The sequence below is a fragment of the Chitinophaga sp. genome, from assembly GCF_039596155.1.
GTDB lineage: Bacteria > Bacteroidota > Bacteroidia > Chitinophagales > Chitinophagaceae > Chitinophaga.
This window is the reverse complement of record NZ_JBCNKF010000029.1, coordinates 57,672-111,280: the sequence shown is the minus strand read 5'-3', so window position 1 is coordinate 111,280 and position 53,609 is coordinate 57,672. Positions and strand designations below refer to the sequence as shown.

The following is a 53,609-nucleotide window of genomic DNA, read 5'->3' as shown; positions in this document are numbered from 1 at the left end:
GGGGGGAGGTTGATGGAGGGAGGATGGAAAAGTGGGGAGGGGGTGTTGGGGTTAGGTTTGGGGGAAGCCTTTGTGAGGGGCTCCCCGCAGCGTCATCTATATCAAAAAAAATAGTATTGCCGGAGGCAATACTATTTTTTTTGGTTTTACCTTCACACAAATTTTCAAAGATCGTATGGCATATAAGAACCTGAAACACTTCATAGAAACACTGGAAAAGGCCGGAGAACTAGTCCGTATCAAGACTTTCGTAGACCCTATCCTGGAAATCTCCGAAATAACTGACCGTATCAGCAAATCCCCGGATGGTGGCAAAGCCCTTCTCTTTGAAAACACCGGTACTGATTTCCCGGTCCTCATGAACTCCATGGGAAGCCTGAAAAGGATGTGCCTGGCCCTCGGTGTCAACGAACTCGATGACATCGCTCACCAGATCGAAGACCTGTTCAAAATGCTTTCCAAACCTAAAGAAGGCATTCTCGATAAACTGGCTATGCTGCCTAAACTGGGCCAGTTTGCCAGCTGGATGCCAAAGGTTGTCAGCGGCAAAGGTGCCTGCCAGGAAGTGATCATGTCTAACCCGGACCTTACGAGGATCCCGGTTATTCAATGCTGGCCTAAAGATGGCGGTCCTTTCATCACCCTCCCTGTCATCCATACCAAAGACCCGCACACCGGCATCCGCAATGTTGGTATGTACCGTATGCAGGTTTTCGATGGTCAGATGACCGGTATGCACTGGCATAAACACAAAGTTTCCGCAAAACACTATAATGAATACAAGGCGCTGAAAAAACGTATGCCGGTAGCTGTCGTAGTAGGTGGCGACCCGGTTTACACCTATTCCGCCACCGCCCCGCTGCCCGAAAATGTGGACGAATATATGCTGGCTGGCTTCCTGCGCAAGCAGAAAGTAGAGCTGGTAAAATGTATTACACAGCCAGAGATCGAAGTACCTGCTGATGCTGACTTCGTGATAGAAGGATATGTGGATCCGGAAGAAGACCTGATCTGGGAAGGACCATTCGGTGACCACACCGGTTATTATTCTCTCGCAGACTGGTACCCCCGCTTCCATGTTACCGCTATCACCCATCGTAAAGATGCTGTTTACCCGGCTACCATCGTCGGTATTCCTCCCCAGGAAGATGCCTACCTGGGTAAAGCCACCGAAAGGATCTTCCTGGCACCTATCAAAATGGCCATGGTACCTGAAATGGTGGATATGGAAATGCCTGTTGAAGGGGTGTTCCATAACCTGGTAATTGCGCAGATCAAAAAAGATTATCCCGGACAGGCCCAGAAAGTGATGAATGCCATGTGGGGGGCTGGTCAGATGATGTTCAACAAGATCCTGGCTATCACCGACCAGGGTACCAGCATCAGTGATTATAAATCACTGGCGCAGTATATGTTCAGACACCTGAATCCCGCTACCGATATCTATTTCAGCCAGGGCCCCATGGATGTACTCGACCACTCCTGCTCTAAAATGGGCTTTGGTGGTAAGATGTGCATCGATGGCACCAAAAAATATGACGAAGAGACACTGGACAGCCATGTACAGGGTATCAAACCAACAGCCATCAACAAAGCTGAACTGCAGAAACGTTTTCCTGAGATCAAAGGTATCAATGACAACCTGTTCAGCATGGACATCCCCTGTCTGTTCCTCTCTGTACAGAAAGCACGTCCGCTGCATGTGAAAGAACTGACCGAACAGTTGTACGCATTGCCCGAACTGCTGGGTGTAAAGATGATCGTCTTTGTAGAACATACCGTTGATGTAAGCGATCTGGCTACGACCCTCTGGCGTTTCTGTAATAACCTGGATCCAAGAAGAGATAGTTTTGTAGTACGTAATCCTGTAGCGGGTCAGCCCGGAAAGGAATGGACGGGTATAGGCATGGATGGTACCCTTAAAAACAGGCTGCTGGACGGTTTTGAGCGTGACTGGCCCAATATCGTGGTGGCTGATGATGAAACCATTCGCAAAGTAGACGAGAAATGGGCTTCTTTAAATATCGGTCCGTTCTTACCATCGCCTTCACTGAAATATAAACCACAAATGTATGGTGAAGAAGCTGTGGTACCACAGTAAGTACCTGCTGCTGATACTGTTTTGCAGTAACGGCTTTGCACAGGTCAAACCGGCCGACCTTAAGTATGTGGACCATATCCTGGGGTATTGGCGTATGCCTACCAAGCACAGTACTTTTACTGAATATTGGGTAAAGTCAGATGACAATACCTGGAAGGGAGTGACACACCGCATTACCGGCAGGGACAGTGTGGAAATGGATCAGATGCAGTTGACCCGGAGTGGAAATAATTTATATTTTACCATTGCTGCGGTGGCAGATCCGAAGAGCGGGAAACCGGTTGTATTCAAGGTCACGGTGATTCAGTATAATGGGTTCGTGGCAGAGAATCCGGATTGTGATTATCCGCAGAAGATCGTGTATAAATGGAAAAAGGACGATGAACTGGAGGTTCACTTTAAAGGAGAGAAGGAGAAAACATTTAGTGAGATCATCCTTGAGTATAAGAGGAAATGAGGCAGGTAAAGGCCCGGTTAACGGAATTCCCGGTTGCGTAAATCAATTTCCCAAATGCATAAATAACAAAGGCAAAGCTGTAATAGCTTTGCCTTCGTTGTTTTACAAGTCTATGGACAGTCTGCAATTGTACTTCATTTTGAGTTGGTCGTACAATTTATTATGGCGCCGCGCCTGATCACAGGATGCGGCTTTTTTTTTCCATCAGTTGCCAGCTTTATTGCCGAAGCAATACGCGCCGGAATCAGGTTCGCAGCCAGTAAATTTGCCGGAGCAACCCGGCAAATTGCTACAATATTTTATTTATGAATTTCAGAAGTAAAATGGAATTCCACCTCCGGGTTATTCGCACGCTCTGTATTCAGGTACCACTCAGATTGTGCCAGGTACACCAGGTGACCATCTTTATCTTCCACTACATTCGCCTGTTTAAAACGGATAAACTCTTCGACCTTCGCCTTATTGCCGGTAATCCAGCACGCCTTATAGAACGGCAAGGTATTAAACATACAAGATGCTCCATACTCCTGCAATAACCGGTATTGGATCACCTCAAACTGCAGATCTCCCACACAACCAATAATCTTCCTGTTACCGCCATGCTGCGTAAACAATTGTGCCACCCCTTCGTCTGTCAACTGTCTCAGGCCTTTTTCCAGCTGCTTGGTCTTCATTGGATCCTTATTCACCACCTCCTTAAACAGCTCAGGAGAGAAGCTCGGAATACCCGTAAAGTAGAAATTCTCACCCTCTGTCAGCGTATCTCCAATCTTAAAGTTCCCGGTATCGAACAAACCTACCACATCGCCCGGATATGCATCATCCACGACGTTCTTCTCACGTGCCAGGAAGGTGTATGGGTTACTAAACCGCACATCTTTATCCAACCTTACATGGTGATAGAACTTATTACGCTCAAACTTACCGGAACACACGCGTAAGAACGCGATACGATCACGGTGCCTCGGATCGAGGTTGGCGTGAATTTTAAAGATAAAACCACTGAATTTATCATCAGCTACCGGAACAGGTCTTGTGCTTGACTCGCGATCTCTCGGCGTAGGCGCAATTTCCACGAAGGTGTCCAGCAGATCCTTTACCCCGAAGTTATTCACGGCACTCCCAAAGAATACCGGCGCCATTTTGCCCTCAAGGTATTCGGTATTTTCGAAGGTATCATATACCCCCTCGATCAGTTCTACATCGTTACGCAGCTGCGCAGCATCGGTTGCATTGAACGTTTTATCAACGAAATCACTGCTCAGGTCTGCCAGCGGTACGATATCATCATCCGTCGCCTTCTTGTTAGGCGCAAAGGATACAAAACTCTTGTTATACAGGTTATATACCCCTTTAAAGTCTGTACCGCCATTGATCGGCCAGCTCAGCGGGCGCACCTTGATGCTCAGTTTCTCTTCCAGTTCATCCAGCAGATCGAATGGATTCTTACCATCACGGTCCATCTTATTCACAAAGATGATCACCGGGGTATCGCGCATGCGGCATACTTCCATCAGTCGCTCCGTCTGCTCTTCCACCCCTTTCACACAGTCAATTACCAGCACAACGCTGTCTACCGCTGTCAGGGTGCGGTAGGTATCTTCCGCGAAGTCCTTGTGACCCGGGGTATCGAGCAGGTTCACCAGCATATCCCGGTATTCGAAAGTCATTACGGAGGTAGCCACGGAGATACCACGCTGCCGTTCTATTTCCATAAAGTCGGAGGTCGTATGTTTCTTGATCTTGTTAGACTTTACGGCACCCGCTGTCTGGATCGCACCACCAAAAAGCAGGAACTTTTCAGTCAGGGTGGTCTTACCGGCATCCGGGTGGGCTATAATAGCAAATGTCTTTCGTTTATTGATTTCGCTTGCGTACTTCATATGCGTTTGTACCAAAAATGTGGGCAAAGGTACGAATGAATTGTGAAATGGATGTAATCTCACAATTTATCATTACTTTACATTTGATCAATGATTGCCACAACGCTATGATTGCCACGATTAAAATATTATGGAGTAGCCTGAAAATGGCAGCCCAGGAGCTCAGAATGAACAAGCTCCGTACATTTTTGTCCCTCTTAGGTATCACCATTGGTATATTCTGTATCATCGCTGTTTTTACTGCTACCAATAGCCTGGAACGTAATATCCGGAATGGACTGGAATCTTTGGGTTCTGATGTGATCTTTATCGAGAAGTGGCCATGGGACGGAGGTCCGGATATGCCCTGGTGGAAATTTGTGAACCGCCCGCAGCCAGAATACAAGGAGATCCATGCCCTCAAGGAAAAAACGCATACGGTACAGTATACGGCATTTGCATTTTCGGCTGACGGCAAGAGAATTGAATATAAAGGGGAGGCCATGGAAGGGGTCACTTTCCTGCCTGTAACGGAAGATTATATTAAGATTCAATCCCTGAAGATTATCGGGGGGCGTTTTTTTGCCGGCAAAGAGAATGACGGCTCCAATGTGGCTATCCTGGGAGGAAATATCTGGGAGGGCATGTTTGGCAGCCCGGAAGCGGCCCTGGGCAAGGTGATCCGGGTGGCTGGCAGACCGGTGAAGGTAGTGGGCGTATTGAAGAAGAAAGGTTCCGGCATGGATGCCATTAACTATGATAATACGGTGATGGTACCTTACCAGTTTGGAAAGACGGTGGTAGACGAGCGGCAGTACGGAGATCCTTTTATTATTGTGAAAGCAAAGCCGGGCGTAGCGGTGAGTGAAATGAAAGATGAACTGACCGGGCAGATGCGGGCTATTCGCAGGTTACGGCCCACGGAAGAGGATGATTTTTCCCTGAATGAGATCACCTCTATTTCGAAAAACCTGGAGAGTGTGTTTGCAAAGGTGAATATCGGGGGATTGGTAATTGCCATGTTTGCCTTGATTGTAGGAGGGTTTGGGATTGCGAATATCATGTTTGTGACGGTGAAAGAGCGAACGAATATCATCGGTTTAAAAAAGGCGATTGGGGCAAGGAAGAAGGTGATCCTGATGGAATTCCTGCTGGAGGCGATTATGTTGTGTTTGGTGGGAGGGGGATTAGGATTGCTGCTGGTGTATATACTTTCTGTGTTGTTTAATATGCTGGGAGTGTTTCCGGTGGCGCTGACCATGAAGAATATTTTGATTGGACTGGGCGTGAGTACGGGTGTGGGGATTATAGCGGGTTTCATTCCGGCGTATTCGGCGTCGAAGCTGGATCCGGTGGTGGCGATCAGGAGTACGTGATGAAATGGCGGCAGCTGGATTGGGCCTGGGACGATGATCCTGTGAGCGTTTTAGGAGTAGGTGAAGAGCGTGGTCGTTTGATTCGGTTGAAGCCGGAACAGGTGGTGGCGATCAGGAGTACGTGATGCAATGGCCGCAGTTGGATTGGGCCTGGGAGGATGATCTTATGAGCGTTTTAGGAGTAGGTGAAGAGCGGGGTCGTTTGATTCGATTGAAGCCGGAACAGGTGGTGGCGATTAAAACTTCAACTTACCGCTAACTGGGTCTTCCAAGGATTTTTTTATCAGCCTTCATTAAGATTTAGCATGGGATCTTCTAAAAAGATTTTTTGGAAGTCAACAGCCTTCATGAATATTTGACATGCATCCGCTTTTGTCTCAGGCAAAAGCGGATTTTCATTTAAATTTGCACCCATGTCAGTAAAAATACTCGCGATAGAGTCGTCTTGTGATGAAACCAGTGCTTCCGTGCTGGTAGATGGAAAGATCCTTTCCAATTATATAGCTAACCAGACTATTCATGAACAATATGGTGGAGTGGTGCCTGAACTGGCTTCCCGTGCTCACCAGGAAAATATAGTGCCGGTCGTGGATTATGCCCTTAAGCAGGCCGGTATACGTAAGGATGAACTGGATGCCATTGCATTTACCCAGGCACCCGGGCTGATCGGTGCCCTGCTGGTCGGTAGTTGTTTTGCAAAGTCGCTGGCCCTGGCGCTGAACAAACCACTCATCGCCGTTCACCATATGCAGGCCCACGTATTGGCCAATTTCATTGAAGATCCTATTCCGTCATTTCCATTCTTATGCCTCACGGTGTCTGGGGGGCATACCCAGATCGTACGGGTAGATAGTCCGCTGGAGATGAAGGTGATCGGTGAAACCCTGGATGATGCTGCGGGTGAAGCCTTTGACAAAAGTGCCAAATTACTGGGCTTACCTTACCCGGGAGGTCCATTGATTGATAAATATGCGAAACAGGGGGATCCGGAAAAGTTTAAATTTCCTGAACCGCAGATCCCTGAGCTGAATTTCAGTTTTAGTGGCCTGAAGACTTCCATCCTTTATTTCCTGCAGGAAAAGCAAAAGCTGGACCCTGATTTTGTGCAGCATAATATGGCGGACATTTGCGCGTCTATTCAGCACAGGATTATCAGTATTCTTATGAATAAATTGGTAAAGGCCAGTAAAGAAACCGGTATCAAACATATCGGGATTGCAGGAGGCGTGAGTGCCAACTCCGGACTGAGAGCGGCTTTGCAAAGTTATGGTGAAAAGCTGGGCTGGAGTACTTATATTCCTAAGTTTGAATATTGTACAGACAATGCAGCGATGATTGCTATTACCGCGTATTATAAGTACCAGGCAAAAGAGTTTGTAGGATTGGATGCAGTACCTGGTGCAAGAGCAGCTTTTTAACAGCAGTTGTGGAATCGGTTTATAGGAACCCGGCAACGAGTTGGTAGGATTGGAAGCAGTACCTGGTGCAAGAGCAGCTTTTTAACAGCAGCTGCGGAATCGGTTTATAAGAACCCGGCAAAGAGTTGGTAGGATTGGAAGCGGTATCGGGTACCAGTGCAGTTTTTTAATAGTACATGCCTACTCAGTTTATAAATATCAGACCAACTAGTTTTCGGTACCGGATGCAGTACCGGCGTAAAGTAGGTTTTTAATCAGCACATGGCGAATCAATTTTTTCGTTTTAAACAATTTACAGTTCATCAGGAAGGCTGTGCCATGAAGGTGTGTACAGATGCCTGTTTGCAAGGCGCATATACCGCTTCGTATATCACTGAGGCGAACAGCATCCTGGATATCGGTGCCGGTACAGGTTTACTAAGTCTGATGCTGGCGCAGCAATTCAATAAAGCCAATATTACAGCGATAGAACTGGATGAAGCGGCGGCAGCACAGGCGGCACGTAACATTGCAGCCGCACCATGGGCTACACAATTGAATGTGATCAACAGTGATGTCCGCACTTTGTCATTGGCGTCAAAGTATGACCTCATCATTACAAATCCTCCTTTTTACGAAACAGATTTAAAAAGTCCTGATAAGCTGAGGAATCAGGCAATGCATGCCACTACACTAGGTTACGAAGAGCTACTGGCTGTCATAGATCAGCATTTGACAGCGGCAGGTGTTTTTTCCGTTTTATTACCCTATAAGCCTTTTGCCACTTTTGAAGTATTAGCCACACAGAAAGGTTTTTTCGCCCGCAAAGTACTGCATGTGAAGCAAAGTGTGCATCACGACAGATTCCGCACTATCGCTATTTTCGGCCGGTCAGCTACTGTTCGCGACGAAGAGACCATGGCAATAAAGGAAGCGGATAATGATTACACACCGGCGTTCCGGGCATTGTTACAGCCATATTATTTGTATTTATAAATTTTAGTTTCAAATCACAGCATGGAAGGTTTAAATCAGGTCTTTTGGGGCAATACTTTGTATGCCTACATCATCGCGTTGGGAGTTATAGCCATTGGATTGGTAGTCCTGCGAATCGTCAAAAGTATCGTATTACACAGATTGAGAAAATGGGCGGAAAGTACCGTCAATACGGTTGATGACTTTATCATCAGCATCATCGACCGTGCAGCTATGCCGGCGTTGTATATCTCCGTGATCTATGGAGGTATTCATTACCTCGTATTACCGGAAAAAGTAGCGAGCGCCCTGCGTGCGGTCATGATACTGATCAACACCTTCTTCGTGCTGCGCGTAATGACGATGGTGATCGAGTATTCACTGATCTCTTACCTGAAGAAACGTCATTATGCCGATCCCAAAAGGAGTGAGGTAAAAGGGGTGTTGATGATCATCAACCTCGTACTGTGGTGTATCGCGATCGTGTTCCTGCTGGACAACTTCGGTTACAACGTTACGACAATTATCACGAGTCTCGGTATCGGTGGTGTGGCCATCGCGTTGGCTTCACAAAATATATTAAGTGACCTGTTCTGTTATTTCGTGATCTTCTTTGACAGGCCTTTTGAAATTGGCGATGCGATCCTGGTAGGCGATAAGAGCGGCACCGTAATGGAAATTGGTGTGAAAACAACCCGGATCCGCAGCACCAGCGGAGAAGAGATGATCTTTTCCAATAAGGCGCTGACGGATTCACGTATCCATAATTTCAAGCGCATGGAAAAGCGCAGGATTGCATTTATACTGGATGTTGTCTATGAAACACCGGCGGAAGTCATCGAGGAGATTCCCGGATTGCTGAAGTCCATTATTACAGCACAGGAAGGTATTGCGTTTGACAGGGCGCATTTTGCAAGTTATGGGCCTTATAGTTTGAAATTTGAAGTCGTGTACAATGTGCTGACGAGTGATTATAACAAATATATGGATATACAGCAGGTGATCAACCTGGCGATTTTCCGGGAATTTGCGAAGCGGAATATCCAGTTTGCGTATCCGACGCAGACGATTTTCAGTGCAAAAGAGTAGATTTTTCTTCCCTATGAATAAAAAAGGAAGTTGTCTTAAAAGTACATGTTACCCGGTCGGATCCCGATGCTGAAAGAACAGACTTTTTGCTGCCAGGTTACCGGGCTTTCAGGGCAATTTTAAGACAACTTCTATTTATTATGATACATAATCCTCCAGATAACTAAACCGCTCTGTAAGCGCCCCATTTGTAGCAATTGTCGCATTTTGAATAATAGTACTCTCTGACTTCAATAATTCATCGAATACATACTTCATCAACTGGTCGCCAAAGTATTGGGAGGCATCCCGCGGCAATTCGTTGGGCAGGTTACTCACACACATCATATCTACTGTATCCTGCAGGTAAGGTGCTGTCTGTTCCCTTGTATGACGGTCTACGCCATATACCGGGTCTTCAATAGTACAGTCACCCAGGTTGCAGGGTACGGAACCATTCATGTCGTCTGTAATATCTGCAATCACGCGGATCCTGAAATTGCTCTTTTCCAGGTCACTCCATGTAAAGAGTGGTGGGATCCGTTCGTCCCAATACACGCCATTCATCAGTATATCGGAGGCAGTTACAAAAGGCAGGAACCGGCAGTCGTATTGATCGGGGTGAGCATGGAAATCTTCCCGGCTGTATGTTTTATCTGATTTTCTCAGGTACAATTCACCCGCCTTGAGCTGTGTGTATACGGGATACGTATAAGTGTTGATCAGGAATTCTTCAGGAGGAAGATATTTGATACCCAGCAAGCCCATTACCTCCAGTGTACCGGCGGCTACTCTGCCCGAGCCGGTGATCACGATTTTCAGGGGAGGTAGTTTAGCGCCAAAGTAATGATTGATCAGTTCTTTAAAATCATGGCAGGCATATACCGGTGTCAGGGAGAAGGAACCTGTTTTACGACCATAGGCCAGCAGGCCATTGTGGGCGCCGACTACACCTGCAAAGAAGCCAAATCCCAGGATACGTTGTCCATCTGGATGGACAAGGCATTCATAATCGATGAGATTGATCTTCCTTTCCAGGATGGTCCTCAGCATCTGCTGGTTCTGCGGTTGTTTTTTACGTGTATGAGAAAAGAATAAATATGTCTTACCCGGCATTAATTTGTCGGCAGGCACTTCTTTAATGCCGAGCAGGATCTGGCAGTGAGACAGGTCTTCTGACAGGGTAACGCCGGCCCGCTCATATTCCTCGTCCTTGAAACAGCGCCATGGAGAGGGCTGTACAACGATGGTCACCTGTGGGTAATGACGTGCGATCCATTGGCATTGTGATGGGGTAAAGGCAACGCGATTATCATGGGGCTGTTTTTCTTCCCGAATCAGTGCGATATATAACATACTATTGATTTGGTGTGGGTATCAAATATCGGAAAAAATATAAAGTAGTGGGTATTTAACCGAAGATGGTGGTATTTTATGATGGGTGTCTGTTCACCGCATATGGTTTGGCTTTTTCGTTATAAACAAGTCCATGGAGCAGCGTAAAGATAATAAGTTCACGCTGATGATTAATGCAGATAGCTGGTAGTTGAGGGCGCTGTGGGCGAAAAGATCGGCTTGTATAGAAATAAGGACGTGTTGGCATTTAGTTCGTGTACTTATCTCTGCTCAGGTGTTTATTTATTTTCCCAATAATAGCGATTGGCTGGCAGGCATGATTTTGTTAGTGTTAGTCTATGAAGAGTACATGTTTTTGGTCATTGCATTAAAAGGTAACAGGTGAAAGAAGGGGCGCTTCAGTATTGAAGTGCCCCTTCTTTTTTGTGTACACCAGTGCATGCTAAATGGTTGGTTGTCCTCCTGTAACCGGTACAGTAGCACCTGACACATAACTTGCCTCTTCCGAAGCCAGCATGACATATACGGGCGCCAGTTCAGCAGGCTGACCGGCGCGTTTCATGGGCGTGTTCTTACCAAATTCGGCGGTCTGTTCCGGGCTGAAACTTGCCGGTATCAATGGTGTCCAGATAGGACCCGGCGCAACACAGTTGACCCTGATCCCTTTTTCGCCCCATAGCTGCGCCAGTGTAGCTGTAAAGTTCTGTATCGCTGCTTTGGTAATTGTATAAGGTAATAAAATGGGCTTAGGTGTATATGCATTTACAGAAGTCGTATTGACCACACTGCTACCTGGTTTTAAATGTGGTTCTGCGGCTTTGAGGATGTAAAACATCGCATGCACGTTTGTACTGAATGTACGTTCCCATTCATCGCTGGGAATATCCTGCAATGATTCATGCGTGACCTGAAATGCGGCATTGTTGACGATGATATCGACGCCTCCGAATTCCTGGAGCGCTTTGTCCACTATCTGTTTACAATGTTCTTCATTACTGATGTCTCCAGGCACCAGTATTGCTTTTTGACCTGCCTGCTCTACATATTTTGCTGTTTCCTTTGCATCTTCTTCCTCATCCAGGTAAGAGATGAGCACATCGGCGCCTTCTCTTGCAAACGCAATGGCTACGGCCTTTCCAATGCCGGAGTCACCGCCGGTAATGATGGCTTTGCGGCCAGCGAGTTTACCACTGCCTTTGTAGGACTCTTCGCCATGATCGGGTTTGGGTTGCATTGCCTGTTCTGAACCAGGAAGTGATTGCTCCTGTGGCTGGAAGCCGGATGGATGTTTATCAACCGGGTTTTTTAAAGAAGTTGTATTGGCCATAATAGTTAGATTTAGTGTTTGTATTCATACGATTTCTGTGCCATGCGGGGAAGCGGGAACAGGAGAGCCCGGATGCCTGGTGCGTTGTTTTAAGAGAAAGGTAACACCTTTCAGAAAGCGTGTTGCAGGGAGATGGCCGGGAAACCGTTTACTTTGAGGATGGTGGAAATTTTTATTTTTGTGCCTATGAAGCGTATATACACAGCTGGATTAATAGTCGTAAAAGACAGGAAATTATTATTGGCTTTTAGCAGGAATAAGCAGGCCTGGTACTTGCCTGGCGGCAAGATTGATGCGGGGGAAACAGCTTTGCAGGCGGTGAGGAGAGAGGTGCAGGAAGAATTGAATATTTTGATCCCTGAAGAGGAGCTGAAGTGGTATTATCATATCACAGCGCCGGCATTTGGAGAGGTGGAGTTGATGATGGAGCAGGATTGCTTCTTGCATGAGTTGACGCAGGAAGTAGTGCCGTCGGCGGAGATAGGGGAGGTGAAGTATTTTGACCTGGAGATGTATAGGAAGGAACCGGCGCAGGTGCCGGGGGTGTTGATAGCATTTGAGAAGTTGGTAGCGGATGGATGGGTATAGTGCAGCTATTATCGCGATGGGTGCTGCCAAAAGCAAATAACATACAAGGAGGTTGAATTTCATGAAATGGGGTTATTTAGAATGTTCGGGTTGAAATATCAATACACTCTGCTGCAAAATATCCATATGCTCCATTAGATATATTGGAAGGCGGATTGGATGGTGTTGTCGCGGAAGCACCACTATTTGCCTGCAGCACATTGAAGTAATTATACACGTTCTTGTCTACACTCGCTAATATCACGGTTACCCGGTCGTTCTTTTGAATATAAGAACTATCCATGTACAACTGTTGCGTGATGATATTACCATCTGTGAGCCTGTCGTTCATGGCATAGAATGCCTTGTAAGGTACATTGTTGACCAACAGGGTGAAAACATAATTATTAGCCTCCATAGCAGGATCGACAAATGTGATCTGCGGCAGGTTCCTGGTCTGATTGAGGATCTTTGTCTGTACGAAAGATAACTCCTGGATCGCTACAAACCCGGGCATTGTGGACCTGGCAGTATACTCCTGTCCGTCTACCTTTACAGACAATTTATAAGTGTGTCCGATCTGCCCATACAGGTTGTAGGATACATAATAACCATCGGCGCCGATCTGCGTAAAATGACCTGTTTTATTATCATTACTGTCTACTACGGTCACAACGGCACCGGAAACTGCCGGGTAGTTGTTGGATGCCCCGAATGGCACTGTTTTATTGATTTTTATATAATAAGGCGGCCCCTGACTGGTAATACTTCCCTGTATCACTATCTGCGAATCTGCTGCTCTGAGTTTCAGATCAAGCGTTTTGGTACAACCTGTGAGCAGGATAATGAATAAGATGATATAATTCGTTTTCATACTAGAAAGAGAAGTTATAGGTGATAGCCGGTACCCAGCGGAAAAGCGATGTCTGCTGGGCGATGGTACGATTAGGATTGGCCGGATCGTTTTTGAATTCTATAAAAAAGGGATTTTCCTTACCGTAAGCATTATATACAGAGAAGTTCCAATCGCCCGTCCAGCGTTTCTTTTTTTTGCCGGCTATGGTGACACCTACATCTAAGCGATGATAGGCTGGCATGCGATAGCCATTTCTCTCTGTGTATACAAACACGGTCTGTTCATTGATAGCATATTTACCACTGGGGTAAGTCACGGCATTGCCCGTATTGTAGACCCAGTTGGCAGAAAGTGTCACCTTTTTACTTAATTGATACATGGATACGATGGCGAGATTATGTGTCTGGTCCTGGTGTGCAGCATACCAGTTACCGTTATTGATATCATCTATTTTTCGTTCCGTGCGGGATAATGTATAGCTGATCCATCCCGTTAGTCTGCCGGTCTTTTTCTTTAAGAAGAGTTCGAGGCCATAAGCCCTGCCGATCCCGTATAGGAGTTGTGACTCCACATAATTGTTGACTGTTAGTGCTGCGCCGTCTTTGAAGTCGATCTGGTGCTGCAGTTGTTTATAATAGATTTCTGATGAGAACTCATAACGCCCCCTGCTCAGGTCGCGATAGTATCCCAGTGAGAGCTGGTCAGCTATTTCGGGGTTTACATTCGGGCTACTCAGTATCCATAGATCGGTAGGCTGGGTAGAGGCAGAATTACTGATCAGGTGAACGTTTTGCGTATTTCGTGAATAGGCTATTTTCAGGGAGCTCATACTGTCGGGCTGGTAACTTGCTGAGGCCCGGGGTTCCAGGTTGATATATGTTTGCACCAGCTGCCCTGCGGCATAACTGGCGGAGTCAGTCGCATCACCTTCCTTATTGAATGTATAAAATTCTCCCGGGCCGAATGCATTGTAAACAGAGAGACGCAGGCCATAATTGATTTTCAGTCTGCCGATCCCTTTTTCATGGTTTATGTACACTGCGCTTTCGAGAGCATATTTATTATCCAGTGCCTTGGAATTATAGGCGGAGTACTGGCTGGCAGCTATCAATCCGGGATTAACGGTATGATGTGTTGACGTGAAGCCGAAGTTGATCCGGTCATCGTTGGACATGAAGTATTGGAAATCTTCTTTTAAAGCGAAGTCCCGGATCTTAGAACCGATCTTTGTATTGCTTGAATTGTCTGCTATTTCAATATGATGATTGTAGTCACTGTAAGAGAGTGTGGTATTGGAGAACAGGTGGCTGTTGAAGTTGTGATTCCACCTGAATGTACCTGTAGTATTACCGTAGTAGAGTGCAAAGTCATGCGAGATTTTCAGATTGTCTTTCCCGTTATAAAAGGATAAGAAGATCCTGTTATGATCATTCAGATTATAAGAGGTTTTAGCGTTGATATCGTAAAAGTAAAGCGTTGAATTTTTGACATCTTTATTAGAGGACAGTTTGAGGAAGATATCTGCATAACTACGACGGGCGCTGACCATGAACGAGCCTTTATTTTTCTCAAGCGGCCCTTCCAGGTTCAGGTGAGAGGAGATCACACCAAGTCCGCCGCTACCATGGAATTCCTGGTTATTGCCATCTTTTGTCCGAATATCTACCACGGAAGAAAGGCGGCCACCGTATTGCGCCGGCATGGCGCCTTTATAGAGGGTCAGATCCTTGATTGCGTCGGAGTTGAAAGTTGAGAAGAATCCCATCAGGTGGGTAGCATTATATACCGGCACTTCGTCGAGCAGCAGCAGGTTTTCATCAATATTTCCGCCGCGCACGTAGAAGCCGCCACTGCCTTCACCAGTCGTCTTGATACCGGGCAGGAGCTGTATGGTTTTGATGATATCTTTTTCTCCGAGAAATACCGGCACGTTTGCAATTTCGGCCGTGTTGAGTTTTTGTACCCCCATCTGAGGTGTCGTTAACCTGTCTTTGGTAGCTTGTGAAGTGATCACTACTTCCGTTAGCATTCCACTGGTGGGCGCCAGCGATACATGTTGCAGGACATCATTTGTCAGTTGAATGGCTATGGTATCCGGCTTGTAGCCTGTATAACTCACAACCAATGAGTAAGAACCCTGTGGTACAACGATCGCGTAAAAGCCATAGTTATTGCTGGTACTGCTGTATTTTGATGCCGGAAGGATGCGGATAGAAGCGCCGATTAAGGTCTCACCGGAAGTTTTATCACGAATGATACCGCTTATGGTGTACTTATGCTGAGCGATTGCTTTTATACCTGTGATGATAGAAATGAACAACGCCAGTACAGCAATTTTTTTACGCATATAGTGGATGCAGTTTTATAGGTATGGACGTTTCCGGGTTAGCCACAATATAATATTAAGATTGCATACGGAATGTTAAAATTGGTTGGGATGGCAACTGACGGGGCAGGAGGAATAAAAAAAAGCCTTCTATCTTTTTACAGATAAAAGGCTCTTTCGAGGTACCTGTTGGCAACCGGTACCGTTTTATTAAAATCTCGGGATGTCATTTCATGTATTGGTAGATGATCATCCAAACTTTCTGTTACAGTTTTACGGTTAATTTTTGTCCCTTGTATTGAACCGTAGTATTGAATTTATCCGCAGGAGCTACACCCGCACCGTGCTTAGCATTGACTACAACGATATTGAATTTCCGGTCTTTCAGCATACCGGGGAATTTACCTTTAACCGCATCTATTGTCAATGTCTTGTCCTTATCCTGCCATTGAAAGCGGATCTCTGCATAGCTACCTTTTTCGTAAGCATACCCATCTCCTTCGTCTTCATACAAAGTGAAGGTTGCATCAGCACCAGGATAGATGCGTAACTCCAGGTTATCCCATTTCTTTTCTGCGGCATATTGCACTTTGGGACCCCACGGAATAATGGAACCTGCTTTTACGAACAGGGGAATCCTGTCCATTGGAGTCGCTTGTTTTACCCATACGCCGCCGGTAACCTGTTCGCCGTCCCAGAAGTTATGCCATACCGTACCGGCAGGCAGGTAAACAGATTTTTCATGCGCATTGCTTTCGGTGACAGGTGCCACAAGGAAAGACTGACCGAACATAAACTCGCTGCCAATGTTCCAGACATTTTTGTCAGCTGCAAAATCCATGGCGAGCGAACGCATAATAGACCCGGATTTTGAAGTGACATCCCAGGCGGTTGAATAAAGATAGGGCAGGAGCTGGTAGCGGAGATTGATGTATTTCTCCTGTACATCGAATGCCCATTCGCCACGATCGCCGAACTGGTAAATTTCACGCGGAATGTCAGTACCATGAGAGCGCATCATTGGGGTAAAGGTGGCAAATTGCATCCAGCGGGTATACAATTCCTGGAATGCCGGATTTTTTGCACCACCACCATCTACATAACTACCGGCAAAGAAACCACCGATATCAGCATTCCAGTAAGGGATACCGGAAAGCGAAAAGTTCAGGGCTGCAGGGATCTGTTTAGCCAGGTTTTCCCAGCTTGAGCCTACATCGCCACTCCATGTATTGGCACCATACCGCTGTTGGCCCGCAAAGGCAGAACGGGTAAGAATTGACACCCGTTTTTTATCAGTGGTCTGGCGCTGATGATCATATACACCACCTACGTGCTCCAGTGGGAATGCGTTGCGGACACTTCTGAAACTACCGAGGAAAGTCGGCAGATCAAAATCTTTCTCTTTCAGATTTACATGGTCAGGTTCAGAAGAGTCGAGCCACCATGCGTCTGTATTCAGCGAGAAAATACCTTTGTTTAAATAACGCCAGTAAATATCCCGGGCTTCGGGGTTATAAACGTCATACGGGGTCGTACCACTTTTAGGCGGCCATGTTTCAAAGTGCAGCAGCATGTTCTTTTTGTTCAGCTCTTCATACTGCTTTGTCTGTGGTCCAAAACCGGGCCATGCTACGATAAACAAATGTGCATGTAGCTGGTGAACGCTGTCCACCATTGCCTTAGGACGGGGGAAAGTAGTCGGATCAAAACTCATGGCGTTCCAGTTGCTGTCTCTTCCCCAGTATTGCCAATCCTGTACAATTCCATCCAGTGGTACTTTCAGGCTGCGATATTTTTTGACTACGTCTACCAGTTCAAACTGTGTTTTATAACGCTCGCGGGATTGACTGAAACCATATACCCACAAAGGCATCAAAGGAGCCTGCCCGGTAAGTGCGCGCATTTGGGTAACCACGCCCTGCACATCGCCGCCATATAAAAAATAATAATCAGCACAGTCGCCTACTTCTGAATCAAAAGAGGTTTCCTCCCTGGTGTCCGCAAAAGTGGTCGGGGAATAATTATCCCAGAATATACCGTAACCTTTTACAGATTGAAAGAAGGGAATGCAAACTTTTGTATTATCCTGTCGTAAATAGATTTTCTGGCCACGCTGGCTCATCTGGCCATTTTGCTGCTGGCCTAGTCCATATACCGGTTCATCATTATCCAGCACGAATGCCTGCTTCACTTTAAAGCGGGGCTTATTTACATCCATTACCGGCGTAAACTGCACACCATTTTCTTTTTCAGTGAACAGTTGGCCGCCACCAGGATGACTAAATGCTATCTGGCCTGTTTTTAATGAGAGGCTTACTTCCAGCGAATCCGTCCGCAGCACAACCATATCTCCTTTTTGTGAAACAGCAGGCCGGATGGTTTCCGGCTGCTTTATTACGGAAAGACTCTTTTTGGTAACAACCGTGCTATTGGGAAATTTTACGACTCTTACAATAGCAGGACTAAAGAAGTTGATCCCTATATGAACATTATTTACGACAGTCTCGATGCCGTTATCCTTTTCTTTAAATGCCTGGCTTTGCGCCTTACTGCAAAAAAGAAACAGACAGCAGACAAGTAATACGGATTTGTTTATCATGTGTATTTATTAAAGTTCAGGAAAAACGCGGAGTGATGAGTTGGCCTAAGGTCACTCATAACGTGTAATTAGATACAGAATCGTTTTATTGTCAATTTGACAAATATAATTTAAACAGTTCTTATTTGGAGAAAAATTTTGCAGGTTATTACTGGGATCCCGGATTAGATGATCCACTTGCATCTGCGCCGGTTCTATTGCCTGAAGTAGTGCCGTTTATACTGTCATTTATCAATAGCGATGGGTGCAGGAGGGAGATGTAGTGGGTAACGCAGGAACTTATGTGGGGTAAGGAACAACAGTTGTAAGCGACCGGGTTGCACGATTTTAAGAAACGGGCTGGTTTTATCAATTACCTGGATGAAGTATTCAATTTACCGGATAGATGAAAACTTTTTGCAGAAAAAAGGGCTGACCAATATTCTGGCCGGCCCTTTTTTAATTCAGGTTGTTGACGAGACTGATTGTTTCAGTGCATCTGTGTACCCTTTGATTCATCAATGAACGAGTAGCTTTTTTGTAACCCTGGTAGTTTTCGTATTGATAGTGACCAGATACAGGCCGGGGGTAAGCCGTGAATCGATTTCTATTTTGTTACCATTGCGAACTGACTTTTCATAGCGGAGTCTGCCAGCGTTGTCATAGATTTTAATGACCGTATTCCCGGTGATTTCGGGCAGCAGGATGGTAAACCGGCCTCCACTTGCCGGGTTTGGGAACAGGGTAGTTGCCTCTTCGCTGACAGCCATTTTTGCTAATGCCGGGCTGGTCATGGTGATTGTGAAAGTCTGACTGCTCTGGCATCCGCCGCTATTGGTATAGGTAGCCACGTAGTTCCCAGCCTGGTTCGACTGGATATTGGAGAGGTATACTTCCCTGGTAGTAGCGGTAAAGTTATTAGGTCCTGTCCAGCTCCATGATCCTCCCTGTACAGGCTGAGGGCCAAACTGTACGCTGTTGCCGGCAGTTACAGCTGCGTTGGCAGTCTGTTGCCAGGTGCCGTTATTGATCTGTACATAAGGGGTAATAGTGCTGGGCGTACAGGCTGCAGGATCCCAGTAAATGATACCTCTTCCTCCGCCTGCGGCCATATATACTCTGCCTGCTACGTTCATATCTCCAATCAGCAGGGTGGCACCGGCGAATTCGTGGGCATCATCATTCATTCTCGCCCAGCTGGCTCCCTGGTCAGTTGACCTGAAAAGGCCTGTCACGCCAGATACAGTTCCCCATATAAAAAGCGTAGGGTAGGTGGCTCCCGTCATCGCCTTGCCTATACCGATCGTCTTGCAGTAGGTTACATTGGAAACATTTGTATAGTTAGTGCCATAATTTGTTGAATATTTCAACCCATTATTGCCAAGTGGTACCCATATATGCCCTTCATAACCGGGTGTGGTGCGGATCAGGGTGGCTTCCCAGGGGTAATTGGCCGTGGTATTGCCCGGAGTACCTGCTACAGAAAAGCTAACGCCTTTGTTGGAGCTTCTCAGCATTTGTCCGTTGGTTGGATTATAGATATAGAAATAATTGGCGTTTACCTGGTCGGCAACGGGGATCGCGCTTCCCAGTGACACGCCCGAACAGGTGGACCAGTTTGTTCCATTGTTTGTAGAGTAGTAGGTGTTAGCCGAGCTTCCCGGGCAATGAAGGATTGTACCGCCATCGGCGCTCATCGCTACGCGGCCGCTGGCGCCCATGTTGGAGGAAGCAGCGGTCCAGGAAGCACCTTTGTTGTTAGAGTAATAGACAACGCTGCCTCCGTTACCGATTCTCACGACTCTGTTCGTGTTTGTAGCGGCATATGCAATGCTCTGGTTATTGGGATCTGAGGGCATAAGTCTATTGGCCGGATAGGAGGTGAGCGGATCGTGAACAAAGCCGGTTACGTCTCCGAAAGAAGAGATCAGCGGGCCCCCGGGAATGGAGATGCCGTCCAGGAATGCCGTTTCCTCAATTCCTATTACATCATATTTCCAGGAGGGGTTTGCGACGGTGATATCGGGGCAGGTATATACACCGCCTCCACCAATTACCCGAACCCTGTTTGTGTTCGCCTGGTCGAACTCGATGCAGTCCATCCAGTTGACAGCACCACCCACTGTCCAACCAATACCGTTACTATCATAGGTGGCGTTGGAACCGTTCTTCAGTGTCCAGGAGGATCCGCCATCGGTGGAGATGAAAACAAAGTCACCCCAACCGGTACCGAACTGGTTATTCCAATACATGCCGCATGTAGATACGACCACTCTATTGATATTATTGGGGTCTATACTTACGCCGCCGTAGCAATAGTCTTTTGACGAAACGGGGGTAACATTCGTCCATGCCCCGGTAGCGGTATTGAGCTTATACACTTTTCCCAGTCCTCCGGGGGATGCGGGGCCTGCATCATCGGAGTAGGTAACATACATAGTAGTTCCCTGCAGAGCCGCCCTGTGGGGCATAAAAGTGGTGGTCGCGGTGATGTCGGTAAAGGTAGCGCCACCGTTTGTACTTTTATAAATATTGCCGCCGCCGGTACGGGAAACGCCCAGGTAGATAGTTTGAGTGGCCCCACCGACAACACTGCTGGAGGGGTCGAAAACGACAAAGCAGATGCCGTTTTCATTGGGAGTGGTGGTTACCCCGCTCCAGGCCAGGTTCCAGGTAATGCCGCCGTCGGTACTTTTCCATAGCCCGTTGGCCCGGGTGCCGCAGAATAGGATATTACTGTTCTTCGGATCTACGGCCAGGCGTTCTCCATTCCCGCGTCCGTTGCCATTGCCATGGGCTTTGAATTTGGCTGTCACGTCGGTGTAGGTGAACGTATTTCCTTTGTCGGTGGATTTCAGGATGGCTGTTCTGCCGCCGTTGATATAGGAGGTACCACAGAGCATGTAGACGTTATTTGCATTCTGGGGATCAAGTGCCAGGGATTCTACGCCGATAAAGCCATTTTCAGATTCATTTATCCAGTCAAGCAGCTGGATCCACTTGTTGTTAGCGGCATCCCAGCGGTATGCCCCCCCGACGTCAGTGCGGCAATACCTGTCGCCGCTGGTTCTATGCGTGACGATGCCTGTCACAAATCCGCCTCCGCCGATAGGGGCATTTTTCCAGACATAGCTGGCAGTGGTTTGTGCCTGCACGTTGTAGCCGGCGAGCAACAGATAGAAAAGGGTGAGCGCTTTCAGCCTTACAAGCAGGCAGGCTTTTGTGGACATGCGGTGTCCGGCAACAATAGGTGCAAGTAATTTTGTTTTCATAAAGAATAGTTTAAGTACATCTGATCCGGAAATGGTGCAGGTCAGCAAGCTATTTACAGCGCTGTATGTATACCAGGCATTTCCGGGTGCTACTTCACCGGCAGCAACGGTTATTTGTTTTTTGGGTAAAGAAGTACTCCCGTAGGCCAGGAGCATGTAGAAGTGTCAGAAAATTCAGGCAACATTTTTCATAGCTGGAAGATTTGGTTTAAAATTTCATGGTTATTATTTCATAACTGGGCGCTTTGGTTCAAACTTTCATAACTGGAAACTTCATGCTTACTATTTCATAACCGGAACCGTGGTTCAAATTTTTATAACTGGAAAACGCACGCTTATGAGGATAGTGTAAATCTACAGCGATGTTTTTTGAGACAGGTGCGTCAAATGTTGCAGATGATGGCAAGGGATGTTACATATCCGTTTTTTCTAAAGATTTTCCCTGATGGGATGGAGGTAGGGTGTGTGCGAAATATTTCAGGAATGGTCGATAGTTCTCTTTTTTCCTGATTAAAGTAGTGATTTTGATGCATTTGCAACATTTGACCCCCTTGATTGAATCAATTGACTACCCTCTTTTTGTCTTGCAGGCGTAACTTTGCAGCATCCAAACCGGGTGTCAAATTACGATTTAAACGATTGGATCTGCCACACTTTACTTGGAGTGAAGAAACTAACTTACAACAGGACACAATGAATAACAGGTATTTATCTATCTTGATGGTATTTGTAATGGCGGCGCATATCTGCCGGGCACAATCTGATACGGTTTCTTTAAAGGCGGACACAACATCTTCATTCCCCGATCCTCCTGCTGGTTTTAATGTATACCATAATGACATCCCTCATGGGAAAGTGACGGTCATTCAATATGACTCAAAAACTGTTGGCAAGCGCAGGGTGATGGCGGTGTATACGCCTCCGGGATATAAAGAAAGCCAACAATACCCGGTATTATACCTGTTGCATGGTTTGGGAGAAGATTATCGTCAGTGGACGGAGTGGTGCCAGGCAGATAACATAGCAGATAACCTGATTGCAGCAGGTAAAATGCAACCTGTGATAATGGTATTTCCCAATTGCGATGCAAAATTGACAATAACGGATACGTCGGCGGCCAGCCGTTCGGGGAAATCAGATGGGTATCAGGGATATGGAAAGCTATTTGAGGAGGATTTATTAAATGACATCATTCCCTATATCGATTCGCACTATTCCACTACCAGTAACGGAGAACATAGGGCATTGGCAGGTTTGTCGATGGGAGGGGGACAGTCGTTAAATATCGGTTTGTATCACCTGGAAACGTTTGGCAGTATAGGCGGATTTTCTTCGGCGCCTAATACGAATATGGTTGGAGGTATGTACACAGATGTGCCGCTGGTACCCGATGTAAAAGCTGCCCGCCGGCAACTGAAGTTATTATGGATAGCGTGTGGAACAAAAGACGGATTGTTCCCGATCAGTGAAAAAGCACATCAGTATTTAAAGCAGCAGGGGATTGCGCATGTCTGGCACGTGGATGCCAATGGACATGATAATAAAGAGTGGGATGGTAACCTGTATTTCTTTTGCCAACAAATTTTTAAGCCTTATAAAATATAATTGTAGAAATGTAGCTGCTTACACAGCCAGATAGTTGGTTTAACAAATAACCATGAATATTGATTTTTCCTGTAATGTGCATTTATTAATAAGTGCACGTAGGGAACCTTTGATTTTAATTTGTAAAATAAATGTTTAAATGACAATTAAATTTTTTATGATTGCATCCTGATTACCACGTATAGAAGAACAAAGGAGGTACAAGCGACCAGGATTTATTATAAAGAAAGATTGTCTTCATGAATTTTACAAGTAAAAAACATTATTAAAACAAGCGCTTTCATGGGTATTAGACTATTTGCAGTAGCACTTTTTCCGCTATTGTTTTCTACAATTGTTATCGCACAGACCAATCCTTTTGGTCATGCACTTGTTCCGGATATGATAGCAGATGCCAGTATTCAGGAAATCAACGGTACGTTTTATTGCTATGCCACAACTGACGGATATGACGAGGGGCTCAAGACTTCTGGTCCTCCTGTGGTATGGAAGTCGAAGGATTTTGTGCATTGGAGTTTTTCTGGTACCTGTTTTCCATCAGCGGTAGGACAGTTGTATTGGGCGCCGAGTAAAGCGATTGCGGCGAATGGTAAATATTACCTGTACCCAACGATAAACGGATATATGTATGCCGCTGTTGCCGATGCACCGGAAGGGCCTTTCCGGCTTGCCAAAGGTCCTGATACATTTGTAAAACCTTATTCGGCATATACGTTATTGAAGAATACATCTCCACGTGGTCCGGTGGGCATAGATGCAGAGGTGTTTGTGGATGACGATAAAAAAGCTTATTTGTTGTGGCAACTCAGGCATGCCGCGCGGTTGAATGCGGACATGGTAACCGTCGACACAAACGTGGTTGAAATTCCGACACCGCGGGGTGGTTATTCAGAAGGTCCAATCTTTTTTAAGCGGAAGGGTATTTATTATTTTCTTTATACGCTTGGAGGAGATGAGATGTACCAATATGCGTATGTGTCAGGTGATCAGTCGCCGCTCGGCCCGTTTGAGAAGCCGAAAGGGGATGACCTTATCGCGACTACCAATTACAAACGCCAGATATTCGGTCCGGGACATGGAAGTGTTTTTAATGTACCGGGCACTGATGATTATTACTTCGTTTATCTTGAATATGGCAGGGGGAGTACTAACAGGCAGACTTATGTGAACAAAATGCATTTTACGGAACAAGGGGCTATCCAACCCATTGATATCACCATGGACGGTGTGGGGCCGCTTCGTAAGGTAAAGTCTGATGCCCCTGTTAAGGTAAAGCAGATCATGGCATCAAGCATTCGTACGCCGTTAAAAATCAATCCGGCAAAAGATCCTTCTTTCCAGCGGGTAGAGCATTTTGATCCTTCATTTGCTATGGATGGGGCGAACGGATCCCGTTGGATGGCATCGGCGGAAGATACAGCCTCCTGGCTGGTGGCAGACCTGGGAAAAGTAGGCAGGATAAAGCGTAGCGAGGTGTATTTTGTTCGCCCAACTGCGGGACATGCATATGTATTAGAATCATCTGTTGATGGTAAACATTGGACCAGCTGTGGAGGCCATCCTGATGTAAGAATACAATCCCCGCACACAGATGAATTGAAGGTGAAGGCACGCTATCTGCGTGTGAGGATTACGGAAGGGGTAAAAGGAGTCTGGGAGTGGAATATTTACTAAGATACCGCTGCTGGTTTTAGCATACTGCCTTTCGGCGTGGAATATGTCGATTTTTTCTATTACAGGTGTAAGCAGTGGAGACCTTTTTAGAGGTAAATAGCTATTCGGATGTAGCAGGTCTATTATAAAATGCCATTTATTATTTTAAAATATATCTAACTGAAAAACCTATGTTCTTAAAAAGAATGATTCCTGCTGGAATTGGCATTTTATTGATGACAGTGGCATCCTGTGGAAAAGAGAAGAGTGTTAACACCGTAAAGTTGAAATTAAGGGACCATGATACGGCCTTTGTACACCCCGGGTTATTGCATAAGCAATCTGATTTTGACCGGATGAAGATGAATGTGGGCAAGGGAATAGAACCGTGGGCTTCCGGCTGGAGCCGCCTCATGTCTAATGCACATAGTGGGCTTAGCTGGCAACCGAATGCAGCAGATACAGTGTACCGGGGCAGTGATGGTGTACATCCTCAAAACTATGACCAGCTGTATAACGATATCGCTGCTGCTTATGCGACGGCATTGAGGTGGAAGATATCTGGTGATAAATCTTATGCTGAAAAGTCCATACAGATTATGAATGCATGGTCATCCAGGCTGAAAGGGCTGGCAGGCAATAATGACGCTAACCTGGCAGCAGGACTGTATGGTTACCAGTTTGCCAACGCAGCAGAGATCATGAGAACTTACAGTGGCTGGGCACCTGGAGATTTCAGGCGGTTCCAGCAGATGATGCTGAATGTATTTTATACCATGAATCATTCTTTCCTTACAAGAAGGGAGCGGTGTATGAGTCATTTTTATGCCAACTGGGATTTGTGTGTGATGAACTCCATCCTGGCTATAGGCGTGCTGTGTGACGACCGTGATCTCTACAACGAAGCGATTCATTACTTTAAATATGGGGCGGGAAATGGCGCCATTGCCAACGCTGTTTATTTTATACATCCGAATGGGTTAGGGCAGTGGCAGGAGAGTGGTCGCGATCAGGGGCATACTACACTTGGAATTGGTTTGATGGGAACATTTTGCGAAATGGCCTGGAGCCAGGGAGATGATATGTACGGGTATGATAATAATCGCTTTTTGAAAGGGGCAGAGTATGTGGCAGCCTATAACCTGGGAGATTCGGTTCCTTTTAAGCCCTATGCGAATTGCGTAGGTGTAGAACAGGATGTGATCAGTAGTGGCAGCCGCGGAAATGTACGCCCGGTCTGGGAGTTAGTGTACAACCATTACGTAAACCGCAAAGGGCTGGCAGCACCGAATTGCGCGCGATTTGCCGAAAAGGTTCGACCAGAGGGTGGCGGAGGCAACTATGGGCCTAATAGTGGCGGGTATGACCAGTTAGGCTACGGAACATTGACATTTTCATTAAAATAGCTGAATATCGCGAGGAAACCATGCTTCACCTTTTCATTCGTATGGATGGAACCTTGACACGTTTATTAAAATAATTTAATTATCCGTGGAAACCCTGCTTCCCTTTTCATTCGAATTAAATGAGGGTTAGAGCAAAATCTGATGAGCCTGCGTCTTAATTGGCGCAGGCTCTTTTTTAACGTGACGAAGATACCATTGATCAACATTTACTTTCATAAATGAAATTTAAATGTTAATTTGACATTTATTCCACAATTGTTATGAATAGAATTCTCATCTGGCTGTTCGCATATATTCCTGGTATGGTAGCCGCTCAATCAACGCAATTGCAAACATTTGGTCCTGGACAGGTTCGGTTATTGCCGGGGCTTTTCCTGGACGCTCAGCATACGGATGAAAAGTATATTCTGTCTCTTGATCCTGACCGCCTGTTGGCGCCTTTTCAGAAGGATGCAGGTATTCCTGTGAAGAAGGAAAATTACGGGAACTGGGAAAGTTCGGGATTGGATGGGCATATAGGGGGGCATTATCTATCAGCGCTTTCATTGATGTATGCAGCTACGGGGAAGAAGGTGTACCTGGATCGGTTGCATTATATGCTGGATCAGTTAGAACGCTGCCAGTTAAAGAATGGGAATGGTTACCTGGGAGGTGTTCCTGATGGAAAGAGTGTCTGGAAACAGGTGGAGCAGGGAAAGGGAGATGCGGTTACGCAAAGATGGGTGCCCTGGTATAATGTGCATAAGACAATGAATGGGCTGTTGGATGCCTGGACACTTACGGGCAGTATGCAGGCCCGTGAAATGTTGCTACGACTTTGCAGCTGGAGTAAGGAAGTAACCAGCCACCTCAGTGAGGAACAGATGCAGCTGATGCTACAGACAGAATTTGGGGGAATGAATGAAATATTTGCAGCAGTTGCTTCAGAAACAGGGGATACGACCTGGCTCGGCATGGCCAGGCGATTTACGCATCAAAAGCTACTGGAGCCGCTTACAAGGCATACAGATGCATTGACCGGGTTGCATGCCAATACACAGATACCGAAGGTGGTGGGTTTCATGCGAACCGGTATGGTCGGTAATGATACGGTGCTGGAAGATGCTTCGAATTTCTTCTGGAATACAGTGGTATCAAATAGAACAATTTCCATAGGAGGGAACAGTGTGCGTGAACATTTTCATGCGGTCGATAATTTTCTGGCCATGCTGGAAAGTCCGGAAGGACCGGAAACATGCAACAGCTATAACATGCTAAAACTTAGCAAACTGTTATTCCTGCATCATCCTGACCGCAGGTTTATGGATTATTATGAGCGAACGCTTTATAATCATATACTATCATCTCAGCATCCGAATGGAGGTTTTGTTTATTTCACACCTATACATCCCATGCATTACCGGGTATATTCTACTCCCCAGAATGCCATGTGGTGTTGTGTGGGAACGGGGCTGGAAAATCATGGGAAGTATGCGGAGCTGATATATGCACATTCAGCAGATTCGCTTTATGTAAACCTGTTTATTCCCTCCGTATTAGAATGGAAGAGCAGGTCGATGAAACTGACCCAGGAAACGCAGTTTCCAATGGAAGAAGGGTCGAAGTTAAAACTCTCATTAAAAAAGCCGCAGTTATTGACAATAGGGGTACGGGTGCCGGTATGGGTAAAAGACAGCGTGACCCTTACAGTAAATGGGCGGCCGGTAACATCATCCGGTGGTGCAGCGGGCTATGTATTTGTGCGCCGTACATGGAAGAATGGCGATGTGGTGAAGGTTCTTCTTCCTATGGAAGCGCGGGCAGAAGGGTTGCCTGACAGTACGCACTGGGTTTCCTTTGAATATGGGCCTATTGTACTTGCAGCAGCAACCGATACGTTGAACATGCCCGGATTGTATGCAGATGCCAGTCGCTGGGGGCAGATTGCCCATGGGGATTTACGGCCGATGTCTGCAGCTCCGGAGGTAAAACTGGATAAGCCTGGTATTGTTAAACTGAAGGGTGCGGGAGGGCCATTGGAATTTACAATGGTGGATCTGGTGCAGGATACGACTTTCAGGAATCTTAAGCTGGTACCTTTTTATACGATACATGATACCCGGTATATGCTTTACTGGCCTTATCAATTACAGGTGAAACAAGATGCGGCAAGGCAACACCTGGATAGTATAACAGTAGACCGGGTGTATGCGGGGGAACAGCAGCCAGAGGTAGATCATCAGTTTGAAGATGGAGGGAGTAGCAAGGGGATAGCGGGGGATCAGCATTTCAGGGTGGCGCAACAATCGTTTGCTTATACATTGCAGGCACCGGTGGGTGGGGCGTATAAATTATATGTTCGTTATCGTTATGCCCATGCGGATGATTGTGGCGGTGTTTTCATTGGAGGGAAGCGGGTGAAAGAGTTGTGCGGGCAGGGTACACAGGATATGGCAGACCAGGTAGCGGTCGTGGACATTCCGGGGCAGGATGTAGCAACGGGTAATGTGAAGGTAGGGTTCAGGGCGGCACAGGGTAAGGTAACACCATGGATCATGGAGGTGAGGCTTATAAAGGATGTTCCGGTAAACAGGTAGTTCGCTTTAGGAGGTATTACTTTTTCCAGTCCTTTTCCATGGCGGTATAGTTTTCTTTAGAGACTGTTTTCTTCTTTTTGGGGCGGGAGATGCGTCTTTTCTTACGGGCGTTGATGTTATTGACGAGGGAGTTTTTGACGCCGAGACGGTTTTTCTTTGTACGTTTCTTTTTGGTAGTAGTGGCCATATGCTGCTTTTTAAATGGTAGAAGCAGCGATAATTGTGCCGGCGGAAATTTATATGGTAAAGCCCCCCGTTTATAATGGGGGGCTTTACTGTTTTTTATACTAAAGTAGCGAGGGCTTCTTTGCTAAAGCCTTTCAGTTCGCTGGTACGATTTTCTTTAATCTTCAATGCCCAGTTTGGATCGGCCAGTAAAGGGCGTCCTACGGCAACGAGGTCGAAGTCACCGCGGTCGAAACGGCGGAGTAATTCGTCCAGGGAGCTGGGAGAGGAGCTTTCGCCTCTGAAAGCGCCCATAAAGTCGCCGGAGAGGCCAATGGAGCCGACGGTAATAGTAGCTTTACCTGTTAGTTTTTTTGCCCAGCCAGCAAAGTTGAGGTCATCACCTTCAAATTCCGGTTCCCAGAAGCGGCGTTGAGAGCAATGGAAGATATCAACGCCTGCATCAGCCATTGGAGTAAGCCATGCTTCCATTTCAGCGGGAGTAGTGGCGAGTTTATGGTCATATTCAGTTGGCTTGAACTGGGAAAGGCGGATGATGATGGGATAATCTTCACCTACGGCTTTTCTCACTTCTTTGATGACTTCCACGGCGAAGCGGGTACGGTCGCCGATGGTGTTACCACCGTATTTGTCAGTGCGTTTGTTAGTGAGGGCGTAGAAGAACTGGTCGATGAGGTAGGCGTGTGCGCCATGGATTTCGACAGTTTCGAAGCCAAGTTGTTTAGCATCTGCAGCTGCCTGTGCGAAGGCTTTGACAACGTCGGCGATATCTTCTTCGGTGAGGGCTTTACCATTGGTGCCTTCAGGGGCGAGGATGCCGCTGGGCCCTTCAAAAGGGGTGGAGGGGAGCCATCCGGACGGATGATTTGGCTGGATGCCCTGGTGCCAGATTTGGGGGCCCATAGCGCCGCCTGCGGCATGTACTTCGTCGATGACTTGTTTCCAGCCATTGAGGGCTTCGGTGCCGTAGAAATGGGGAATATTGGGATCGGCGGATGAAGAGGCGCGGTTGATGACGGTACCTTCGGAGAGGATGAGGCCTACCTGGCCTTCGGCTCTGCGTTTGTAGTAGTCGGCTACATTTTGGCCGGGGATGCCGTTGGGAGAGAAGGCTCGGGTCATGGGAGCCATTACGATTCTGTTCTTGATATTCAGCGATTTAAGTTTAAAAGGCTGAAATAGATTATTTGTGCTCATCTTATGGATCGTTTTGTGTTGCAAAGGTATCGGTAATTTCCGATATTCTGATAAATAAAAGGGAAATAAAAATTTGTTTGGAATTAGAAATAAATACATACATTTGCAACCCGCAACTGAAGGACAGTTGTGATGCCCAGATGGCGGAACTGGTAGACGCGCTAGACTCAAAATCTTGTTTTCGAAAGGGAGTGCAGGTTCGATTCCTGTTCTGGGCACAAAGGCGAAAAGGTCGGAGATATCTCCGACCTTTTCTTGTTTTAGGGGGGCAAGGTCCGCTCTGGACCGCGTTATTAGCTCTAGTAGTACATGAGGTTCGGCGGTTCGAAGTTGATTTTCTGAGAAAATCAGTTTTTCCGGGAATATCGAACCAATGATTTGTTTTTTGCCGATTGGAGAGGCTATAGTCAAGCGGGTGGCTATGTTTTTTTATAATTTCTCCTCTATTGGAAATATTCCAGATAGTCATCCTTAGTTGATAGCAACTTCGATTTCCTCCTTTCAGGCGCTTCTATCTTCTTTAGTAGATTTGTCTTTATGGTACTACACTCAGAAATCGAGTACGAAGTGATGGGGTAATTAATTCCCTCACTGTCCTCTCACACCACCGTACGTACCAACCAGTATACGGCGGTTTGCCAAAATAACTTAGTCTGTTGAGTTGTTTCCCATACCTTTTAAAACATTTGTACTACAATTTTCAACATTTGAAGCACTATGTCAAAAACATCATTTTTAGATTTAGGTATTAGTTAACCATATTAAAATCCTATTATGAAAACACTATTCGCTTCCATTACTGCATGTTTCCTATTAATTGTGACCGGCTGTACCCGGGAAAACATCTTATCTCCCAATAGTAGTACGCCAAATAACAATAATACAAAATTGAAAAGTGCAACCGCACTCCTGGCGTCAACAGCGGTCATTGATGGCTCCGTTTCCTATCAGAATATTGATGGTTTTGGATTTTCCGATGGCTGGAGCGGAACATTAAGCAGTGCAAAAAATAACTCGCTTTACGGAACTCTTGGCCTTTCTATCTTTCGGGCTTTTATAAATCCAAACTCTGGTGATTACGTCACTCCCACTGCGAACATTACTGCCGCCCGTGCTGCCGGTGCTACGATATTTGCAACCGGATGGGCAGATCGAACCTGGGGTGTTTCGGGCCATTTGCCATCCTCTCGCTATGCAGATTACGCCAACTGGCTTAAAACAGAAGCTGCTAACAAAGGCTTTGATTATGTATCCCCATTCAACGAACCCGACGGTAATGTAGCGACTCAAATCCGATGGACCCCTACCGAAATTCTTAATTTCATTAAAAATTACGCTCCAACTATCGGCAAACCGATCATAATGCCTGAAGCCATTAACTTCAATGATTCTTATTCAGATCCAGTGCTGAATGACGCAACGGCAGTTAATAATGTCAGTATAGTCGCCGGGCACTTTTATGGCAATGGCAACTGGGTTCACCAAAATGCCATTAACAAAGGGAAAAGGGTTTGGCAAACAGAGCACATAATCGCCAATAGTCAAACTGATATTACGAACGCTATGACATTCGCCAAAGAAGTCAGCGATGCAATGAACAACCAATTTAGCGCTTATTGCTGGTGGTGGGTAAATGATGGCGTCACCGACGGCTCAAATTTAGTTAACAGTAGTGGAACTATATACAAAAATGGGTATATGTTGGGACAGTTTGCAAAATGGATACGCCCCGGCAAAATAAGGATTTCAGCAACTTATAATCCAGCGTCCAATGTTTTTATTACGGCTTATAGAAATAACGGAATTGTGATCGTAGCCGTAAATACAGGAACATCTGCTGTGACTCAAAGTTTCTCCATATCAAATATTTCAGGACTAAGCTCATTTCAGGTGCATCGCACTTCTGCAAATGAAAATATGGCTTCCCTGGGTACCCAGACTGTTTCTAATAATGCATTTACATATACTCTTCCTGCACAAAGTGTTACAACATTTCATCAGTTTTAGATCGTTGCCTTATAAATACTAAGATAAGTCAGAAAGAAGCACTCATCTATGTTTGTAAAAACATGGAGATGGCTTCTTTTTTTCAATTATCTAAGATACCTATTGATTTGATTCAAATGAAAAAGGGTGAGAGCGAAGGGCCGTCTATACAACTTTTAAGTATGTAGTTTTTGAGACATCGCCTCACCCTTTTTTATCTCCTTTAGTTTGAACAGAATGTAAGGAATACTGCACTGCATTATATCCAGAATATCCAGGCAGGGTAAAGGCACGGGGAACCATAGGTATGGTTATAAATGTTTACGAACTATCTTTGCGATCAGTTCTTTAAAATAGGGGTGATTATGTTTCAGTAATTGAGTTTTCCCAGTTTTAAGCAAGCAGTTCAGCGATTCTGCTTGAGGGGAATGTTGGCATAACAGTAAGCACATACTTCATATCATCATCACAGCGGAGATTTTCTCAGGTCCAAGGGCAGACTATCGCAAAGGAGAAAAAGAGATGACTAAGATCTATACTGAACTATAAACCAGGACTGCCCTGCATTACGAGTAGTGTGTCACAATTATAATAAACAGTGAAGCCAGAAGGAATCACTGTATTTAATTCGATTCCTTGCGCTCGAAAGAAATTTATTGCCGGGTTAAGCTTTATATTTTTTGTAAGAGTACCGGTGTAAGTATGGATAATATCAGGGGTCGAATTTTCATAAAATTGCATTAAAAGGAAACGTCTTTGCGATGTGGCGGCATCCGTGTTGCTTCAATTTAAAAAAAGATAAGTAGTGTACGAAATTATTTAGGTAGTACGATGCCCCATATCAAAAGGTTGTTCAGATTTTCGGCAATTAACTATAAACCATACCAATAACAGGAAATAAACAATGATAGTAACCGGAGAATATATTCCACTATAAAAATCACCAGCATAAAACAGACTGCGATACATCTTTATTAAATACCAGGACAGGTATAATGCATTTATTCCAAATGCATATTTAAGGAGTATATATCTATTAGCCTTCACTTTAATAGTAAAAGCCAGTATCACAGACGCTATTAGCTGAGAAAATATCAATGGAAAATACAAACTCATTCTGAGCTCCCGATACCTTGAATATTCTGCCGCAACATGTTCCTTCACACCAGGCCCATTCGACTCCATGAGAAACCATGATAATCCCATTTGAATATGAAATACCTGGATGGATAACAAATAGATTTGAAGGAAGCAGAAAATAAATAATCCTAAAAATGCCATCACCGATGCCACGGGTGATGCTGTAAAATTATGAATACAAATAACAACAAAAGGATATAATAAAGCGAAAAAAGATAGTAACATTAAAAATGAAGACAAATGATAAAATGGATGTGCGCTCAGCGATAAATCTGTCTCTAAAGTATTATTAAGGGGTGCAAATGCTTTATAAACATACCATTCAAAGACTTGTATCATCTCACAAACAGACAAAATACAAGCTGATGTAACATAAGTTATCGGGGGAAGTGGCGTACTTTTCATAGTCCGAATTAAATGATAAAATCATATAATAATAAATATACTACGAAAAATATAAATCGTAGAGCCGTTTTATAACTGAACCATGTAGTAGATTGCAACAATAAAATGGACACTCAGTTAAGCTGCAATATTCAATTTGGTTACGTTTCTCTCGAATTACTGGTGATATGTTGTAGTCGCTAATACCGGTCTGACAAAAAAACAGGTATAGATTCACATTCCTAGATAAAGCAAGTCGTTTTAATGTGGCGGTGGACCCGGAAAACTATCTTTTCTGTGGATGCCATGATGCAGCACAAAGAGCGGGTTACTTTACTCTTATTAGTCACCTGTAAACTAAACAACGATAATCCGTGTAACTCGTTAAAGAATGTTTTAAGCCGGGATATTAATGAAATGCCGGTTAATCAGATCAATACCTTGCTACCATATAACTGGAAAGATCATAATGTTCAGAAAATAGAGGGTCTTAAACACAGCTGATATGAAAAATTATTTTCGATCTTAGACATCCTGGAGGGACACTCCATGAGCCATATTAAATGGTTTTAAGGTTAAGGATAGGTCTGATGTCAGACGGATACATAGCACGTCCGTTTTTCGCGCATCACCCGGCACCGGATAAGTGAGATCAGCCAAATAAGGATCACCCATCCAATCAGCAGCCATTTTGCAATGCTTACCCAGGAGCTGGAGACATATCTGGTAATTTCACCGGCATGGCGCATATCATAAAGCAGGATCAAATTCTCGGAAACGTCGCATAAGCCCGCGAGTACGGCCAAAAACAAGTTCAGGCGGAGCAGGTTATTCAGCGCTGGGTTCCGTTCCTGTTGCATCTGGCTATTCGAATAGCTGATTAGCAGCAAGGTATAGGTGATCAGGAACAAAAAATCGGTGCGGGTATTGCTTTGGGCCAGGCTAAGTAAGGTGCCCTCACCATATGTAATTCCGCGCCAGCAGTCCAGGATTTTTTTACCGGCCGCGAAGTCTGTGAATTCCAAATGCAAAAGCGTTGCCTGATCACCTGCGTTCACCTGGATGATATGGGCTTCCTGACCTGTGATGATAACCAATACAATAAACAGCAGCCAGAGAATGATCTTCATGATGGAAATGTTTAAGGGTGAAGTTTTTGTACGACGTAGACCTGGCTACCGTTATTGGGCTTTTGGCGGATGCAGTCGATAAAGGTTTGTCCCGTACGGTGGAAATGGATAGGCAGCGGGTGCAGCTCGTCGCTCCAGCCGCTGTCACCAACCGAACCGCGGGAGTCGATATGGAAAACGCGCTTATCGCTTTCTGTACAGAATTCATTACCCACATCGATCATCATTTCATTGAAGAGATAGATCATCGCGTAAATAATATCCGCATGATCCTTTTCCGGTATTCCGCGCAATTGCAGCGGTGTTTTCAGCCAACTGCCGTGGCCCAGGAACATGCGGATAAAGGGACGGTACCAACGTAGCGGGTTAGGTCCAAATTTTTTATCGCTGTTGGGAACTGCATAATCATAACCTTGGGTTATGATGCGGATATCCGGGAATTTGCCGCTTTTGAGGATACCGCCGATCATAAAACTGTATTGCAGGTAGAAAAACATCAGCAGCGCGTGAAAGTCTTTGTTGATATATCGGATGCCATTATTGAAGCGGGACTGATCAAGGTCAACAATAGGTTTGCTTTTACGGATCTCGATCAGGGCTTTGGCCCAGGTGTTTTGGTTGTATTCGTTCGTCCCGCCCCCGGTGGCATCGATCATCGCGGCCAGCCGGCTACGACCAACCAGGTCATTGCCTCCGGCGCTGATCAGAAAGACGTCCGGCTGAATGACTGACAGTTGTTCGACGTATTTGCGGGCACTGAGCATATTGAGCAGCCAGTCGCCGCCTTCAGCGAGGCTGTAAACGATCATATCGGGTTCCATTCCCACCCAGTCGAGCACATCGCTGAGTAGTACCGGATAATTGAACCAGGAATCGCCTTCGGCCAGGATGACGATATTGCCTGCTTTCTGACGGAACCCCTTTTGGATCTGCCGGGTAAAATAATTATTACGGCGCGCATTTTTGATGGCATCGACTTTGCCGAGGATGGCGTCCAGCGCTGCAATACGAGCGACCTGTTGCTCGTTGAGGTCATAGATGCGCTGAATGATCCGGGACAAATCGTGTTCGTCCACGGCTCCGGCCAGCTCGCGTAGTCCTGCCGCATCAATCCGGTTTTCCAGCACCTTACCGATCAGTTCTTCTTTTCTGCCAGGGGGCAAATTGTCCCGTTTCATGTGCGTAAAGTTTTAAGTAAACATATATCGGTGTAATGCCTTGAAAACAAGTGTGTGTTATATCCCATATCAGCTTCCCGTTTTCATAAAAGAGATAAAGTCATTTGTCTCTAACTCTTACCTTTTCGGTAGCCGGATTTTTGTTAGCCGCCGTACCTGTCGTTAGAATAGCAATAATAAGTTAAGGCTTCATTTCTAATGTACTGTGTTTATATGCATACATAAATTTTGATCCGGAGGGATTACCGTTGTGAATTCTTCTTCTTGCAGATATTTATGTTCATGATTCTATCTGAGGAACAAATCCAATTCTTCTGCCATTAATTGAGACTATATTCAATTTCGAATATATCCTAAAATTAAGTCATCATATTGACTATAGAAATACCAACTAGTTGGTATTTCTATAGCCAAAAACGGTATTGGGGGTATTGATTATGTAAACGCTTTCTCTTAGGTTAACAAGCATAATCCATTTGAGTTATAATTATTCGTCTATCAGTAAAAATGCAAAAAGAAGAGAAAAGCGTACTCAAAGGAAGCGATACAATCGTTACCAACAACGCCAAAGAGAGCTCGTGGCGTTTTCAAAACGTCCTGCTAGCCCTTCAGCATTTAAAACTATTCTGGCGCTTAAACCCGAACAAGCCAATTGTCTCATAGGTGCTCCCTTCCCGCTACACTGTTCAAAATTTACTTGTTTCCTGCTCTGCATGAGTGTTGAATTTATTACAGATGTTCTTACGGTACATTGAGAGAGCCTGTTGCCCAGATAACATATATTTAATCTTCTATTGGTGTTAATTAGTTTCTGGTCTGGATGCCTGGAATTTGTCAAGGCTTTGCTCGTGTTCATGAAAATAGTACTTTTATTTCATTAGTCGGGATGCTATCCCGATCCAGGTATCATTACTAAACCACATGTGGGTTATACGAATAGTTTTAGATATCATCTAAAAGCGCCGCCGCACGTTGAGAAGAAATAGCATTCAACAAAAATGGAAAGGCGGTCGCGAATATATCGACCTTTACAGGGTCCCCAAAAATACACTTATGAAATCAAGACTAGTTTATTCTAATGAAGCCAATTAAAACCACTATGAAATTCACGACCATTTTATTTGTCTTTAGCCTTTCCATATTAAGCACAGCTACAGCACAGCTAAACATTTCGCCCGATGCGCTGAACTATTTTAATGAAGCTTTCAAGCAGGTCAAGACACAGTCTTTTAAAAGGAAAGAATTAGATTTTAAGCACTTGTATAATCAATCACTCGAACAGATGAAGGGTGCGAAAACATACCGTGATACTTATCCCGCTATCCGCTATCTCCTGGCGGCCCTACAAGATAATCACAGTTTTTTTACGCCACCGCCTGCGAACGGTGCGTCCATTATCAGCCAACTCAGTAGTAAACCCGGCGGCATTCCATTTTCCGCATCTATAATAGATGGTCATTATGGCTTGTTAGTGTTAAAATCATATAATTCAATAGACAATGCCGATCAGCATCGGATTGCCGATAGTCTATATGCCGCTCTACACCAGATGCAGCAACAACACGTTAAAGGCCTTATCATCGACTTTACAAAAATGGAAGGTGGGTCCACACTTCCGTTTTTATGTGGCTTTGCGCCACTTATCCATCAGACCGTGCTCCTGGGATATAAAGACAATAAAGGTCACCGCACGCAGATTGTACAGTATAAAAATGGTATCTACCATAAGCACAGAAATAAAACAACCCGGCTTTGTTACCTCACCAACTATACGCCTTTAGAAAGCCTGCCCATTGCCATAGTAACGGGTAAATACACCGCCAGCGCAGGTGAAATGATCCTGATCTCCTTCCTGGGACTGCCAAATGTCAAAACCTTTGGCGAGCCAACGCTGGGCGTTCCTACAGGGAAAACAAGTATTTTTCTTGCCGATAGTGCTTTTATATCCCTCGCATCCAGTACAACCTATGATCGCAACAAAAATGACTACGTCACAGCTATTCAGCCGGATGTCGCATTCGAGTTAACGCACCTGTCAGAACAAGAACTGTACGCAATTGCAATCAACTGGCTCAATGAAATAACTGTAGGTCATCCTTAGTATATTATAATGGTTGTCGCATTGCCAGCATAATAAAACTAAGATTCAAATAAAAGCAAGTAATTAAAGAATAGAACAAGTGATCCCTTTCTTCATTTTGTGCCCTGTTTAACCACTTGCAAAGTCCCCACCTGTAACCTATAATAAAAGATGGCCGCCCCTAAAGACAGCCATCTTTCAAAACAACAGCAGCACCTGTCTATTCAGGTATATTATAATATCTGCACACCGCCGTATAATCGTTATAATCAGGATGATTTTCCTGCTTTCCGCCCGATACGCCACCAGGTATAATCACATAGCGGTACTGCAATACCGTACTCAATGAAACGGTATTACTATTATCATGTGTAAACCGCGTAATGAGTATTTTATTTACCATGGGTATAAATGAAATTGTATTCGGTTTGCCACCAGCATTACTGGTATACGGCAACACAAACGTTCCGGCACCGAAAGTAAAATATACAATCACCGTTCCTGAATTAATAATAGCAGAGGAAAGGCTCGGCGCCGCTACATATCCTACCTTTACTGAAGAATTATCTACTGTTGAATCATTGAAATTAGTCGCATATTTCCAGGTTGAATAAATCACATTCGCTGTACCCGCCGGACCTTGTGGGCCCGCTGGTCCCTGTGGGCCTGCAGGACCCTGCAATGACAACGCCGCACCCCATGTTCCGCCCGTTTTAGGACCATACAGGTTATATGCAGACTTATCTAAATAATAATCTCCATTGCTGCCTACTGTATTAGCCGGAGCCCCTGTACCACTTAATATCTTACTACCCGCAGCCCCTGTAGCACCCGTTGCTCCAGTCGCTCCCGTAGCACCGGTCGCTCCAGTAGCTCCTGTTGCTCCTGTTGCTCCCGTAGCCCCGGTCGCTCCCTTCAAAATAATCGGTGTTCCCCAGCCATTTGCTGTCTTAGGGCCATAAAATTCAGAACTGGAAAGATTCAGATAAAAATCACCATTATCTCCAACATTAGTAGCCGGTGCTCCAGTGCCGCTATAAATCTTGCTGCCGGCAGGCCCTGGCACTCCCTGTTGTCCCTGTACCCCCTGATCCCCTTTTGGACCAGCTGGTCCCTGGTCACCTTTCTTACAGCTTGCTGATGCCAGGATCATAAAGAGAAAAATCATAGTTACATGTGATAACCACTTCATTGCTTTGTGTGTTTTATGTTTGATTATTGTTGATTGGTATGGCTCTTATTGAAATAAATAACACTTCCCCATCCAGGCATGAAATGCTAAATGGCAGTTTACACCCGACGTTTGCCGGAGAAAAATGGTTCGGTTTACCTGGCAAGGTGATACGCTAAACATATCCGATTACCTGAAGCAGATCGGTGCTCCGAAAGTCCTGGGGTTATATTTTAATGATATCTCTCACTCACGGATTTTACATGACAACCACAGTAAATATAGAATCTACTGCGATGCTTACAGATCACCATGCTTATTGTATGTTTTATTTCTCTGAGGTTAACCCGGCATCCAGGTTTCTTGTTTGTTTTACTTTTTTGGCGTAACAAATATTTTTAATCACTAACCGCTGGAACCCTATGTCATATGCATTTGCAAACGTTTTCCTATTGTTAGTAAAATTAAAATTAGTAAAAAAAAGGTACCTACCTATATGCTGAGCAATTATTTGCTTATCTGGCAGTTTTAGGCTGATAACCGGTAGGATTTTTTTAATAACATAACCAACATTTCAGCAGCTGTTTTCGACCAGCGATGGATGAAGTACCAGTTATTAGACAAAATATCAGAAACGGGGTACCCACGACTTTCGGCAATACAAAAAGAGTCAGCCAGCCAAATTATAAAGGAAATACATTCTCCATGAGTGAGAGATATCATGAACGAAATAATAGCCCATACGTTTTGTTACTCCACAATATTTTAAAACCCCGTTTCTTTTTCTATTTTTGGTACCATTATAAAATTCCGCTTATGTCAGTACGAACCCTATTGATGTTTACCTGTTTGTTTTGCCTGCAGACAACCTTCGCCCAGGAAAGCCAATATATATACCTTTCAGGCACAGATAAAGATCATACTGTTGACTGGGACTTCTACTGTACGGGTGGGCAGCGCCATGGCCAATGGACGGCTATTGCTGTTCCCTCCAACTGGGAACAACAGGGTTTTGGAAACTACAACTATGGCCACGACAAGATAAAAGCCGATGAGCAGGGTTTGTATCGTTACAGGTTTACTGCTCCTGAAAATTGGCGTGAAAGGCAGGTGAGTATAGTCTTTGACGGTGTGATGACGGATACGGAAGTGAAAATAAACGGCAAGCTCGCGGGGCCTGTTCACCAGGGAGGTTTTTACCGTTTCCGATATGACATCAGTAAATTGTTGCACAATGGCAGTAACCTGCTGGAAGTGAAGGTCAATAAGATGTCTGCTAACAAGAGCGTTAACAACGCAGAGCGCAACGGTGATTTCTGGATACTGGGTGGCATCTATCGGCCTGTGTTCCTGGAAGTAAAGCCGATCGTCCACATCGAGGGTGTTGCGATCGATGCCACCGCAAAAGGGCTGTTTACTGTACATGTCTCTACGACCGCTCTGCCTGCTAATTATACGATCAGCTCGCAGGTACAGACAATGGATGGGAATGTAGTGAAAGAAGCAGTAACTATCCCTGGAAATAATACCGGCACATATACGCTGCAACAATCTATTGACCATCCGGCAACATGGAGTGCCGAAACACCCAATCGCTACCAGGCGGTGATAGAAATTAAAAAGGGTAACCAGACAATACACCGCGTCAGACAATCATTTGGTTTCCGCACCATGGAAGTAAGACCGCACGATGGGATATATGTAAATGATGTGAAGGTGATATTAAAAGGTGTTAACCGGCATAGCGCATGGCCTGAAACAGGGCGAACACTTAGCAAAGCAATCAGCATCCAGGATGTAAATCTCATAAAGGATATGAACATGAACGCGGTGAGAATGTCGCATTACCCGCCGGATGTTCATTTCCTGGATGTCTGTGATTCACTGGGGCTATTCGTGCTGGACGAGCTGACTGGCTGGCAGGCCGCCTATGATACGACGATAGGTCACAAATTAGTGAAGGAGTTGGTAGAGCGGGATGTAAACCACCCATCTATAATTGTATGGGACAATGGTAATGAAGGTGGCTTTAACCGGGCATTGGATGGCGACTATGCGATGTATGATCCACAGCAACGCCCGGTATTGCACCCCTGGGAAAGGTATAATAATGTGGATACTAAACACTACCCGGATTTTAATTATCTCGTGAATGCAAGTTTATATGATCAGGATATTTATTTGCCTACTGAGTTTATGCACGGCCTGTACGATGGGGGTATGGGGGCGGGACTTGCCGATTTCTGGGAACGTATGTTGCTGCATCCCCGTGGAGCGGGTGGTTTCCTGTGGGCGTTTGCAGATGAGGGTCTGGTGCGTACCGATAAAAATGGCTGGATTGACACCGACGGCAATCATGCCCCTGATGGCATTGTAGGACCACACCGCGAAAAGGAGGGGAGCTTCTATGCCATCCGTGAAATCTGGTCGCCGGTACATATCACCTTACCATTTATCAGCAACAGTTTAAATGGACTTATCCCGGTAGAAAACCGCTATGACTATACATCATTGGCCGAATGCCGATTTGGTTGGCAATTGCTGCGTTTCCCGCCACCCGGGAAAAGAGGTCAGACAGATACAGTCGCCTCCGGTAAAATCAATGCACCTGATCTGGCGCCACATACGAAAGGCTTTTTATCACTACAGCTACCTGCAGGTTGGCAGGAGGCAGATGCCTTAGAGGTGATAGCCTGGGATCAGACCGGCCGTGAAATCATTGCCCGTAGCTGGCCATTGCAATCGCCGGCCGATGTGGTAAAGCAATTTCCGTCACCTGTTGGAAAGGTGAAGCTGGTGAAAGACAACGATACCCTGGCGGTAGATAACGGCAAGGGCGTCTATTATTTTAGTCGTACCAGTGGACTATTATTACAGATACGAACACCAAAAGGAAAGATCTCCTTAAGTGGTGGTCCGGTGCTGGCCGGTTTTCAGCAACAACTACAGGAATTCCGGTCAGGTGCTGATTCAAGTGGATTCTTTGTTTATGCAAGGTATGAAGGCAATGGCTTTTTGCAGGTAAAATGGACCTTCCGGCCCGGTGTGCCGGTAAAACTGGATTACAGTTATAGTTTTAAAGGAGACGTTGCCTTTAATGGTATCACTTTCCGCTATCCCGAAGAGCAGGTAACAGGACTATCATGGCAGGGGGACGGGCCCTATCGTGTATGGAAGAACCGTCTACAGGGAAATTTATTTGGCAGCTGGTATAAAGACTACAATAATACTGTGACCGGTGAAAGCTGGGTATATCCTGAGTTTAAAGGCTATCATGCCAATGTATATCATGCCACCTTTTATACCACCGAACAACCCATTACCTTTTATGTTGGAAACGCGGGCACGTTCTTACAGGTGTTCAAGCCACAGCCACCCAAAGGCGCTGCCAATAACAATACCAGTCCCGCCTTTCCTGATGGCGATATCGGATTTTTGAACGCCATTTCTCCTATTGGTACCAAGTTCCAGGACGCGGCACAAATGGGGCCTGAAAGCCAGACGAATAAAATGCTTAACTATAGCCCTGTAAAGGGCACTATCTGGATGGACGTACCATAAAAGAATCCAGGTAATGCAAAAGGTTGAATCATATTCAACCAGTTTATTCATATATACATCATCTGCGTTCCTATCGTTAAAGGTCTGATTTGTATAAAGAAAAGTCTACTTTGATTAAGCAGCCGGTCGTTAATTCAGGCTAAATTTGGTCTATTGACCAGCACACGCCCAACATAGCCGTCTGATCAATCTATAACATTCATGCTAAGAAAAGAGCGTATTAGATTAACTGAATAGATGTATTCAGTTTTCAGCTGAAATGGCGACAAAGGAAATAGCTGTTTTTCATTTAAGCTTATAGTATCGTTATCTTTTTGTTTTTGATACAACTCCAGTATAACAGAATCGTTATGAAATACTTGTTCATTTTGATGACGATTGAATGTGCATCATTGTTTTGCAATGCGCAGACAGTTCAATCTCCCGACGGCAATCTCAAAGTAGTCGTTCACACAGGTTCACAACCTTCATTCAGTATTAGTTATAAAGGTCGGGAGGTATTACCCGTATCGTCACTGGGTGTTATTCGTAGAGATCAGTCATTCGCGGCCGGACTTCAATTAGATGATGTATCTGAACCAGAAGTGATAAAGGACACTTACCAGATGCTAACTGGTAAAAGGATGAATTGTAGCAATACAGGAACGCAACGGATCTTTAAATTTTCCAACTCCAATCACCAGCATTTGAATATCGTGTTCAGGACCTACAATGATGGCGTTGCTTTCCGTTATGAATTTCCGGATCATTCAGACTCACTGGTAAATGTAACCGGAGAAAGTACTACCTATCTTTTACCCGACAGTACCTCCAGGTGGATGCAGCCTTATACGCCTGCTTACGAAGACTTTTATTCTCTGAATAACAATGGTGCGGGAAGTAAAGACCATGAATGGGGACTTCCTGCATTATACAAAGTAAAGAACGATTCTACATGGGTGTTAATCTCCGAAGCAAACATGTCTGAATATAACTGTGGTGCCAGGCTAAATAATAAAGAAAAACCGAATGAATATGTAGTCACCTATCCCGGGGCAAGAGACAGTTTTAAACAGGTGGGCGTCATGACACCTTTGCCATGGACTTCCCAGTGGCATACTTTTATAATCGGTCCTTTGCGCAATATTGTGTCTTCTACATTAATAACCGATGTAAGTGCGCCCAATAAATTAAAAGAAACGGATTGGATCCGGCCGGGAGCGGTATCTTGGATCTACTGGGCCTACAATCATGGGTCGAAAGATTATAAAAGAACAGTTGAATACATTGATTTTGCAAAGGAAATGGGGTGGCCCTATGCATTGATTGACTGGGAATGGGACGTAATGACAAATGGCGGTAATATATCAGATGCTATCAGGTATGCTGCATCCAAAGGGGTAAAGGTCCTGCTATGGTATAATTCCGGTACTTCCTGGCTGGGAGCGACTCCCGCAGACCGTTTGCTGGATGCCGATAAACGCAGGAAGGAATTTACCTGGCTGAAGGAAATGGGTGTCAGCGGAATAAAAGTTGATTTCTTTGCAGGAGATGAACAGGACATGAATAAGTATTACATCGAGCTGCTGAAAGATGCTGCCAGTTACCATCTTATGGTTAATTTCCATGGCGCGACAGTGCCCCGCGGATGGGCAAGGACTTATCCTAATCTCATGACTACCGAAGCTGTATATGGTGCTGAATGGTATAATAACCTCCCGGTATTGACTGATAAAGCAGCGAGGCATAATACAACCTTACCATTTACACGTAATGTAGTCGGTTCTATGGACTATACCCCTGTTACATTTTCCAATAGCCAACATCCTCATATCACTTCTTTCGGACATGAACTGGCCTTATCTGTGGTGTTTGAGTCAGGCTTTCAACATTTTGCTGACAAGCCTTCGTCTTATGATAGCTTACCCCCAGTGCCTAAGGATTTTTTGAAGCATGTTCCTGTAACCTGGGATGATACACAGTTATTAGATGGTTATCCGGGGGAGAAGGTGGTTATTGCAAGGAGAAAAGGAAAGGTTTGGTATATCGGTGGTTTAAATGGAAAGGACACTACCCAGGACTTGGTGATCAATCTTGACAGGATAAAAAAGGGAAAGGCAACGCTGCAGATCATCATGGATGGGAAAGATGATCATTCTTTCAATGTGAAAAATGTCTCTTATACAGGTAAAGAAACGCTTAGTATAAAATGTTTGCCAAGGGGAGGATTTGTCGCAGTAGTCCGATAATGTAATTGAAATTGTCGCTGATCTGGATAAATTGTCTGCGGATGCAGATGCTTGTGAGCCATCCTATAAAAATGGGTTGCTGCCGGCTTAAATAATTACACAACGGTTGTCTCAAAAATAAAATTATCTGGTTGTATGAAAAAACGAATTTCGTAAAAAGGCTTCCAGATTATTTTTGAGACAATCTCTTTTTAAACTAGCAATCACTCAACAGAAAATGGGCTTCTTTTAATCAATTTCAGCACTACTTTATACCCCATATTTTTCTCCCATCTTGCTAATAGCCATCCAATAAAAATCAGGGAAAAAATATCATTATTCTCTTCTTTTTCCAGGAGATGTAGCACTGCTTCTTTATAGGATAGTTCATGCACCACATCTGGCTGCTGTAAATATTTTTCTACCAGTTTCAAAAACAATAATACCCGTTCTTCCGAAGTTTTTTGCAGATACTTCTTGTACCGTCTTCGAAAACTAACCAGCCTTGACATGGCGAGCTCGGTATTGGAAAATTGTGCGTGCACCAAAATCTCCATCAGGTTTTTTCGGATTGTCCACAGCATGCCCATTCTCTTCTCGTACCACGCGTCTGTGCGCGTCAATAAAGACAATTGTTTCAGGCTTTTCTGGTCATTACATAGTGCTAGAAACATCGTCAGACATACCCGGATATCCTCGACATCTTCTGGTTTCAAAGGATGCACTGTATGAGAAAGCGATTCCTGTAGTGCCGCGATAGCCTCATCCGGATTGTTAGTAAAGAACAGGTTGAGCGAGGAAAGTAGCTGGTAACGTAAATAAAAAAGCGCCTGATAACGGTTATCTGTCACCATCAAATCCTTCATATCCTTAAGATACCCTGTGCTGCGGATAAAATCCTTTCTCCTCAGGTGGAAGTTCGCCAACAGGTATAAGATGGAGATATGGTAAAAGAGGTTGGTCTGTTTTTTATGGCCCTGGTCCTGTATAAATTGATTGGTCCGGTTAATATAGCGCTCTATCAGTCCGTAGTTCTGCTGTATTGCGGCATATTCATTGGCAATGAACAGGATCTGGTAGATGGATTTATAAGTCATCAGTTCCTGAACGGCAATTTTGTATTTCCGGGTCGTCGCAATCATCAATGATGTTAAGTTGACAATCTTTCCTTTCAGGTGGATCTCTTGCAACTCTTGTCTCAGAAAGGCATAAGCCATATTCAGTTTGGCTTCCCGTTGCATATGTTCCTGGTTCTGCAGGAAGCGGGTGGTTAGAACATCCAGTTTTTCCGCTCCCGGCAGGTGCGCATACTGTAATTTTAAGAGCAATAGCTCGTTCAGTAAATTAAACTGCTCCGACTGTTCAGCCAGCCGTTCCGCTTTGTCCAGACACTTGAATGCAACCTTGACGACATCATTTTCTAATAAAAACCGGCTCACCACAACTAGTCGCAGGGCGTCGTAGGTGTCAGAATGCCGGTTTTCGAAAGTTTTCTGCGATAGAAACAGGAGCAGGTTATCCTGCAGCCTTTTGCGTAAGGCATGGTATGCATCCTTATTTTTCGCGGATTCATAGAGCTTATTCAGCCCTTTTATATCGTCAGTTTCTATCAAATCAAGCAATGCGAGGTTTTTTACATCAGACCGCTTGTTCTTTTGTAGTAAAAACTGTCTAAATGATTGTTTTTCATTGTCATTTAATAGATTTACCAATTCTGATAGTGCGTCCATAAAAATAAAGGTATCGACTGTAATTACCACTAAAATAAAAAAATATATCGTCAGTAATTTGCCCATTCTGTTTTTTTCAGTTCTGTTTTCTCCCCGACATTTGTTTCATCATCACAAAATCAAATTATATGGAACCGCTACAAAACAGAACAGAAGAAAATTTATATAGTATCAAACAGGGCGAAAATGCCAGAAACCCATTTAAACCGACCGGCGCATTTATAGGCGCTTCCTGGTTTGCATTACTGATAGGCGCTGCAGGATATTGTATTGGTTTGTGGAATGCAAATATGCAATTGAACGAGAAAGGCTACTACTTGACCATTTTATTATTTGGCTTGTTTTCGGTAGTCTCTGTACAAAAGAGTGTCAGGGATAGGGCGGAGGGTATTGCTGTGACGGACCTTTACTACGGTTTAAGTTGGTTTGCCACTATCGCTGCCATGCTGTTACTGACCATTGGTCTTTGGAACGCAGGCATGACGTTAAGTGAAAAAGGTTTTTATGCGATGGCTTTCTGCTTAAGCATGTTTTCAGCCATTGCTGTACAGAAGAATACACGTGATGCAAAGATGATAGAGAAAAAAGAATTGTAACGTAGCGGTTGCAACCCCGCAGTTCTTGCCAGCAAGTCTGCGGGGATATTTACCCGGTAATCTCTTATGGGTAAATGTGTAACCACACGGTATTATTCATTAGCCTGCTTCGAAATGTACCTTGTTTTAACAGGAATTCATGTTAGCTGACCTTATTGATATTTCATTCATTGTCGCCCCCAAATCCATAAAAAAGGGCCGCCTGCAATACTAATTGAGGCGGCCTCTTTAATGAGCGGTGATTGACGTAAATAGCTCGCAGTGCCCATACACGGGTATGAGTTTTATAAACGGTACACAGTGATCCCCTGCAGGCATCTGCCGTATTGTTTATTTACATAGCTACGATCTACAACCATATCAACGGATATCTTATTGGTAAGTTCCTTATTACCTCACTATGCTCCGGCTGATGATCCAGTCGCTTCCATGTATCGAACCAATCTTTCTGTTTCCAGGTATTCGCTCCAAACACCAAAAAAGGTGGTGCAACCGGCCACTCATCCCAATACATCACATCAGCCTTGTATGGCCACTTATGTTTATCTGCCACATAGGGATACATATATTCAATTCCCTTCCTGATACTCCGGCCGTCCGGTAGTTGAAAATGCCAGAGGTCATTATGACTATCAGATAAGATCTGGCAGATCATCACCATTGCATCCAGGTTAAACAATGAATATCCATAGGGTTTTGTACGTGCCAGTTCCAGCGGAAAACTTCCGTCTTTTGCCATTTGTCCGGGCAACAGTACCTCCATATATCGTTTCCTGCAAAATTGCAATAATACGCTATCTCCCGTCAAACGTGCAAAAGCTGCCACCTGCATGACCCAACAGGTACCATGATTATTTTTGGCATTCATTTCATCTTTCCCGTACTGATGACTTGTCAGCCACTGAAGATACTCCCGGAACCATTTCCTGACGCCTGCCAATAACTCCCTGTCGAATACCGCCGCATCCTGCATCACTAACACTCCCTGTGCTACCTCCATCAGGTGTATCGTGTCAATAATCCCGATTCCCCGACCTGTAAACCGGCCTTTGATCGCCTGTGCATATAGCAGGTCAGGATACATGCATGTGGCCGGATCGGTAAACCAGGCCTTCAGGTGTCGTTGCGCTGCGAGTACATACTTACTATCTCCTGTTATACGATATGCCGATGCCAGTGCGCCCACGATACAACTAAACCGGATCATAGCCAGCCGGTGTGCCACAAAGTTCGCGGGGTTGGTCATTCCATCTCTTTGCACATAAGGACTATCCGGATGACCCGGTACTGGCCACCAATAATCACCTTCAGAATAAAAGTCATGTAATCCCCCGGCACTGCGATTGCAGGATGCTGACGTAACTGTCACAGGAGCCTGTTTTAGGGCCCATGAGGCGGCTGAAAGTACCTGCCTGCGTAGTACACTCACAATCGTTTCGTCGGGAAAAACAGGCTTAAAAGAATAGCAGGAACAAAGTATCAGTAAAAGCGCATGTTTCATAACCGGGTTTTGTATAAATAAAACAAAAATATATCAAAGGCGGAACCATTTTGCTGGAGATAAAGCAACTCCCTAATTTTATAGGCAATTATAAGATAATGGACGACGTTAACGCAATAATAGACCTGCTGAAAGAAAAGGCAGATGCCAGATACCATGCGGGCATGAAGCGTTTTGGAATTGACAATGAAAAGGCGTTGGGCGTTAAACTGCCTGAGATCCGGTCATTGGCAAAAATAATAAAGAAAGACCATCATCTTGCCTTGCGTCTCTGGAATACCCATATACATGAGGCACGTATACTGGCATCATTGGTGGCGGATCCGAAGCAGGTCACTCCTCAGTTAATTGACAGCTGGGCAAAGGATTTTACGAGCTGGGACGTTTGCGATCAGACGTGCGGAAACCTGTTTGACCGTACACCCTATGCGATCGCAAAGGCACTGGAGTTGAGTCATCATAAAGAGGAGTTTATAAAACGCGCCGGCTTTGTATTGATGGCTGGTTTAGCAGTACATGATAAGAAAGCGGATGACAAGGTCTTTATTCAATTCTTTCCCGTTATAGAACGCGAGGCATGCGATCAACGCAACTTTGTAAAGAAGGCCGTTAACTGGGCATTGCGGCAGATCGGTAAACGAAATGATACATTGCTGCCATTGGCGATACAATGTGCAGAACGAATTTTACTGCAGGATAGTAAATCTGCCAGATGGATTGCAACGGATGCACTGAGGGAATTAACCAATCGCCGGCCCCGTAAGCGTACTAACACCATACATACTCGCTGATATGTATGCAGCTTATGTTTGAAGTTTTTCATATTTCTGTCAGGATCTTTCAAAAACGCGCCTGGCGGGGAACTATCTATTGATATTTTAGTAGTTTACCATTACTAAATATTCGCGCATGGGATTGTTCCACACATTGTATGAAGAACTTATAGGTTTCATGGGCTTAAATGCCCTGCTCGAAATGTACCGTACGGGTAATTACCAGAGCCTGCTTACACTGAACGGCATTTTAGGTGCAGTATCACCAGTGCTTCCTTTTCTTTTATTGATTGAAATTACGCGTGCGCTGGTGTATAAGCGGTTCAAGATAGAAGATTACCGTATGCCGTTTTTAATATTTGTTATTAACCGCGTTATTGGTCGTTTTCTTTCTATCGCAGCCATCGCTTTTTGCATTGGCGTATTTGAAAAATATGCGCTTTTCAAAACTACCTTTACGTGGTATTGGCTGATCTATGGCTATATCGTTTGGGAATTCGGTCATTTCCTGTATCACTATTGGGGGCACAGAGTCCGTCTTTTCTGGTGCCTGCATGCCACGCATCATATGCCGCAGACGATGAACCTGTCTGTGAGCTATGCGCATTTTTTTCTGGAGGGCGCTTATGCCGACATCATTCGTACCACCGTGTGTATATTGTTAGGTGTTAATCCGCCGCTGTTGTTTTTTATTATGTTCATTGACGGTTTCTGGGGTGGATTTATTCATGTGGGCGAAAACATTCTGAAGAACGGACGTTTGGGTTTTCTGAATAAGTGGATACTCACACCTTCACATCATCGGGTGCATCATGCAAGGAACCCGCTTTATATGGACACCAACTTTTGCAACCTGTTGAACATCTGGGATAAAGTTTTTGGTACATTTCAGTATGAAGATCCGAAAGAGCCGATACAATACGGCGTAACGCGCAACGTGAATAACCGTAATTTCTTTGATGTATACTTCGGCGAGTTTTACTACCTGGCATTGGATGTCTGGAGAGCACCGGGACTAATGAATAAGGTTCGTTATATTTTCATGCCGCCCGGGTGGAGTCATACCGGTGATCACAAAACTGCAGTGATTGTAAAGCGCGCTTACCTCGAATCGCTCAAAATTGAGCCATCAACAAACACGTTATATGAAGCAAAACATGACTGAGACAAATTTTTCCCGTCGTAATTTTATCCGCAATACAGGCTTGACACTGGGAGGGGTCTTGTTGACCAGGGATCTCTTTGCACGTGATAAAGGACCTGTATATGGTCATAATCATGTTCAGTATACCCTTGATAATGCCTGGAGTAAATGCAGCCCGCAGCAATACCCGGTGAATGATTGTCATGAAATGGTGCAGGATAAAAAAGGGCGTATTTTTTTACTGACCAATGAAACGAAGAACAATGTGCTCATTTATAACACGAGGGGACAGTTGCTCGAAGCATGGGGGCACGCCTTTCCCGGCGCACATGGTTTGACGATCCATGATGAAAATGGTACAGAATATTTATATATCACGGATACTGTGAAGCACCAGGTATATAAAACCACGCTGAAGGGGGAAATATTAATGACTATTCAGGCGCCGCTTGACAGCAAGCTGTATGCGCAGGCAGAGAAATTCGTACCTACAGAGACGACAATAGGGCCTAATGGTGCTATATTTATAGCAGATGGTTATGGTGAGCAATACATTTTGCATTACAATAGCAAGGGGGAGCTGTTAAATTATTTTGGTGGGCGTGGAGTAGGGGATGAGCATCTTGATAATGCGCATGGTATTTTGCTGGATCCGCGTAGTAAAGATGGGTCTCTGTTGGTTACTGACCGTACAAGGAATTGTTTTAAGCGGTTTTCGCAGGAGGGGAAGTTGCTGGATATCATTCATCTTCCTGGTGCGTGTGTATGCCGGCCGGTGGTGCAGGGAGAGTTGTTATATGCGGCGGTATTGCGATCGCCGGATATGAATAAGGAGGGGAGTGGTTTTGTGACGATCCTGGATAAGGACAATAAGGTGGTGAGTAATATAGGGGGGAGTGAGCCGGTATATATAGATGGTCAGCTGCAACCGATGTACCAGGCAGATAAGATTTTTGTACATCCGCATGATGTGTGTGTGGATCGGGATCATAATTTATATGTGGCACAGTGGGCGTCGGGGAAGGTGTATCCTTATAAGCTGAAGCGGGTTTCCTGATTGATTTGGGTGTTTTAAGAGAGAAAAATGAAGGTTTTTGATAAATAAATTTTGAAGATATGATGTAAGAGCATACATTTGCACTCCTGAAACACAAAATCAGTTGCCCAGATGGCGAAATTGGTAGACGCACTGTGTTCAGGTCGCAGCGCTCGCAAGGGTGTGCTGGTTCGAATCCAGTTCTGGGCACAAAATGGCTCTGTAATCAATTGATTTACAGGGCCATTTTTAATTAATGCTTGTCAATAATTCACAGGTTTTAACGCATTCTACCACTATTATTGACAAGCAATTGACAAGCAGCATGACAAGCAGAAATTGTCCTACTACTCACACCTTTTCCTGGCGGAATTGGCAAAAACAAAATTCCTGGGATTCTTCTAATCGAACTATTGCCTCCCCTTCCCTAATTGGCAGAATTAGAAATGTAAATCTGGCAGTCCTGACAGCTGTACAGGAAAAATCTCGAAAAATTCTTTTTTCACTATTATTTCCACTTACATCCGCATTCTTTAACGCCATCCTTAAAACGATAAATAGATCGCTTTATATCTATGGCACGGCATACCCATTGTTCACAGTATCCTATAACCCAAAAGCCGCAACGATATGAAAATAGGATCTTACCTAAACAGGACGAAAGATAAAAGGATCTATTATTATGACTATGGCCGGCTTCCCGGACAGCGACCCGCTATAGGAGTATTTACTTATACCAAACCGAAGAACCAGACCGAAAAAAATCATAATAAGCAAGCCTTAGAACTAATCGATGTTAAAAAAAGCCAGACAATAATAGAACAGCAATCTATAGGATCTGCCTATATTCCACCCCATAAGTTTAAGGGGAATTTCTTGGAATACTACGCGGAATATGTAGATAAAAATAAGACCGATGGTAACAGGGCTTTACAGAACAGCTTTAAGCAATTCAAAGAATTTGTAGGGCGTAGTTTCGTTTCCCCAGTTGACATTACGGAAAACCTATGCAAAGAATTTAGAAAATTCCTTTTAGCCAAATTTAAGGGGGAAACTCCCCAGGGGTATTATGCAAGATTTAAGTGGGTATTAAACGCAGCGACTAAGGATAAATATTTCCAGGTCAATCCCACGGACGAAGTTGCAGCAATACCCAATCCCAGCGCGACGTTAAAGGAAAACCTTGAGGTGGAAGAATATTTAACACTGGTAAAAACACCTTGTTTAAATGAGGAAATAAAATTTGCATTTATCTTCTGCTGCTACACAGGGCTTAGATGGGTAGATGTTGAGCGTGTCTGGAATAATGACGTAAATGAAGACGTTCTCACTACCAGGATCATACAAAAGAAAACAGGTTTACCAGTTACGTTAACCCTGCATCCAATTGCCCAAGCTATAATAAAAATACAAAGGAGGAAAAGAGGTAGCACACCTGGGAATAAAAAGCTATTTCAACTTCTCGGTCGTAATGGCTGTAACAAAGTATTAGAAAAATGGATCGCAGCGGCAAAAATATCAAAACATATTACCTGGTCATGTGCCCGCTTATCTTTTGCTATACTGCTAAGAGATGCGTTAGTAGATGAGGTGACTATCGCAACCTTAATGGGTCATGCGACACCTAAACAGGTCAATAAAACCTATAAAAGACACCGGGCTAAAGACCAGCTGCAAACCATCATGAAACTGCCATCGGTGGATATTGATAAATATTTTCTTCACTTACCGGAGGAGGAATCGGAAGAATAAATTGATGCCAATAACAAAAAGGAATGGCTGTCCAAAACGGACAACCATTCCTTTTAAATGCAAAACAAAATTATCTCCTCCTCTTTTTCGGCAATTCCA

At 44.8% G+C, this 53,609-nt stretch carries 38 protein-coding genes and 2 tRNA genes (1 of these 40 only partly in view); 24 read left to right on the top strand and 16 right to left on the bottom strand.

What is annotated here, in order from left to right; genetic code table 11:
• The 3 genes from ABDW33_RS24265 to ABDW33_RS24255 all read left to right on the top strand — a co-directional run.
• On the top strand, window positions 1-194 hold a 194-nt coding region (locus tag ABDW33_RS24265; RefSeq protein ID WP_343692690.1), incomplete at its 5' end, for a hypothetical protein.
• A complete protein-coding gene (locus ABDW33_RS24260; protein WP_343692689.1) occupies window positions 176-2,101 on the top strand; it encodes a menaquinone biosynthesis decarboxylase in 1,926 nt (641 codons plus the stop codon). The genes ABDW33_RS24265 and ABDW33_RS24260, both read left to right, overlap by 19 nt.
• Window positions 2,073-2,558 carry a DUF6265 family protein gene (locus tag ABDW33_RS24255; RefSeq protein ID WP_343692688.1) on the top strand — a complete coding sequence of 162 codons (486 nt, stop codon included), beginning with the start codon at window positions 2,073-2,075 and terminating at the stop codon, window positions 2,556-2,558. The genes ABDW33_RS24260 and ABDW33_RS24255 overlap by 29 nt, the downstream gene beginning before the upstream one ends.
• A 299-nt stretch (window positions 2,559-2,857) precedes the next feature.
• On the opposite strand, the gene ABDW33_RS24250 is transcribed toward ABDW33_RS24255, so the two are convergent.
• Window positions 2,858-4,441: a peptide chain release factor 3 gene (locus ABDW33_RS24250; protein ID WP_343692687.1), complete on the bottom strand. Its 1,584-nt coding sequence runs from the start codon at window positions 4,439-4,441 to the stop codon at window positions 2,858-2,860.
• 47 nt (window positions 4,442-4,488) lie between these two features.
• Here ABDW33_RS24250 and ABDW33_RS24245 point away from each other — a divergent pair, with 47 nt between their 5' ends.
• From ABDW33_RS24245 to ABDW33_RS24225, 5 genes are all read left to right on the top strand, one after another.
• The gene (locus ABDW33_RS24245) at window positions 4,489-5,796 is read left to right on the top strand and encodes an ABC transporter permease (protein ID WP_343692686.1); all 1,308 of its coding nucleotides are present in this window, start codon (window positions 4,489-4,491) and stop codon (window positions 5,794-5,796) included.
• Window positions 5,796-5,921 (top strand): hypothetical protein, encoded by a 126-nt coding sequence (locus ABDW33_RS24240; RefSeq protein ID WP_343692685.1) that lies wholly within the window; start codon window positions 5,796-5,798, stop codon window positions 5,919-5,921. Before ABDW33_RS24245 ends, ABDW33_RS24240 begins: the two co-directional genes overlap by 1 nt.
• 288 nt (window positions 5,922-6,209) lie before the next feature.
• On the top strand, window positions 6,210-7,214 hold the full coding sequence (gene tsaD, locus ABDW33_RS24235; RefSeq protein WP_343692684.1) for a tRNA (adenosine(37)-N6)-threonylcarbamoyltransferase complex transferase subunit TsaD: 1,005 nt from the start codon (window positions 6,210-6,212) through the stop codon (window positions 7,212-7,214).
• 261 nt (window positions 7,215-7,475) lie between these two features.
• On the top strand, window positions 7,476-8,189 hold the full coding sequence (locus tag ABDW33_RS24230) for a methyltransferase (RefSeq protein ID WP_343692683.1): 714 nt from the start codon (window positions 7,476-7,478) through the stop codon (window positions 8,187-8,189).
• A gap of 21 nt (window positions 8,190-8,210) precedes the next feature.
• Window positions 8,211-9,257 carry a mechanosensitive ion channel family protein gene (locus ABDW33_RS24225; protein WP_343692682.1) on the top strand — a complete coding sequence of 349 codons (1,047 nt, stop codon included), beginning with the start codon at window positions 8,211-8,213 and terminating at the stop codon, window positions 9,255-9,257.
• A gap of 138 nt (window positions 9,258-9,395) precedes the next feature.
• Here the strand turns inward: ABDW33_RS24225 and ABDW33_RS24220 are convergent, their stop codons facing one another.
• Together ABDW33_RS24220 and ABDW33_RS24215 are read right to left on the bottom strand one after the other, a co-directional pair.
• Window positions 9,396-10,592, bottom strand: coding sequence for an NAD(P)-dependent oxidoreductase (locus ABDW33_RS24220; RefSeq protein ID WP_343692681.1), 1,197 nt, complete (start codon window positions 10,590-10,592; stop codon window positions 9,396-9,398).
• Between the two features lie 442 nt (window positions 10,593-11,034).
• The gene (locus ABDW33_RS24215) at window positions 11,035-11,919 is read right to left on the bottom strand and encodes an SDR family oxidoreductase (protein WP_343692680.1); all 885 of its coding nucleotides are present in this window, start codon (window positions 11,917-11,919) and stop codon (window positions 11,035-11,037) included.
• Window positions 11,920-12,105: 186 nt separating this feature from the next.
• On the opposite strand from ABDW33_RS24215, the gene ABDW33_RS24210 reads away from it, so the two are divergent.
• The gene (locus tag ABDW33_RS24210) at window positions 12,106-12,507 is read left to right on the top strand and encodes an NUDIX domain-containing protein (RefSeq protein ID WP_343692679.1); all 402 of its coding nucleotides are present in this window, start codon (window positions 12,106-12,108) and stop codon (window positions 12,505-12,507) included.
• 76 nt (window positions 12,508-12,583) lie between these two features.
• On the opposite strand, the gene ABDW33_RS24205 is transcribed toward ABDW33_RS24210, so the two are convergent.
• From ABDW33_RS24205 to ABDW33_RS24190, 4 genes are all read right to left on the bottom strand, one after another.
• Window positions 12,584-13,360 carry a DUF4249 family protein gene (locus ABDW33_RS24205; RefSeq protein ID WP_343692678.1) on the bottom strand — a complete coding sequence of 259 codons (777 nt, stop codon included), beginning with the start codon at window positions 13,358-13,360 and terminating at the stop codon, window positions 12,584-12,586.
• 1 nt (window position 13,361) lies between these two features.
• Window positions 13,362-15,689 carry a TonB-dependent receptor gene (locus ABDW33_RS24200; RefSeq protein ID WP_343692677.1) on the bottom strand — a complete coding sequence of 776 codons (2,328 nt, stop codon included), beginning with the start codon at window positions 15,687-15,689 and terminating at the stop codon, window positions 13,362-13,364.
• Window positions 15,690-15,933: 244 nt separating this feature from the next.
• The gene (locus tag ABDW33_RS24195; RefSeq protein WP_343692676.1) at window positions 15,934-18,267 is read right to left on the bottom strand and encodes a TIM-barrel domain-containing protein; all 2,334 of its coding nucleotides are present in this window, start codon (window positions 18,265-18,267) and stop codon (window positions 15,934-15,936) included.
• A 497-nt stretch (window positions 18,268-18,764) separates the two neighbouring features.
• On the bottom strand, window positions 18,765-21,518 hold the full coding sequence (locus ABDW33_RS24190; RefSeq protein ID WP_343692675.1) for a T9SS type A sorting domain-containing protein: 2,754 nt from the start codon (window positions 21,516-21,518) through the stop codon (window positions 18,765-18,767).
• Window positions 21,519-22,211: 693 nt separating this feature from the next.
• On the opposite strand from ABDW33_RS24190, the gene ABDW33_RS24185 reads away from it, so the two are divergent.
• The 4 genes from ABDW33_RS24185 (at window position 22,212) to ABDW33_RS24170 (ending at window position 28,758) form a co-directional block, all read left to right on the top strand.
• The gene (locus tag ABDW33_RS24185) at window positions 22,212-23,123 is read left to right on the top strand and encodes an alpha/beta hydrolase-fold protein (RefSeq protein WP_343692674.1); all 912 of its coding nucleotides are present in this window, start codon (window positions 22,212-22,214) and stop codon (window positions 23,121-23,123) included.
• Between the two features lie 282 nt (window positions 23,124-23,405).
• Window positions 23,406-24,797 (top strand): family 43 glycosylhydrolase, encoded by a 1,392-nt coding sequence (locus tag ABDW33_RS24180; RefSeq protein ID WP_343692673.1) that lies wholly within the window; start codon window positions 23,406-23,408, stop codon window positions 24,795-24,797.
• Between the two features lie 170 nt (window positions 24,798-24,967).
• Entirely contained in the window at window positions 24,968-26,182 is a 1,215-nt protein-coding gene (locus tag ABDW33_RS24175) for an alginate lyase family protein (protein ID WP_343692672.1), read from the top strand.
• A gap of 260 nt (window positions 26,183-26,442) precedes the next feature.
• On the top strand, window positions 26,443-28,758 hold the full coding sequence (locus ABDW33_RS24170; protein WP_343692671.1) for a glycoside hydrolase family 127 protein: 2,316 nt from the start codon (window positions 26,443-26,445) through the stop codon (window positions 28,756-28,758).
• A 16-nt stretch (window positions 28,759-28,774) separates the two neighbouring features.
• Here the strand turns inward: ABDW33_RS24170 and ABDW33_RS24165 are convergent, their stop codons facing one another.
• Both ABDW33_RS24165 and ABDW33_RS24160 read right to left on the bottom strand, forming a co-directional pair.
• On the bottom strand, window positions 28,775-28,945 hold the full coding sequence (locus ABDW33_RS24165) for a hypothetical protein (protein WP_343692670.1): 171 nt from the start codon (window positions 28,943-28,945) through the stop codon (window positions 28,775-28,777).
• A gap of 95 nt (window positions 28,946-29,040) precedes the next feature.
• Window positions 29,041-30,141, bottom strand: coding sequence for an NADH:flavin oxidoreductase (locus tag ABDW33_RS24160; protein WP_343692669.1), 1,101 nt, complete (start codon window positions 30,139-30,141; stop codon window positions 29,041-29,043).
• Between the two features lie 134 nt (window positions 30,142-30,275).
• Here ABDW33_RS24160 and ABDW33_RS24155 point away from each other — a divergent pair.
• Both ABDW33_RS24155 and ABDW33_RS24150 read left to right on the top strand, forming a co-directional pair.
• Window positions 30,276-30,359: transfer RNA gene (locus tag ABDW33_RS24155), tRNA-Leu, on the top strand.
• A gap of 556 nt (window positions 30,360-30,915) precedes the next feature.
• Window positions 30,916-32,148 carry a hypothetical protein gene (locus tag ABDW33_RS24150; RefSeq protein WP_343692668.1) on the top strand — a complete coding sequence of 411 codons (1,233 nt, stop codon included), beginning with the start codon at window positions 30,916-30,918 and terminating at the stop codon, window positions 32,146-32,148.
• A 798-nt stretch (window positions 32,149-32,946) separates the two neighbouring features.
• On the opposite strand, the gene ABDW33_RS24145 is transcribed toward ABDW33_RS24150, so the two are convergent.
• The 3 genes from ABDW33_RS24145 to ABDW33_RS24135 form a co-directional block, all read right to left on the bottom strand.
• Window positions 32,947-33,672, bottom strand: a complete 726-nt coding sequence (locus tag ABDW33_RS24145; protein WP_343692667.1) for a hypothetical protein — start codon at window positions 33,670-33,672, stop codon at window positions 32,947-32,949.
• A gap of 572 nt (window positions 33,673-34,244) precedes the next feature.
• On the bottom strand, window positions 34,245-34,781 hold the full coding sequence (locus tag ABDW33_RS24140; RefSeq protein ID WP_343692666.1) for a hypothetical protein: 537 nt from the start codon (window positions 34,779-34,781) through the stop codon (window positions 34,245-34,247).
• Window positions 34,782-34,792: 11 nt separating this feature from the next.
• Window positions 34,793-35,959: a hypothetical protein gene (locus tag ABDW33_RS24135; RefSeq protein ID WP_343692665.1), complete on the bottom strand. Its 1,167-nt coding sequence runs from the start codon at window positions 35,957-35,959 to the stop codon at window positions 34,793-34,795.
• A 1,099-nt stretch (window positions 35,960-37,058) separates the two neighbouring features.
• Between ABDW33_RS24135 and ABDW33_RS24130 the strand changes: the two genes are divergently transcribed.
• Window positions 37,059-38,060 carry a S41 family peptidase gene (locus tag ABDW33_RS24130; protein WP_343692664.1) on the top strand — a complete coding sequence of 334 codons (1,002 nt, stop codon included), beginning with the start codon at window positions 37,059-37,061 and terminating at the stop codon, window positions 38,058-38,060.
• A gap of 199 nt (window positions 38,061-38,259) precedes the next feature.
• Here the strand turns inward: ABDW33_RS24130 and ABDW33_RS24125 are convergent, their stop codons facing one another.
• Window positions 38,260-39,231 carry a hypothetical protein gene (locus ABDW33_RS24125; RefSeq protein ID WP_343692663.1) on the bottom strand — a complete coding sequence of 324 codons (972 nt, stop codon included), beginning with the start codon at window positions 39,229-39,231 and terminating at the stop codon, window positions 38,260-38,262.
• Between the two features lie 795 nt (window positions 39,232-40,026).
• On the opposite strand from ABDW33_RS24125, the gene ABDW33_RS24120 reads away from it, so the two are divergent.
• Together ABDW33_RS24120 and ABDW33_RS24115 are read left to right on the top strand one after the other, a co-directional pair.
• Window positions 40,027-42,771: a glycoside hydrolase family 2 TIM barrel-domain containing protein gene (locus tag ABDW33_RS24120; protein ID WP_343692662.1), complete on the top strand. Its 2,745-nt coding sequence runs from the start codon at window positions 40,027-40,029 to the stop codon at window positions 42,769-42,771.
• Window positions 42,772-43,121: 350 nt separating this feature from the next.
• Window positions 43,122-44,999 (top strand): glycoside hydrolase family 97 catalytic domain-containing protein, encoded by a 1,878-nt coding sequence (locus ABDW33_RS24115; RefSeq protein WP_343692661.1) that lies wholly within the window; start codon window positions 43,122-43,124, stop codon window positions 44,997-44,999.
• Window positions 45,000-45,202: 203 nt separating this feature from the next.
• On the opposite strand, the gene ABDW33_RS24110 is transcribed toward ABDW33_RS24115, so the two are convergent.
• Entirely contained in the window at window positions 45,203-46,708 is a 1,506-nt protein-coding gene (locus ABDW33_RS24110; RefSeq protein ID WP_343692660.1) for a hypothetical protein, read from the bottom strand.
• 128 nt (window positions 46,709-46,836) lie between these two features.
• On the opposite strand from ABDW33_RS24110, the gene yiaA reads away from it, so the two are divergent.
• On the top strand, window positions 46,837-47,304 hold the full coding sequence (gene yiaA, locus ABDW33_RS24105; protein ID WP_343692659.1) for an inner membrane protein YiaA: 468 nt from the start codon (window positions 46,837-46,839) through the stop codon (window positions 47,302-47,304).
• Window positions 47,305-47,653: 349 nt separating this feature from the next.
• Here the strand turns inward: yiaA and ABDW33_RS24100 are convergent, their stop codons facing one another.
• Window positions 47,654-48,805 carry an alginate lyase family protein gene (locus tag ABDW33_RS24100; protein ID WP_343692658.1) on the bottom strand — a complete coding sequence of 384 codons (1,152 nt, stop codon included), beginning with the start codon at window positions 48,803-48,805 and terminating at the stop codon, window positions 47,654-47,656.
• A 98-nt stretch (window positions 48,806-48,903) separates the two neighbouring features.
• On the opposite strand from ABDW33_RS24100, the gene ABDW33_RS24095 reads away from it, so the two are divergent.
• From ABDW33_RS24095 to ABDW33_RS24075, 5 genes are all read left to right on the top strand, one after another.
• Complete coding sequence (locus tag ABDW33_RS24095; RefSeq protein WP_343692657.1) at window positions 48,904-49,596, top strand: DNA alkylation repair protein; 693 nt, start codon at window positions 48,904-48,906, stop codon at window positions 49,594-49,596.
• 118 nt (window positions 49,597-49,714) lie between these two features.
• Complete coding sequence (locus tag ABDW33_RS24090; protein WP_343692656.1) at window positions 49,715-50,743, top strand: sterol desaturase family protein; 1,029 nt, start codon at window positions 49,715-49,717, stop codon at window positions 50,741-50,743.
• The gene (locus ABDW33_RS24085; protein WP_343692655.1) at window positions 50,736-51,779 is read left to right on the top strand and encodes a 6-bladed beta-propeller; all 1,044 of its coding nucleotides are present in this window, start codon (window positions 50,736-50,738) and stop codon (window positions 51,777-51,779) included. The genes ABDW33_RS24090 and ABDW33_RS24085 overlap by 8 nt, the downstream gene beginning before the upstream one ends.
• A 105-nt stretch (window positions 51,780-51,884) precedes the next feature.
• Window positions 51,885-51,968, top strand: a tRNA-Leu gene (locus tag ABDW33_RS24080).
• A 420-nt stretch (window positions 51,969-52,388) separates the two neighbouring features.
• The gene (locus ABDW33_RS24075) at window positions 52,389-53,510 is read left to right on the top strand and encodes a site-specific integrase (RefSeq protein ID WP_343692654.1); all 1,122 of its coding nucleotides are present in this window, start codon (window positions 52,389-52,391) and stop codon (window positions 53,508-53,510) included.
• A gap of 70 nt (window positions 53,511-53,580) precedes the next feature.
• On the opposite strand, the gene ABDW33_RS24070 is transcribed toward ABDW33_RS24075, so the two are convergent.
• Window positions 53,581-53,609 carry the final stretch of a hypothetical protein gene (locus tag ABDW33_RS24070; protein ID WP_321570520.1) on the bottom strand. Its footprint extends 211 nt past the window's final position, so only the last 29 of its 240 coding nucleotides appear in the window; its start codon lies beyond the right edge, outside the window; it ends in the stop codon at window positions 53,581-53,583.

What these genes read in the sequence shown, in the direction of transcription:
- ABDW33_RS24135 (WP_343692665.1), bottom strand. Translation starts at nt 35,959, where the DNA reads ATGAAACGGGACAATTTGCCCCCTGGCAGAAAAGAAGAACTGATCGGT.
- ABDW33_RS24180 (WP_343692673.1), top strand. Translation starts at nt 23,406, where the DNA reads ATGGGTATTAGACTATTTGCAGTAGCACTTTTTCCGCTATTGTTTTCT.
- ABDW33_RS24240 (WP_343692685.1), top strand. Translation starts at nt 5,796, where the DNA reads ATGAAATGGCGGCAGCTGGATTGGGCCTGGGACGATGATCCTGTGAGC.
- ABDW33_RS24210 (WP_343692679.1), top strand. Translation starts at nt 12,106, where the DNA reads ATGAAGCGTATATACACAGCTGGATTAATAGTCGTAAAAGACAGGAAA.
- ABDW33_RS24120 (WP_343692662.1), top strand. Translation starts at nt 40,027, where the DNA reads ATGTCAGTACGAACCCTATTGATGTTTACCTGTTTGTTTTGCCTGCAG.
- yiaA (WP_343692659.1), top strand. Translation starts at nt 46,837, where the DNA reads ATGGAACCGCTACAAAACAGAACAGAAGAAAATTTATATAGTATCAAA.
- ABDW33_RS24255 (WP_343692688.1), top strand. Translation starts at nt 2,073, where the DNA reads ATGGTGAAGAAGCTGTGGTACCACAGTAAGTACCTGCTGCTGATACTG.
- ABDW33_RS24150 (WP_343692668.1), top strand. Translation starts at nt 30,916, where the DNA reads ATGAAAACACTATTCGCTTCCATTACTGCATGTTTCCTATTAATTGTG.
- ABDW33_RS24205 (WP_343692678.1), bottom strand. Translation starts at nt 13,360, where the DNA reads ATGAAAACGAATTATATCATCTTATTCATTATCCTGCTCACAGGTTGT.
- ABDW33_RS24085 (WP_343692655.1), top strand. Translation starts at nt 50,736, where the DNA reads ATGACTGAGACAAATTTTTCCCGTCGTAATTTTATCCGCAATACAGGC.
- ABDW33_RS24130 (WP_343692664.1), top strand. Translation starts at nt 37,059, where the DNA reads ATGAAATTCACGACCATTTTATTTGTCTTTAGCCTTTCCATATTAAGC.
- ABDW33_RS24175 (WP_343692672.1), top strand. Translation starts at nt 24,968, where the DNA reads ATGTTCTTAAAAAGAATGATTCCTGCTGGAATTGGCATTTTATTGATG.
- ABDW33_RS24220 (WP_343692681.1), bottom strand. Translation starts at nt 10,592, where the DNA reads ATGTTATATATCGCACTGATTCGGGAAGAAAAACAGCCCCATGATAAT.
- ABDW33_RS24075 (WP_343692654.1), top strand. Translation starts at nt 52,389, where the DNA reads ATGAAAATAGGATCTTACCTAAACAGGACGAAAGATAAAAGGATCTAT.
- ABDW33_RS24090 (WP_343692656.1), top strand. Translation starts at nt 49,715, where the DNA reads ATGGGATTGTTCCACACATTGTATGAAGAACTTATAGGTTTCATGGGC.
- ABDW33_RS24115 (WP_343692661.1), top strand. Translation starts at nt 43,122, where the DNA reads ATGAAATACTTGTTCATTTTGATGACGATTGAATGTGCATCATTGTTT.
- ABDW33_RS24145 (WP_343692667.1), bottom strand. Translation starts at nt 33,672, where the DNA reads ATGAAAAGTACGCCACTTCCCCCGATAACTTATGTTACATCAGCTTGT.
- ABDW33_RS24165 (WP_343692670.1), bottom strand. Translation starts at nt 28,945, where the DNA reads ATGGCCACTACTACCAAAAAGAAACGTACAAAGAAAAACCGTCTCGGC.
- ABDW33_RS24215 (WP_343692680.1), bottom strand. Translation starts at nt 11,919, where the DNA reads ATGGCCAATACAACTTCTTTAAAAAACCCGGTTGATAAACATCCATCC.
- ABDW33_RS24160 (WP_343692669.1), bottom strand. Translation starts at nt 30,141, where the DNA reads ATGAGCACAAATAATCTATTTCAGCCTTTTAAACTTAAATCGCTGAAT.
- ABDW33_RS24125 (WP_343692663.1), bottom strand. Translation starts at nt 39,231, where the DNA reads ATGAAGTGGTTATCACATGTAACTATGATTTTTCTCTTTATGATCCTG.
- ABDW33_RS24190 (WP_343692675.1), bottom strand. Translation starts at nt 21,518, where the DNA reads ATGAAAACAAAATTACTTGCACCTATTGTTGCCGGACACCGCATGTCC.
- ABDW33_RS24225 (WP_343692682.1), top strand. Translation starts at nt 8,211, where the DNA reads ATGGAAGGTTTAAATCAGGTCTTTTGGGGCAATACTTTGTATGCCTAC.
- ABDW33_RS24250 (WP_343692687.1), bottom strand. Translation starts at nt 4,441, where the DNA reads ATGAAGTACGCAAGCGAAATCAATAAACGAAAGACATTTGCTATTATA.
- ABDW33_RS24110 (WP_343692660.1), bottom strand. Translation starts at nt 46,708, where the DNA reads ATGGACGCACTATCAGAATTGGTAAATCTATTAAATGACAATGAAAAA.
- ABDW33_RS24095 (WP_343692657.1), top strand. Translation starts at nt 48,904, where the DNA reads ATGGACGACGTTAACGCAATAATAGACCTGCTGAAAGAAAAGGCAGAT.
- ABDW33_RS24140 (WP_343692666.1), bottom strand. Translation starts at nt 34,781, where the DNA reads ATGAAGATCATTCTCTGGCTGCTGTTTATTGTATTGGTTATCATCACA.
- ABDW33_RS24185 (WP_343692674.1), top strand. Translation starts at nt 22,212, where the DNA reads ATGAATAACAGGTATTTATCTATCTTGATGGTATTTGTAATGGCGGCG.
- ABDW33_RS24170 (WP_343692671.1), top strand. Translation starts at nt 26,443, where the DNA reads ATGAATAGAATTCTCATCTGGCTGTTCGCATATATTCCTGGTATGGTA.
- ABDW33_RS24200 (WP_343692677.1), bottom strand. Translation starts at nt 15,689, where the DNA reads ATGCGTAAAAAAATTGCTGTACTGGCGTTGTTCATTTCTATCATCACA.
- ABDW33_RS24230 (WP_343692683.1), top strand. Translation starts at nt 7,476, where the DNA reads ATGGCGAATCAATTTTTTCGTTTTAAACAATTTACAGTTCATCAGGAA.
- ABDW33_RS24245 (WP_343692686.1), top strand. Translation starts at nt 4,489, where the DNA reads ATGGATGTAATCTCACAATTTATCATTACTTTACATTTGATCAATGAT.
- ABDW33_RS24260 (WP_343692689.1), top strand. Translation starts at nt 176, where the DNA reads ATGGCATATAAGAACCTGAAACACTTCATAGAAACACTGGAAAAGGCC.
- ABDW33_RS24195 (WP_343692676.1), bottom strand. Translation starts at nt 18,267, where the DNA reads ATGATAAACAAATCCGTATTACTTGTCTGCTGTCTGTTTCTTTTTTGC.
- ABDW33_RS24100 (WP_343692658.1), bottom strand. Translation starts at nt 48,805, where the DNA reads ATGAAACATGCGCTTTTACTGATACTTTGTTCCTGCTATTCTTTTAAG.
- tsaD (WP_343692684.1), top strand. Translation starts at nt 6,210, where the DNA reads ATGTCAGTAAAAATACTCGCGATAGAGTCGTCTTGTGATGAAACCAGT.